At 44.8% G+C, this 57,671-nt stretch carries 54 protein-coding genes and 1 riboswitch (2 of these 55 running past the window's edge); of the genes, 23 read left to right on the forward strand and 31 right to left on the reverse strand.

Annotated elements, in window-relative coordinates; all coding sequences use genetic code 11:
- The 4 genes from uca to VXQ92_RS02475 form a co-directional block, all read right to left on the reverse strand.
- Positions 1-1,960: the 5' portion of an urea carboxylase gene (gene uca, locus VXQ92_RS02460; protein WP_416680249.1), read on the reverse strand. The gene continues 1,646 nt to the left of window position 1, outside the view; 1,960 of the gene's 3,606 nt are visible here — the first part of the coding sequence; it begins with the start codon at positions 1,958-1,960; its stop codon lies beyond the left edge, outside the window.
- A 3-nt stretch (positions 1,961-1,963) separates the two neighbouring features.
- The gene (locus tag VXQ92_RS02465; protein WP_144724712.1) at positions 1,964-2,614 is read right to left on the reverse strand and encodes an urea amidolyase associated protein UAAP2; all 651 of its coding nucleotides are present in this window, start codon (positions 2,612-2,614) and stop codon (positions 1,964-1,966) included.
- Positions 2,615-2,625: 11 nt separating this feature from the next.
- Positions 2,626-3,363, reverse strand: a complete 738-nt coding sequence (locus tag VXQ92_RS02470; protein ID WP_064102896.1) for an urea amidolyase associated protein UAAP1 — start codon at positions 3,361-3,363, stop codon at positions 2,626-2,628.
- Positions 3,364-3,393: 30 nt separating this feature from the next.
- Positions 3,394-3,505, reverse strand: a riboswitch (guanidine-I (ykkC/yxkD leader).
- A 206-nt stretch (positions 3,506-3,711) separates the two neighbouring features.
- Entirely contained in the window at positions 3,712-4,605 is an 894-nt protein-coding gene (locus tag VXQ92_RS02475; RefSeq protein WP_416680252.1) for a LysR family transcriptional regulator, read from the reverse strand.
- A gap of 280 nt (positions 4,606-4,885) precedes the next feature.
- Here VXQ92_RS02475 and VXQ92_RS02480 point away from each other — a divergent pair, with 280 nt between their 5' ends.
- On the forward strand, positions 4,886-5,596 hold the full coding sequence (locus tag VXQ92_RS02480) for an HAD family hydrolase (protein WP_416680253.1): 711 nt from the start codon (positions 4,886-4,888) through the stop codon (positions 5,594-5,596).
- Positions 5,597-5,676: 80 nt separating this feature from the next.
- Here the strand turns inward: VXQ92_RS02480 and VXQ92_RS02485 are convergent, their stop codons facing one another.
- The 4 genes from VXQ92_RS02485 to VXQ92_RS02500 all read right to left on the reverse strand — a co-directional run bounded on the left by VXQ92_RS02485 (position 5,677) and on the right by VXQ92_RS02500 (position 10,428).
- On the reverse strand, positions 5,677-6,027 hold the full coding sequence (locus VXQ92_RS02485) for a hypothetical protein (protein ID WP_416680255.1): 351 nt from the start codon (positions 6,025-6,027) through the stop codon (positions 5,677-5,679).
- 232 nt (positions 6,028-6,259) lie between these two features.
- Positions 6,260-7,426, reverse strand: a complete 1,167-nt coding sequence (locus VXQ92_RS02490; protein WP_416680257.1) for a fatty acid desaturase family protein — start codon at positions 7,424-7,426, stop codon at positions 6,260-6,262.
- Between the two features lie 42 nt (positions 7,427-7,468).
- Positions 7,469-8,491 carry a flavin reductase family protein gene (locus tag VXQ92_RS02495; protein ID WP_416680259.1) on the reverse strand — a complete coding sequence of 341 codons (1,023 nt, stop codon included), beginning with the start codon at positions 8,489-8,491 and terminating at the stop codon, positions 7,469-7,471.
- Between the two features lie 299 nt (positions 8,492-8,790).
- Positions 8,791-10,428, reverse strand: coding sequence for a long-chain-fatty-acid--CoA ligase (locus VXQ92_RS02500; protein ID WP_416680260.1), 1,638 nt, complete (start codon positions 10,426-10,428; stop codon positions 8,791-8,793).
- Between the two features lie 470 nt (positions 10,429-10,898).
- Between VXQ92_RS02500 and VXQ92_RS02505 the strand changes: the two genes are divergently transcribed.
- On the forward strand, positions 10,899-12,317 hold the full coding sequence (locus VXQ92_RS02505; protein ID WP_064096725.1) for a PLP-dependent aminotransferase family protein: 1,419 nt from the start codon (positions 10,899-10,901) through the stop codon (positions 12,315-12,317).
- 42 nt (positions 12,318-12,359) lie between these two features.
- Here VXQ92_RS02505 and VXQ92_RS02510 read toward each other — a convergent pair whose 3' ends face one another.
- From VXQ92_RS02510 to VXQ92_RS02520, 3 genes are all read right to left on the reverse strand, one after another.
- Entirely contained in the window at positions 12,360-13,682 is a 1,323-nt protein-coding gene (locus tag VXQ92_RS02510; RefSeq protein WP_416680263.1) for a DcaP family trimeric outer membrane transporter, read from the reverse strand.
- Positions 13,683-13,790: 108 nt separating this feature from the next.
- A complete protein-coding gene (locus VXQ92_RS02515; protein WP_064102900.1) occupies positions 13,791-15,164 on the reverse strand; it encodes an MFS transporter in 1,374 nt (457 codons plus the stop codon).
- Positions 15,165-15,383: 219 nt separating this feature from the next.
- A complete protein-coding gene (locus tag VXQ92_RS02520; RefSeq protein WP_064096722.1) occupies positions 15,384-16,298 on the reverse strand; it encodes a LysR family transcriptional regulator in 915 nt (304 codons plus the stop codon).
- Positions 16,299-16,413: 115 nt separating this feature from the next.
- Here VXQ92_RS02520 and VXQ92_RS02525 point away from each other — a divergent pair, with 115 nt between their 5' ends.
- The 12 genes from VXQ92_RS02525 to pcaD all read left to right on the forward strand — a co-directional run bounded on the left by VXQ92_RS02525 (position 16,414) and on the right by pcaD (position 27,639).
- Positions 16,414-17,523: a muconate/chloromuconate family cycloisomerase gene (locus VXQ92_RS02525; protein ID WP_064102901.1), complete on the forward strand. Its 1,110-nt coding sequence runs from the start codon at positions 16,414-16,416 to the stop codon at positions 17,521-17,523.
- A gap of 13 nt (positions 17,524-17,536) precedes the next feature.
- Positions 17,537-17,827, forward strand: coding sequence for a muconolactone Delta-isomerase (gene catC / locus VXQ92_RS02530; protein WP_064096720.1), 291 nt, complete (start codon positions 17,537-17,539; stop codon positions 17,825-17,827).
- Positions 17,828-17,980: 153 nt separating this feature from the next.
- The gene (gene catA / locus VXQ92_RS02535; protein WP_064096719.1) at positions 17,981-18,901 is read left to right on the forward strand and encodes a catechol 1,2-dioxygenase; all 921 of its coding nucleotides are present in this window, start codon (positions 17,981-17,983) and stop codon (positions 18,899-18,901) included.
- A 72-nt stretch (positions 18,902-18,973) separates the two neighbouring features.
- Entirely contained in the window at positions 18,974-20,362 is a 1,389-nt protein-coding gene (gene benA / locus VXQ92_RS02540; protein WP_416680267.1) for a benzoate 1,2-dioxygenase large subunit, read from the forward strand.
- Complete coding sequence (benB, locus tag VXQ92_RS02545; protein WP_071320743.1) at positions 20,359-20,850, forward strand: benzoate 1,2-dioxygenase small subunit; 492 nt, start codon at positions 20,359-20,361, stop codon at positions 20,848-20,850. Before benA ends, benB begins: the two co-directional genes overlap by 4 nt.
- Positions 20,851-20,942: 92 nt before the next feature.
- Positions 20,943-21,959, forward strand: a complete 1,017-nt coding sequence (benC, locus tag VXQ92_RS02550) for a benzoate 1,2-dioxygenase electron transfer component BenC (RefSeq protein ID WP_416680269.1) — start codon at positions 20,943-20,945, stop codon at positions 21,957-21,959.
- Positions 21,960-21,977: 18 nt separating this feature from the next.
- Positions 21,978-22,763 carry a benzoate diol dehydrogenase BenD gene (gene benD / locus VXQ92_RS02555; protein WP_416680270.1) on the forward strand — a complete coding sequence of 262 codons (786 nt, stop codon included), beginning with the start codon at positions 21,978-21,980 and terminating at the stop codon, positions 22,761-22,763.
- Positions 22,764-22,821: 58 nt separating this feature from the next.
- Entirely contained in the window at positions 22,822-24,042 is a 1,221-nt protein-coding gene (gene benE, locus VXQ92_RS02560) for a benzoate/H(+) symporter BenE (protein WP_064096714.1), read from the forward strand.
- 37 nt (positions 24,043-24,079) lie between these two features.
- A complete protein-coding gene (locus VXQ92_RS02565) occupies positions 24,080-24,751 on the forward strand; it encodes a 3-oxoacid CoA-transferase subunit A (RefSeq protein ID WP_086044785.1) in 672 nt (223 codons plus the stop codon).
- 21 nt (positions 24,752-24,772) lie between these two features.
- A complete protein-coding gene (locus VXQ92_RS02570; protein ID WP_144724688.1) occupies positions 24,773-25,426 on the forward strand; it encodes a 3-oxoacid CoA-transferase subunit B in 654 nt (217 codons plus the stop codon).
- A gap of 126 nt (positions 25,427-25,552) precedes the next feature.
- Positions 25,553-26,758 (forward strand): 3-oxoadipyl-CoA thiolase, encoded by a 1,206-nt coding sequence (gene pcaF / locus VXQ92_RS02575; protein WP_416680273.1) that lies wholly within the window; start codon positions 25,553-25,555, stop codon positions 26,756-26,758.
- 101 nt (positions 26,759-26,859) lie between these two features.
- A complete protein-coding gene (gene pcaD / locus VXQ92_RS02580; RefSeq protein ID WP_416680275.1) occupies positions 26,860-27,639 on the forward strand; it encodes a 3-oxoadipate enol-lactonase in 780 nt (259 codons plus the stop codon).
- 72 nt (positions 27,640-27,711) lie between these two features.
- Here pcaD and VXQ92_RS02585 read toward each other — a convergent pair whose 3' ends face one another.
- Positions 27,712-28,599 (reverse strand): EamA family transporter, encoded by an 888-nt coding sequence (locus VXQ92_RS02585; RefSeq protein WP_416680277.1) that lies wholly within the window; start codon positions 28,597-28,599, stop codon positions 27,712-27,714.
- Between the two features lie 378 nt (positions 28,600-28,977).
- Between VXQ92_RS02585 and VXQ92_RS02590 the strand changes: the two genes are divergently transcribed.
- Positions 28,978-30,459 (forward strand): PAS domain S-box protein, encoded by a 1,482-nt coding sequence (locus VXQ92_RS02590; protein ID WP_416680280.1) that lies wholly within the window; start codon positions 28,978-28,980, stop codon positions 30,457-30,459.
- Positions 30,450-31,097 (forward strand): response regulator transcription factor, encoded by a 648-nt coding sequence (locus VXQ92_RS02595; RefSeq protein WP_253170966.1) that lies wholly within the window; start codon positions 30,450-30,452, stop codon positions 31,095-31,097. Before VXQ92_RS02590 ends, VXQ92_RS02595 begins: the two co-directional genes overlap by 10 nt.
- 24 nt (positions 31,098-31,121) lie before the next feature.
- Here VXQ92_RS02595 and VXQ92_RS02600 read toward each other — a convergent pair whose 3' ends face one another.
- The 11 genes from VXQ92_RS02600 to VXQ92_RS02650 form a co-directional block, all read right to left on the reverse strand.
- On the reverse strand, positions 31,122-32,114 hold the full coding sequence (locus tag VXQ92_RS02600; protein WP_416680282.1) for a 2Fe-2S iron-sulfur cluster-binding protein: 993 nt from the start codon (positions 32,112-32,114) through the stop codon (positions 31,122-31,124).
- A gap of 6 nt (positions 32,115-32,120) precedes the next feature.
- The gene (locus tag VXQ92_RS02605) at positions 32,121-32,453 is read right to left on the reverse strand and encodes a non-heme iron oxygenase ferredoxin subunit (protein ID WP_416680284.1); all 333 of its coding nucleotides are present in this window, start codon (positions 32,451-32,453) and stop codon (positions 32,121-32,123) included.
- On the reverse strand, positions 32,450-33,220 hold the full coding sequence (locus VXQ92_RS02610; protein ID WP_416680286.1) for an SDR family oxidoreductase: 771 nt from the start codon (positions 33,218-33,220) through the stop codon (positions 32,450-32,452). The genes VXQ92_RS02605 and VXQ92_RS02610 overlap by 4 nt, the downstream gene beginning before the upstream one ends.
- Complete coding sequence (locus VXQ92_RS02615) at positions 33,217-33,741, reverse strand: flavin reductase family protein (RefSeq protein ID WP_416680287.1); 525 nt, start codon at positions 33,739-33,741, stop codon at positions 33,217-33,219. The genes VXQ92_RS02610 and VXQ92_RS02615 overlap by 4 nt, the downstream gene beginning before the upstream one ends.
- A complete protein-coding gene (locus tag VXQ92_RS02620; protein ID WP_416680289.1) occupies positions 33,728-34,999 on the reverse strand; it encodes a styrene monooxygenase/indole monooxygenase family protein in 1,272 nt (423 codons plus the stop codon). Before VXQ92_RS02620 ends, VXQ92_RS02615 begins: the two co-directional genes overlap by 14 nt.
- Before the next feature lie 56 nt (positions 35,000-35,055).
- Complete coding sequence (locus tag VXQ92_RS02625) at positions 35,056-35,517, reverse strand: nuclear transport factor 2 family protein (protein ID WP_416680291.1); 462 nt, start codon at positions 35,515-35,517, stop codon at positions 35,056-35,058.
- Positions 35,518-35,528: 11 nt separating this feature from the next.
- Positions 35,529-35,882 carry a hypothetical protein gene (locus tag VXQ92_RS02630; RefSeq protein ID WP_416680292.1) on the reverse strand — a complete coding sequence of 118 codons (354 nt, stop codon included), beginning with the start codon at positions 35,880-35,882 and terminating at the stop codon, positions 35,529-35,531.
- An 11-nt stretch (positions 35,883-35,893) separates the two neighbouring features.
- Complete coding sequence (locus VXQ92_RS02635) at positions 35,894-37,096, reverse strand: aromatic ring-hydroxylating oxygenase subunit alpha (RefSeq protein ID WP_064096700.1); 1,203 nt, start codon at positions 37,094-37,096, stop codon at positions 35,894-35,896.
- Between the two features lie 88 nt (positions 37,097-37,184).
- Positions 37,185-38,519, reverse strand: a complete 1,335-nt coding sequence (locus VXQ92_RS02640; RefSeq protein ID WP_416680293.1) for an acetamidase/formamidase family protein — start codon at positions 38,517-38,519, stop codon at positions 37,185-37,187.
- Positions 38,520-38,553: 34 nt separating this feature from the next.
- A complete protein-coding gene (locus VXQ92_RS02645; protein ID WP_416680294.1) occupies positions 38,554-39,438 on the reverse strand; it encodes a SphA family protein in 885 nt (294 codons plus the stop codon).
- A 299-nt stretch (positions 39,439-39,737) separates the two neighbouring features.
- On the reverse strand, positions 39,738-40,181 hold the full coding sequence (locus tag VXQ92_RS02650) for a GNAT family N-acetyltransferase (RefSeq protein WP_416680295.1): 444 nt from the start codon (positions 40,179-40,181) through the stop codon (positions 39,738-39,740).
- 403 nt (positions 40,182-40,584) lie between these two features.
- Between VXQ92_RS02650 and VXQ92_RS02655 the strand changes: the two genes are divergently transcribed.
- A complete protein-coding gene (locus VXQ92_RS02655; protein WP_312209466.1) occupies positions 40,585-41,652 on the forward strand; it encodes a zinc-binding metallopeptidase family protein in 1,068 nt (355 codons plus the stop codon).
- A 106-nt stretch (positions 41,653-41,758) separates the two neighbouring features.
- On the opposite strand, the gene VXQ92_RS02660 is transcribed toward VXQ92_RS02655, so the two are convergent.
- The 3 genes from VXQ92_RS02660 to VXQ92_RS02670 all read right to left on the reverse strand — a co-directional run bounded on the left by VXQ92_RS02660 (position 41,759) and on the right by VXQ92_RS02670 (position 46,415).
- On the reverse strand, positions 41,759-43,255 hold the full coding sequence (locus VXQ92_RS02660; RefSeq protein WP_416680296.1) for a succinate CoA transferase: 1,497 nt from the start codon (positions 43,253-43,255) through the stop codon (positions 41,759-41,761).
- Between the two features lie 125 nt (positions 43,256-43,380).
- A complete protein-coding gene (locus VXQ92_RS02665) occupies positions 43,381-44,550 on the reverse strand; it encodes a thiolase family protein (RefSeq protein ID WP_416680297.1) in 1,170 nt (389 codons plus the stop codon).
- A gap of 83 nt (positions 44,551-44,633) precedes the next feature.
- Positions 44,634-46,415 (reverse strand): acyl-CoA dehydrogenase C-terminal domain-containing protein, encoded by a 1,782-nt coding sequence (locus VXQ92_RS02670; RefSeq protein ID WP_416680298.1) that lies wholly within the window; start codon positions 46,413-46,415, stop codon positions 44,634-44,636.
- Positions 46,416-46,913: 498 nt separating this feature from the next.
- Here VXQ92_RS02670 and VXQ92_RS02675 point away from each other — a divergent pair, with 498 nt between their 5' ends.
- Positions 46,914-47,519 (forward strand): TetR/AcrR family transcriptional regulator, encoded by a 606-nt coding sequence (locus VXQ92_RS02675; RefSeq protein ID WP_064096693.1) that lies wholly within the window; start codon positions 46,914-46,916, stop codon positions 47,517-47,519.
- A gap of 95 nt (positions 47,520-47,614) precedes the next feature.
- Here VXQ92_RS02675 and VXQ92_RS02680 read toward each other — a convergent pair whose 3' ends face one another.
- The 4 genes from VXQ92_RS02680 to cysK all read right to left on the reverse strand — a co-directional run bounded on the left by VXQ92_RS02680 (position 47,615) and on the right by cysK (position 52,142).
- A complete protein-coding gene (locus VXQ92_RS02680; RefSeq protein ID WP_144724668.1) occupies positions 47,615-47,809 on the reverse strand; it encodes a heavy-metal-associated domain-containing protein in 195 nt (64 codons plus the stop codon).
- Between the two features lie 49 nt (positions 47,810-47,858).
- Positions 47,859-48,266 (reverse strand): Cu(I)-responsive transcriptional regulator, encoded by a 408-nt coding sequence (gene cueR, locus VXQ92_RS02685; RefSeq protein WP_416680299.1) that lies wholly within the window; start codon positions 48,264-48,266, stop codon positions 47,859-47,861.
- A complete protein-coding gene (locus tag VXQ92_RS02690) occupies positions 48,266-50,959 on the reverse strand; it encodes a heavy metal translocating P-type ATPase (protein WP_416680300.1) in 2,694 nt (897 codons plus the stop codon). The genes cueR and VXQ92_RS02690 overlap by 1 nt, the downstream gene beginning before the upstream one ends.
- 184 nt (positions 50,960-51,143) lie before the next feature.
- Complete coding sequence (cysK, locus tag VXQ92_RS02695; protein ID WP_064096689.1) at positions 51,144-52,142, reverse strand: cysteine synthase A; 999 nt, start codon at positions 52,140-52,142, stop codon at positions 51,144-51,146.
- Between the two features lie 281 nt (positions 52,143-52,423).
- On the opposite strand from cysK, the gene VXQ92_RS02700 reads away from it, so the two are divergent.
- The 5 genes from VXQ92_RS02700 (at position 52,424) to VXQ92_RS02720 (ending at position 57,467) form a co-directional block, all read left to right on the forward strand.
- Positions 52,424-52,741 carry an ArsR/SmtB family transcription factor gene (locus VXQ92_RS02700; RefSeq protein WP_064096688.1) on the forward strand — a complete coding sequence of 106 codons (318 nt, stop codon included), beginning with the start codon at positions 52,424-52,426 and terminating at the stop codon, positions 52,739-52,741.
- A gap of 183 nt (positions 52,742-52,924) precedes the next feature.
- Entirely contained in the window at positions 52,925-54,673 is a 1,749-nt protein-coding gene (locus tag VXQ92_RS02705) for a SulP family inorganic anion transporter (RefSeq protein WP_064096687.1), read from the forward strand.
- Between the two features lie 328 nt (positions 54,674-55,001).
- Positions 55,002-56,198, forward strand: coding sequence for a serine/threonine transporter SstT (gene sstT / locus VXQ92_RS02710; RefSeq protein ID WP_064096686.1), 1,197 nt, complete (start codon positions 55,002-55,004; stop codon positions 56,196-56,198).
- Between the two features lie 42 nt (positions 56,199-56,240).
- Positions 56,241-56,918, forward strand: a complete 678-nt coding sequence (locus VXQ92_RS02715) for a YoaK family protein (protein ID WP_064102923.1) — start codon at positions 56,241-56,243, stop codon at positions 56,916-56,918.
- 12 nt (positions 56,919-56,930) lie between these two features.
- Entirely contained in the window at positions 56,931-57,467 is a 537-nt protein-coding gene (locus tag VXQ92_RS02720; RefSeq protein WP_416680303.1) for a DUF2058 domain-containing protein, read from the forward strand.
- 196 nt (positions 57,468-57,663) lie between these two features.
- On the opposite strand, the gene VXQ92_RS02725 is transcribed toward VXQ92_RS02720, so the two are convergent.
- On the reverse strand, positions 57,664-57,671 hold the 3' portion of the coding sequence (locus VXQ92_RS02725; RefSeq protein WP_064102925.1) for an NAD-dependent malic enzyme. Its footprint extends 1,786 nt past the window's final position; the window shows 8 of its 1,794 coding nt (coding positions 1,787-1,794); its start codon lies off the right edge, out of view — the gene reads right to left on this strand; the stop codon is at positions 57,664-57,666.

Raw genomic sequence — 57,671 nt, forward strand, 5'->3', positions numbered from 1 at the left:
AGTGAATTTCAAATTCGTTAGCAAAGAACGTATCAATGTCGTTTTTGGTAAAGAAATCAGGCGCACCGTGTGGACCATACATCACCGCAATTTCCCAAGTATTTGAGAATGTCGGGATTTGATCTTCTATTAATGCTTTGACGTCATCGGATGTAAATGCCGTGATTGGAAGCATATCGCCAATCAGTAAATTACGCCCTGCATGACCGCCAAATTGACCAAGCGTAAAGGTCGCTTGTGAGCCTAGATACTCAGGCACATTCAGACCACCTTTGATGCCGATATAGGTACGGCAACCTGTGGCGATCTTGCCACATTTCAGCACCTGACCCTTGCGCACATTCACAGTCTGCCACATCGGGACAGACACACCATCCAAAGTCGATGGCATATCACCACCTGCGAGCACAATTTGGCTATCGCAGTGGAATTTTAAACTTGGTCCTTGCAAGGTACATTCGAGACCTGCGGTATTCGGTGCATTGCCCAACAGTTGGTTTGCGACATTCAAAGACAGTGGATCAATCGCACCCGATGGCGGTACGCCCACATCCCAATAGCCCAAACGACCTGTGACATCTTGCACAGCGGTTTGAATACCCGCTTGTAACACTTCAATTTTTTGGGTTTTCCACTCAAAGGTATTTAAAAAGTGTGTGGTTTGCGTGCCTGCTTTAAATACATCGCAGTCGATAATGTTTTGTAGATATTCAAGATTGGTTTCAATGCCTGCCACTTGGGTTTTAGCCAGCGTGTCGGTCATGGTTTGAATTGCTGATTCACGATCATCTGCTGTGACAATGATTTTGGCAATCATCGGGTCATAGAAAGATGAGACATTTGAGCCTGTTTCTACCCATGTTTCATTACGGGCATTGGCATCAAAATCAACATGCGTCAGCAAACCTGCACTTGGTTGGAAATTTTTGATTGGATCTTCGGCATAGAGACGTACTTGGATCGAATGACCTTTAGATTCAAGTTTTGATGTTGGGGCAACCCAATCACCACTGCCTAAAGTCACCATCCATTCAACAAGATCGACACCAAAGACTTGCTCAGTGACGCCATGTTCGACTTGTAGACGAGTATTTACTTCCAAGAAATAAAATTCTTGCGTGTCGGTATCCATCACAAATTCAACTGTACCTGCAGAGCGGTAATTTACCGATTGCATCAATTGAATCGCGACATTTTGAATATAGGCACGTTGCTCATCGTTGAGATGTGGTGCAGGTGTTTCCTCAATCACTTTTTGGTTACGACGTTGCACCGAACAATCACGTTCACCTAAAGCTAAGACTAAACCATTGCCATCACCAAAAATTTGCACTTCAATATGACGGGCATTTTGCACAAATTTTTCGAGGTACAAACCTGCATCTTTAAAGTTGACTTGTGCTAAATAAGACACGGTTGCATAAGCATCTTTCAGCTCTTCCGCATTCCACACCAAGCGCATCCCGATACCGCCACCGCCTGCGGTACTTTTTAGCATCACAGGATAGCCAATACGCTCCGCTTCAAGCAATGCTTCTGCTTCATCAGCCAATAACTGACTACCCGGAAGTAATGGTACATTGGCTTGAATCGCAAGTTCACGCGCCGTGTGTTTTAAACCAAAGGCTTTCATTTGCTCAGCATTTGGCCCCAGGAACACAATGCCTTCTACTTCACACAAATTACAGAATTCCGCATTTTCAGACAGGAAGCCATAACCCGGATGAATAGCTTCTGCCCCAGTTTGTTTGGCAACTTCTAGGATTTTATCGACATTGAGATAGCTTTGGCTTGCAGGTGCATCACCAATCAACACTGCTTCATCGGCTAAAGTCACATGCAATGAATCACGGTCGGCTTCTGAGTAGACCGCAACAGATTGAATGCCGAGTTTTTTAAGGGTACGAATGACACGACACGCAATTGCACCACGGTTGGCGATGAGTACTTTATTAAACATGGCTTACTCCTCGCCTTCACGGATGATTAATTGGATTTTTGTTGGGTTATAGGCATTACATGGGTTATTCAGTTGCGGGCAATTCGAGATCAGCACAATTAAATCCATCTCCGCTTTAATTTCCACATATTTACCTGGTGCAGAAATACCATCATCAAATTTCAGGTGACCGTCTGAAGTCACCGGTACATTCATAAAGAAGTTAATGTTTGGACCGATATGGCGCACATTCAGACCATGCTTTTTCGCAATTGGATGCTGTGACAGTGCAATCATGAAATTGTTGCGGCAACTGTGCATTGGGTATTTGTCATGGGCATAACGTACGGTATTACTTTCACATGAACATGCACCGCCTAAAGTGTCATGGCGACCGCAATTGTCATCATTAATGGTGGCGATTTTATTGCCAAAGTTAGTATATAAAGTTGTGCCTTTTTCGAGATAAATTTGACGGTTCATCGCCAAAGTATCGGTTGCGCTATAACGCTCTTCAGGGTTATGTGCGGAAATAAATAAGGTATCTACCGCTTGGTTGCCTTCTAGATCCACGATACGGAAATACTGGCCTTTTTTGACTTCGCACATCCACGCTTCACCGGCAGGACAAACTTCGCTGAGTACTGATTTTTCTAGGTTTACTAATGCAGTCATGATTATTCCCCTTAAGCAGTTAAAGCGTAGTAGCGGTTATTATTTTGGAACGCACGCTGATTTTGCGGGCATGAATCACGGCAGACATCGGTGTCGCCTAAAGGAAGTGCTTTAAACAGTGAGAGTTGAATATCAGCAGGTACATATTCAGATGAGTTATCTAAGGCATGCGGTGCGCTAGATAAAAACACCAAACAATCCATTTCAAAGCGCAGTTCAATCACTTGATCGGTATTGTCAGACTTCACATAAGACAAGTTGCCGTTGTCATCCGGTTGAACTTTTGAGAAGAGGTTTAAAGTATTGCTTAAGTCCGTAGCCGATAAACCAAACTTGGTCATCTCTAAAAGCAGACTGTCTTTGCCATTGCGGTACATATCGTTACGGGCATCCTGGAAGGTCTTCGTGCCAAACTGTGCTTCAATTTGCGGTGCGGTACTTGGTGCACAAAAAGCATCATTCCAACCGTGGTCATCTTTGACAATTGACACCATCGCACGACCCAAATCTGACGCCAAAATGTGCCCTGTACTTAAAAATGCGCTGTGTTGACCTTTAAGGCTGTCTGGCATGTTATAGGCTTCAAGCTTGTCTTCACTATTCACACAAAACAGTGAAACATTGGTATTTGCGCCCAAGGATTTGAGTTGTAAAACTGCGCCACGTTGAATGCGCGCTGACCAGTGATGGCCACCCGGTAAAAGTTCAGTCCAAAGTGCGGAATCTTCGTGATAAGTAGTTGTGCTCATAACAGCCTCTGCATCTAACTTGTACGGTTTACCTCCCGGGCTTTTATCCCTCCGTGTAGCTTGAGCTTGAAACTTAAGCCGTGAACTCTCGGTCGCAGACCTACATGAATCTTCATGTATCGGAACCCTAGATCACTTTATGATTGAGTAGATAGATGCAAAGGACGTGCCAAACTGGTAATACTATTTTTTATATTCGTAATACTTTTTTTTAAGATGGAACTGATCACTTCAGGTGCAAGGCTCTGAAAAAGGCATCAAGATGTACCAAAATAAAAAAATCCCGGCTTGAACCGGGAGTTTAAAATCTAGAGATGAGAACTCAATCAAACTATTTAAGTTGTAGAGTTATTTACTTAAAATCTCATGCAGCATATTGCGTAACCATTGATGGCTGGTTTTATGATGACAGGACATATGCCAATACTGCTTTACGGAATAGGTCGGGAACGCAATTGGCGCATTAAAGATCTTGAGATTGCCACGTGATAACAGGACTTCACTCAAATAATAAGGCACGGTCGCAATCGCATCGGTTTCCTGCACTACCAGTCCGACTCCCAGATAACTTGGCAGACGCATTAGAATGTCACGCTTAAGTTCCAGATTCAGCAATTCATTTTCAATATGGTAATGCCCCATCCCGGCATCAATATCGATATGGGTTTCATGTAAATACTCTTCGGTCGTGATGCAGTCACCCGTGAGCCGCGGATGGTCTTTCGCAGCGATCACCACATAATACTGTTCAAACAGTTTCTGCTGATAAAAGCCATTCTCCAGATTTGGCAAGAAGCCCAAAGCCAGATCAATCTCACCATTGGCCATTTGATAACTGGTTTCCGAGGTAATCGGACGCACATTCAGACGGATATGGGATGCATGCTGCTTCAGATACTGTGAAATTTTTGGCAATAACACCAGATGTGATACATCGGTCATCGCCAGTGTAAAGCGCTGCTGTGAAGTGACCTGATCAAAATTGATCGTAAAATTATTGATTGCTTCAACTTTGCTCAGTGCTTCGCTGACCAAGGGAAAGAGCTGTTTGGATAGATCCGTAGGTAGCATTTCATTGCCAATACGTAAAAATAAAGGATCACCATAATGCTGGCGAATTTTGTTCAGCAGATTGCTCACCGCTGGCTGGCTCATATCTAAATGATCGGCTGCCTGAGATACGTTTTTAAATTTATAGACATAATAAAAAATACTGAGCAATTTACAGTCAAGTTCAAACACAGAAATACATTTCCTTTAACTTTCTCATCATTCGGACAGGTCTTTCATCCGCATAAGTCTATTGAGGGTCAGATTAAAATATAACACTTCGCAACTATTTTCAGGATTAAACTCGCTGTAATTTTCCGTAAATAAATACTTTTGCCAGATGAATAAATTCATTAAAAAGTACCTTAGCGTAAAATTCCAGCCCGGTTTACTCAGGCCAGTTAAACATTTAAATCGTATGCGATATACTCAGCCACACCCAATAAATGGTAAAAATACAGAGAAATCTTATATGTTTCAGGATAAAAAGCTGGTCTGTTTTGATCTGGATGGTACGTTGATTGATTCTGTAGGCATCTGGAATCAGGTCGATGCAGCCCTGATTGATGAGCTCTCCAACAGAAAAGTCGATTTACATGAGATTCAGCAACAGCGCGATCTTCAACTTACCGCCTTGAGACATAGACCAGATCCTTATCTGGAATATTGTGGATTTTTAAAAGAACAATACGGTTTTGAACCAGCTAAAGAAGAAGTAAAAAATCGTCGTTATACAATTTCCCGACATTTTCTGGATCATATCGTCGAGTTAAAACCTCAGGCCGACCTCCTGATTCACGCTTTAAAACAGCAACAGATATCTCTGGCTTTGACCACCACCACCAGTTTATTCAATGTACAGCGCTATCAGGATAACAATCGAAATATTAATTCTAAAATCAGCTTTGATAAGAATTTTGCCTTGATTCTCACCCGTGAAAATGTCCAGAATATTAAACCTCATCCCGAGGTTTACCTGAATGTTTTGCAAACCTTTAACCTTCGACCTGAGGAATGTCTAATTATTGAAGACTCTTTAGTCGGTGTAGAAGCAGCAAATCATGCGGGCATCGAGGTGGTGGCAATTTATGATCAGCACTCCGCTCATGAAATAGATTTGATCAAAGCCAAAGCGAATTATTTTGTCGAAGATTTTGCTGAATTATTAGGTTTCGTCCCATAAAGCATTCCTAAAAAAAGATATCATGCTTATCCTTTCGCATGACATCTTTAATTTTATCTTGTGCGTAAAATTCTCGCTGACTATTTGGCTTTTTTATAGACTGAACCTGAACCGACCAGATTTCCGGTTTTCTCATCGATTGCGAAATCGACCATACCTGCACCTGCGTTCAGCTGAAGCAGGCCATTTTCGTTCACTGCTGCGGGCATTGGATTCTTTTTCTCGGTTTTACCGGTTTCCTTATCTTTAATAGTATTGGTTATCAGATAATTTTTACCATTTTTGGAAATAACCAGAATATTTTCAAGTTTTGGATTTTCCATGGTGTTTTTCCAGTTGCCCTGATAATCTGGTGCTGGCGTTTCAGGGGTATTACAAGCTGTTAGAAGCACTAATAATGGGATTGCTGAAAAATATTTAAGATATTGCAAAATTGAGACCTTAGATGATAGAACGCGGCCATTATAAAAAGAAGGGACTGTGCCTAAACCATCAACTTGTAGGTGAAGCGTTTCGACCGTAATGAGTTTGTCTAACCTTCGTCATTTTTTTGAAAATGATCTTCATATTCCATTCATGAACTGGGGTGATAAAAAAATCCTCAATAAACCATCCAAATCTATTGAGGAGTACCAAACTGGATAACTGAGAAACTTGAAATAATTAACTCACCAGCTTCGCCTTAAAGTAACTGAACACTGATTTTACTGCGTGAGTTTTTCCGGTAATTTGCTGATTCCATTCATTTGGCAAAGAACATTTTGCCAGTCTTACCCATACGGTAGAAAACTGTTTCATAAAGCTGGCTTCGTTGTAGTGAATACCATATTCTGCACAGAGTGCTTTGACCTTTGGAGCAACCTCAACATAACGGTTGGCCGGCATATCCGGGAACAGATGATGCTCAATCTGATGGCTCAAATTACCACTCAGTATATGCAACCATTGGGTACCGCTAAAATTGCTCGAACCACGAATCTGACGGACATACCATTCTGCACGGGTTTCCTTATCGGTATTGTCCATTTCAAAGGTTTCGGCATCTTCAGTGAAATGTCCGTTAAAAATAACAGCAGAAGCCCACAGGCTACGGATCACATTGGCCACCGCATTTCCGGTAAATACCGGAATAGCATTTGGCCCTGCAATAATTGGGAAAAATACATAATCTTTTAACACCTGACGGCGCATTTTTTTGCGTAAAGGAGCTGCTTCTTCCCAGACTTCTTTCCAGGTCTTGGTTTTATAGGCAATCACGTCTTCCAGATGCAGGCGCTGCAAGCCAACATACCATTCGAAAAACACCATTAACTGAATGCCCAATGGAATATTGAACAGGAAACGTGGTTCCCATTTTTGGGATTCACTGACTCGAATTAGCCCATAACCCACATCATGATCCATCCCCACAATATTGGTATAGGTATGATGAATATAGTTATGCGTATATTTCCAGTCATCGCCGGTTGAAATCGTATCCCAGTCATACGTCACACCATTCAGACTCGGATCATTCATCCAGTCAAACTGGCCATGCATGACATTGTGGCCGAGTTCCATATTTTCCACGATTTTGGAAAGACCGAGCAGACCTGTCCCAGCCAGCCATACCGGTGGTAACCAGCCAGCAAACATCAGCATGCCACGTGAGGCAATTTCACTATAGCGGACAAAGTTACGGATTTTATAAATATATTCGGCGTCTTTTTCCCCCAGATCATCCATGACCTCGCGGCGGATTGCATCGACTTTGGCACCAAATTCCTTAATCTGTTCAGGACTGAGAAATTGGCTTTTGCTATGTCGTTTAAAATCAATTTGCATATTCATGGGAGCACCTTCTTATAGTTTAATTAATGGCTTATCAATAGGTTATAGATTAATCACCACAGGACTCACTGCCTGGGAAATGCACAGTTTGATCTGGGTATTGTTGCCATGATCAACTTCACCGGTCAGGACGTTGCGTACCGAACCACTGACTTTGGTACAGGAACAGGTGTTGCAGATTCCCATCCGGCAGCCATATGCAGGACGCAGGCCTGATTTTTCAGCACTTTCCAGTAAAGTGGCCTGGGCCTGAAACTCTTGCTGCGATCTTAAAAACTGTACCGGCTGCGCCTTAATTTTCTCATCGACTGCAATCTGGAAATATTCTGAATGAAAATTGGCTTTCAAATCCAGTTTATCGATGATTCTCAGTGCAGCTTTCATCATCCCGGCAGAGCCACAGGCATAAATTTTTCGCTCTGTCAAATCTGGCACTAGCTTTTGTAATAAGCCTTGGGTTAGATGCTGCTGGTGTTCCAGCGTATTGAAATGGTGATATTTCAAGTTTTGATGCATTAAAGCCAAGGTTTTCAACTCCGCATGAAAAGCATCATCTCGAGTGAAATAAATCAGGTCGATCTGTTCCAGAGATTGAATGACTGCTTTTTGCAGCAAGGAATAAATTGCGGTAATCCCACTGCCTGAAGCCAGGAATAAAATCGGCTGAGTGGATTTTTGCAATGTGAACTCGCCTTGGGGCTGTGATATTTCGATCACGGCACCAATTTGCATCAGGCTTAAGGCACGTGACACTTTAGCCTGCTGTTTAACCGCAATGATCAGATCACCATTTTTCAATACAGTGACCACAGAATAATGTCGCTGATGACGTACGCCATCGAGCCTGATGGTCACTGCAATATTCTGGCCGGCCTGAAATGACTTGATGTTAAAATTATGATTCGGACGTAAATGAATCTTGAAAAAGTCAGGGCTGATAGCTTGAATACTCATAACAGCAGCTTTAACTTTTTTAATTGCCCAAGTTGGATGGATTTTTTCACCAATAAAATCAATGAAATCTTCCCGTATCCAATGCGGCTGATAGGTTGGCATGCTTGTCATTTTTATCCCCTTATCCGCAGACAGTTTCATTAATGTACAACTGTCTAATTATTATATTGTTCAGGATAAAGAATTCTCATGCTCAGACCATGTCAATACAGGTCAAATTATGTGCTCAACCCCCACAATATAGCTTTTTGTCTAACAATATTCGCTAAAAGTATCGATTCCAACGCTATATCTTGAGAAAAAGAATTTTAAACTTGTACCTCTATCGAATGTTTACATAAAAAACTGACCTCTATTCGAGATCAGTTTGTTGAGTAGCATGTTAAGAGAACTCTTTTGAACTGGACGCTCTAACCTGCCGCCTGTTCCAAAAGAATGGTCCCATATAATTCACGCAGATCCTTTTTCAGCATTTTACCAGTACCACTCAGTGGAATCGCATCAACGAACACGACTCGATCTGGAACCTGCCATTTGGCAACTTTGTCTGCATAATAATCCAGCAGATCAGTCTCAATTAGCTGGCTGCCCGGCTTTATAATGGCAATTAATACGGGACGCTCATCCCATTTAGGGTGCTGGGCAGCAATCACGGCAGCCATCGCAATTTCCGGATGTCCCATGGCAATATTTTCCAGATCTACCGATGAAATCCATTCCCCCCCAGACTTGATTAAATCCTTGGAGCGGTCGCTGAGTTTCATAAAACCATCCTGATTCAGCGTGGCAATATCGCCGGTATCGAACCAGCCATCCTCTGTCAGTGCAGATTCTTCCTTGCCAAAATAATGACTGATGACCCAATGGCCCTTAACCTGTAAGTTTCCTGTGCTAAGTCCATCACGTTCAATTTCATGCGTACCTTTTTCTGCATCGATCAAACGTAAATCAATCCCGAATGGCGGACGGCCTTGAGACAGACGAATCTGCAGTTTTTCTTCATCCGACAGAGACAAATGTTTGGTCTTGAGCTGATTGGCTGTACCCAGTGGACTGATTTCCGTCATGCCCCAGGCATGGATCGTTTCGCAATTAAACTGTTCTTTGAACGCTTTGAGCATGGCCGGTGGGCATGCCGATCCGCCCACTACATTCCGTTTTAGGCTTTCCAGTTTTGAACCTGACTGATTTGCTGCTGCAATCAGCCCCTGCCAGATGGTCGGAACCCCAAGTGCTACCGAAACCTTATAGGTATCAATCAGGTTAACCAGACTTGTCCCGTCCAGACCCGGTCCCGGCAGGATCAGGGTACATCCCACCATCGCGGCAGCATAGGGAGTGCCCCATGCATTGACATGGAACATCGGTACGACAGGCAACATAATATCGGCAGCTGAGACATTTAATGAGTCAGGCAAAATAATTGCATAACTATGTAATACAGTAGAGCGATGGCTATACAGCACACCTTTGGGATTACCTGTGGTTCCAGAGGTATAACACAAGGAACTTGCCGAGTTTTCATCAATCACTGGCCATTCGAAATCTGCATTTTGTCCAGCCAGCAGGTCATCATAAAATTGTACTTCCGGAATCGCTTCTGTTACTGCCGGATCAGCCGCATCCAGACAGATGAAATGCTCTACAGAGGTCAGCAGTGATTTCACTGCTTTAATTAAAGGAACAAATGTCTTGTCGAATAGCACCACACGGTCTGCGGCATCGTTCATAATAAAAATCAGCTGTTCAGGAAACAAGCGCGGATTAATGGTATGACAGACCAGACCACTACCAGAAATGGCATACCAGGATTCTAAATGGCGGTGATTATTCCAGGCAATGGTTGCGACCCGATCTCCCTGCGCCAAGCCAAATTGTTGCAGCACATTGGCAAAACGTTTCGAGTTTTGGTGAATTTCGCCCCAATTGGTAACTTTAATACTGCTATCAGTATTTTTGGAAATTACTTCGGTATCTGCATGATAGCGTCCTGCATGTTCAATCATGCTGCTGATCAGTAAAGGCTGAAACATCATATTTCCGAGCATTCTCCACTCCTTTGTGCTTGTTATTGGTCCGTGTATTGATATCGTTGTTATATATGCATGATGGCTCGGTCTGAGACCGTGACATAATTTTTATCATCATGTGGACTGAATTTAGCAAGGAAATCTGGGTTTGTAAGTATCGAATTGTGACAAATTTACAGAAGTGACTCTGGCGTATAAAATAAGAGCACGATTTATATAGAAATAAAAAAACTCTTCATAGAAAGACTGAGCCTGATATTCAGTTTAATAATCGTGTATTGATTGAATGTCGACTGGCTTAATACAGCTATCCCATTTAATGGTCATGTTTAATAGGGATACTGACCTTAGAAAAACAGTACAACAGGTTAATGTAACGCATGTTTGAAAATAAACTGACATCCACCCTGGTCTTAATTTGTTATATTAAGCATATTAAAATATGCTATAAATCAAGATAATTAGAACAGTCTTAGTTCAGCAAGTGTATGTATAAGTCTGAAAAGTTGGCACAGACAATCCGTCAAATGATTGAAAATGGCGTATGGAAGGCGTATGAAAAATTACCTTCCCTTCGTGAACAGGCCCAATTATCCGGCTATAGTCTGATGACAGTACTGAATGCCTATCAGGAACTCGAAGCCCAAGGTCTGGTCTACGCCAAAGATAAATCAGGTTATTTTGTTGCAGAACGTGCCCAGCCATTCACCCGTAAACAGCCCGTCCAGATTGGTTTAAATTCCAGAATCCAAATCAACTCGGTAGTTTTTAACTTCTTAAAATCAACTCAGCCGGCCGAAATTGTACCTTTTGGTTCAGCATTTCCTAATGCAGAACTATTATATAACGCCAAATTCATGCAGATTCTGGCGCAGCAGGCCAAAAGAAAAAGTAGTTATAACAATCAGAATCACATGCCGCCTGGCAATCAGGACTTACGACAACTGATTGCCAACCGCTATCAACTACAAGGAATCCCATGTCATCCCAATGACATTGTCATTACATCCGGTGCACTAGAGGCATTAAACTTGTCCCTGCAGGCCTTAACTCAACCGGGCGATTTTATCCTGCTACAGCAAACCATATTTTATGGTGCCTGGCAGGCAGCCGAACGTTTGGGGTTGCAAGTGATTACGATTCCTGAACACCCACAATTCGGCTTTGATCTGGAATCATTTGAACAGGCTTTAAAACAGTATCCGATCAAGGTGTGCTGGCTAATGCTGAATGCACATAATCCGATTGGCTTTACTGTTAATCCGGAAATTAAGCAGAAAATTGCAGAACTTTTATATAAATATCAGGTGTATTTGATTGAAGATGATGTTTATCAGGAATTAAATTACGGTTCAGCCAAACCGCTACCAGTTAAATACTTTGACCAGCACCAGAAGGTGCTGCACTGTACATCTTTTTCCAAAACGCTGGGGATGGGTGCACGCGTAGGCTGGGTGTATGCCGGTCCATTTTCTGATGCCATTCAGCATTTACAGCTCATGAGTACTCTAACTGTTAGTCCCTTACTTCAAAATGCGCTGGTCGAGTTTATGTCGCACCATCATTATGAAAAACATTTAAGGCATTTAAGACAGCATTTAGAAAAGTATAAAAAGAAATTTTATCAGGAACTTAAAGCACGTTTAGGAAGCATCTGTGAAATTTACTATTATTCCAGCGGTTATTTTCTCTGGATCGAATTGCCTGAACAACTTGACGGTCAGGTTTTATATGAGCAACTGATTCAGCAGAATATTGCGATTGCCCCTGCACTGCTGTTTAGGCCGGATCATGCCAGCCAACATTATATTCGTCTGAATTGTTCTTATGAATGGACAGCCAGAATTGAAAATTCGATCAATCTGCTGGCAGAAATCATTCTTCAAAATCGCAAAAGCGTGGATTGATTCATCCACGCTTTTATAGTGCTTCTGCTAGATTGCTAAAGTTTAGAAACTATAAATTGCGACTGCATTAACTCGGTTGTCTTCACCTTTAGTACTGCCATTTGGTGCTGCCACTACGGCTTCACGTTCACCATATACATATTCCAGGCCGAAACTCAAAGGTTTGGTTGGGCTATAGAAAACATTTGCCCAAGCTTGCCATAGGTCTTTGTTAATGGCGGTTGGATTTGCGCTGGCAGCGATATATGCATTACTCTGGTCAAAATTCATATAGCCATAACCCAGTGTACCACGCAATTTCTCGTTAAATTGCTGAGTTAAACCTACTGAAATTGAATCAAATTCACTTTGTAAAAGATCACCATTTGTGGCTGCAATGACCCCGGGATTGGCATAAGATACAAAACTGCTATCACCTTTGACGTGATAGTAGTCAGCTTTGAGCGTCGTACCTGGCACAAGATCATACTTGGCACCTAAACCTAGACCCCATGCGGTTTTTTCATCTTCGTTGATACGTTTTTCATGACCCATGGCCCGTGCACTGACCATAAAATTATCTGCCAACTTATGATTTAAACGTGCCGTTAAAGCAGGTAGACGCTGTTTGATGGAACCATCTTTCGGATCTTCTACTGCAAGGACCAGACTGGTAGCCGGGCTAAAAGTACTGGTATGACGTACTTGTGGCGTCCGTTTAATTGATCCGCCCGCATAAACCAGGGCATCTACAGTTTCCGGGATATAATCAGGTACCGCAAAGTTTGACCAGGTTTGACCAATCAACCAGTTAGCATAACTGATATACGCATGACGGATACGTAAGTTATCAAAGCCGGCACCACCCAAGAAGTCCACTTCAATTTTACCGCTCAGGGCTTTATCACCAGCACCGACAGGTGTTTTAAAATCCATACCTAAACGGGTTGCAGACAGGGTTGACTTAAACTCATCACTACGTTCGCCTGTGCCTTCAAGTGGAACAGCATTAATCTGGTTATACATGCGGGTAGCTGAACCACCTTCAGCCTGATAAGAGGCATCCGCTCGGATATTACCGTATAAATTGAACTCGGCACCACTGGCAATTTTCATGACAGGTTTAGTTGCAGGCGTACTTACTGGTACTGGTGCTATTGCCACTGGGGCAATTACCGTGGCTGTCTGAGCTTGCTGCTGTTCAACCAGTGCGCGTAAGGCCTGAACTTCCTGACGAAGTTGTTCAATTTCCTGCTGGTTCGACTGGGCTGGGGTTTGCGCTTGAGATGACAAACTGATGCCCCCTAAGCTCATTGCCATCATGCTCATCAGCACTGTGCGTTTGAATGTGATTTGTGGTTGATTAAATAATTGTGTCGTGTTCATCCTAAACTCGCTTTTTATTATGCGTCTCGATTCTAGCAACAGATCACCACTGGTTACGATGGCGATCTATATCATTGGGAATATTATCTTTATTGATTGAAATCTAACTTAATGTATCGCTTCTTTTGTCAATGGACTTGGCTTTACGCTAGACGTTGCAAGGACTTGGCCATCTACGGAAGTTTTTAAGTTCACCAGGAAAATTGCCAGCGCAGCGATCACGCCAGGAATCGCAATTGCAAAGAAGTTCATTTGATGCGGTAAATTCATGGTCAATAATGCGCCAGTAAGTACCGGACCCACAATCGCACCAATACGTCCAATGCCTGATGCCCAGCCCATGCCGGTAGAACGTACCGTCGATGGATAATACTGTGCTACAAAGGTATAGAGCAGGATTTGTGAACCAATCGTTGCAGCACCTGCCACAGCAATCAGGGTATACAGCACGAATTGCGGACTGTTAAAGCCAAGAAGAATCAATGCCATAGCACCACACAGGAACATAATGGTCAGTACTTTTTTGATATGGAATCTATCCGCAAGATAGCCGCCACCAATCGCACCCACCATTCCACCAATATTCAGGGCAAACAGGAAGATCATACTTGCGCCCAGCGAGTAGCCTGCCTGGATCATCAGTTTTGGTAACCAGCTGCCCAGTGCATAAACCATCAACAGGCACATAAAGAATGCCAGCCAGAACATGAAGGTACTGAAGCTACGGCCTTGTTGAAACAGTGCTTTTAATGGTGCTTCATCCCCTTTTTGTACTTCATTCAGTACAAACTGGGTATCACTGGTAATGACCTGTGTTGGAGAAATCTTTTGAATAATATGATGTGCTTGAGCCGTTTGCTGCTTGTTAGTCAGATACATCAATGATTCTGGCAAGTATTTCCAAATCAATGGTAAAAGGAGCAGTGGAATACCGGCAAGCAGGAACATAATTTTCCAGCCAAATTGTGGCACCAGCCATGCACCCAGTAACGCAGAAGTCATCCCGCCAATCGCATAACCACTAAACATCAGGGCAACCAGCGTACTGCGAATACGTTTAGGAGCATATTCGGTCATCAATGCCACCACATTAGGCATCACACCGCCAATGCCAAGACCAGCCAGAAAACGTAAAATTCCAAATTCCACTGGAGATGTGGCGAAAGCCCCGATGAAGGTAAAACCGCTAAAAATCGCCACACAGATCATGATGGTCTTTTTACGGCCTAACTTGTCGGATAGCGTTCCGAAGGTCATGGCACCGAACATCATCCCGAATAAGGCGGTACTGGCCAGCAGTCCGGCTTGCACTGCGCTGAGCGACCATTCTTGCATCAGCAATGGTAATGCTACGCCATAAATGACTAGGTCATAACCGTCAAAAATAATGATCAGTAAACACCAGATCAGTACCCCCCAGTGAAAGGGGGTAAACTTCGCCTCGTCAATCAGCGTATTTATATTAACTTTATTTGTAGACATCTCCACCTCCAAATTGTGAAGTTCAATTTATGAATGCCACAATGGAGAAAATGCGAAAGAATGTCCAAAACTGAATAGGCATGCTTCTATACCTATAAAGTCTGGCTGCAGTTAAGTTGCTAAATTTATTATAAAATATATTATAATAATCTTAACTTAGCCTGTGCTTGCATGAATTTATCCGCTGTGCAGGATTGATTACGCTTCTAGATTGAACTATTAAAATACTGAACGATCGTACCTAATTGCTTCCAGATCATAGACTTGATAGACCGCATCAAACAGATAACGAATGTATTCACTTTCATCCATGTTACGGATGGCCATGAATACTGGACTGACAGCGAACTCATCTAGAAGTGGAATGAAGTTCAGGTGGGCCAGTTTAATATTTTGTGCACTTTCCGGCACGATACAAATCCCTTCTCCGGCAGCTACAAAGCCGAGTGCCAACTGTAATTCACGTACGATACGGATATTTTTGGGTTCTAAACCATACTCAGAAAAAATACCGCGGACCTGGGTGGCAAAATTCGCCTTGCCGCTATTGGGATATAAAAACAGTTGCTGATCAACCAGTTCAGAAAGATTTAAACCTTCTACCCGTTGCGCCATGCTATGACTGGAGTGTGCAGCGACCATCAGCCGTTCCTCACGCAGCAACACCCGTTTTACTGCCGGATCTGAAATTCTCAGACGCCCGAAACCTACATCAATCCGCCCTTCTTTCAGCGCCTGAATCTGTTCATGGGTATTCATCTCCATCATCTCGATCTTGAGATGTGGATGCTGCTGTTTGAATAAAAACAGAATGCGCGACAGCAAGCCAAACAATAAAGAGCCAACAAAACCGATAGTTATGGTGCGATCTGTAATGCCAATTCGCTTGGTCATCGACTTGATCTCTTCCGCATTAGACAAAAGTTTAACAGCGTGCTGGTAAAAGAATTGACCGGCTTCAGTAGTTTTTAGCGGGCGGCTACCACGCTCAAAGAGCTGAATATCGAGCTCTTGCTCTAGATTTTGGATCTGTCGGCTCAAAGGTGGTTGAGCAATAAACAGTTTTTCTGCCGCTTTGGTAAAACTTTGTTCTTCGACAACGGCAACGAAGTAACGTAAATGTCTGAGTTCCATGGCACTGAATACCTTTAAAGTATAAAAAAATGCTAAATCGATCTTAGACCAATCAACATTATTCTTTTAAGGTATATCAAGTCAAAGCATTAAAGCAAGAATGTGAACCCGTATTATGTATAAGTCAGTTGAAACCTTGCTGGTAGAAATTCCAACCATTCGCCCTCACAAGATGGCAGTGGCAACGATGCAAACCCAGACCCTGGTATTGGTCAAAATCACCACTGAAGATGGTTACATCGGCTGGGGGGAAGCTACGACTATCGGTGGCTTGGGTTATGGTGATGAAAGCCCGGAAAGCGTCAAAGTTAATATCGAAACTTATTTCGCCCCACTTTTAAAAACATTATCCGGTTTAAATGTTGCACAGACATTACAAACAATCAAAAAGAACATTAATGGCAACCGTTTTGCCAAATGTGCAATGCAAACAGCACTTCTGGATATACAGGCACAACGTTTAGGTTTGCCATTAAGCGAAATCCTCGGTGGCCGCTTGCGTGACAGTATTCCGGTTCTTTGGGTATTGGCTTCGGGTAATACCGAAAAAGATATTGCTGAAGCGGAGAAAATGATTGCGGCAAAACGTCACAACATTTTCAAACTTAAAATCGGTTCTCGTCCGGTTGAAGAAGATGTTGAACATGTGCTTGCAATCAAAAAAGCCCTGGGTAAAGACATTTCAATCCGTGTCGATGTCAACCGTGCTTGGTCAGAACTGGAAGCCATTAAAGGAATTCAATTATTGCAAGATGGTGGTGTTGATTTAATAGAACAGCCATGTGCAATTGATAACCTAGACGCCATGCGCCGTCTGACCCGACGTTTTGATGTTGCCATCATGGCAGACGAATCGCTAATGGGTCCGCACTCAGCGTATGAGATTGCCAAACAAAATGGTTCATCTGTTTTTGCAGTCAAAGTTGCCCAGTCAGGTGGCCTGATTGAAGGTTGCGAAGTAGGCAAGATTGCCAAACTTGCAGGTATTGACCTGTATGGCGGCACCATGCTGGAAGGCCCGGTAGGCACGATTGCTTCGGCACATGTGTTCTCTACTTTTGAAAGTCTGGCATTTGGTACCGAGCTGTTTGGTCCTCTACTGCTGACTGAAGATATTTTGAAAACCCCACTCAACTATCAAAACTTTGAACTTGAGATTCCGAAAGGGCCAGGTCTGGGAATTGAGTTGGATGAAAACAAGATTGACAACTTGCGTCGTCAGTAATTAGGAGAAACCCATGCTTTTTCAGGTACGTATGGATGTAAACATTCCACGTGATCTGCCAGTTGAACAGGCAAATGAAATTAAGGCTGTTGAAAAAGCCTATTCGCAGGAATTGCAGCGTCAAGGCAAATGGCGTCATATCTGGCGCATCACGGGCCAGTACTCAAACATCAGTATTTTTGATGTTGAAAGCAATGAAGAGTTGCACGACCTGTTACAAGGCTTGCCTCTCTATCCTTACATGAATATTGAAGTGATGGCATTAAACCGTCACCCGTCTTCAGTTCGAGATGACGACAGTTAATTGAATGAGCGGATTGGGAGTCACCGGATTCCCCTTCCAAATCGAAAACAGAGGGTATTTCAACAAGGATTGTGGCCAGCCAAATTTAGCCAGCCAATAAAAGCTAAAAAGTGCGCCACGAAAAGATGAAAAACATACTTTAGGAGCAATAGTATGAATCGCCAAGAAATTGATGCATTAGTTAAGCAAATGAACGTTGATACAGCGACAGGTCCTGTAGATGAACGTGTACAGCAAGTCGTTGTGCGTTTATTGGGTGATCTTTTCCAGGCTATCGAAGATCTTGATATTTCTCAGTCAGAACTATGGAAAGGCCTGGAATACTTTACTGATGCCGGTCAAGCGAATGAATTAGGTTTATTGGCTGCAGGCTTGGGGCTGGAACATTACTTAGATTTACGTGCTGATGAAGCAGATGCTAAAGCAGGTATTACTGGCGGTACGCCACGTACGATTGAAGGTCCGTTATATGTAGCTGGTGCACCTGAAACAGTAAGCTTTGCCCGTATGGATGATGGTTCTGAAGAAGGCAAAATCCCGACTTTAATCATTGAAGGTACAGTGACTGATACTAATGGCAATCTCGTTGAAGGTGCCAAAGTTGAAATCTGGCATGCAAACAGCTTGGGCAATTACTCATTCTTTGACAAGTCACAGTCTGATTTTAACCTGCGTCGCAGCATCATTACTGATAGCGATGGTCAATATACTGCATTAACGACAATGCCAGTGGGTTATGGCTGTCCTCCAGAAGGTACCACCCAGTTCGTGCTGGACAAATTAGGCCGTCATGGTAACCGTCCATCACACGTCCATTACTTTGTGTCTGCACCGGGTTACCGCAAGCTGACTACTCAATTCAACATTGAAGGCGACCAATACCTGTGGGATGACTTTGCATTCGCTACCCGTGAAGGCCTGGTAGCAACTGCTGTAGACGTAACTGATGAAGCTGAAATTGCAAAACGTGGCCTGAAAGGTCCTTTCAAATACATTCAATTCGATATTGAACTTGTGAAAGAGAAAGCAGACGCACCTTCTACTGAAGTTGATCGTCGCCGCGCTAGCGCTTAATACACTTGAGAAGCGGGATATGCATCGAGATATATCCCGCTGACTTCCCCCTTGGAAAGTCGGAGAAAGGACATGCCTCGTATTCCCGTAATTAACACCAGCCATTTAGACCGTATTGATGAATTACTGGTTGATGATTTTGAATCTGGTGAATTTAAACTGCACCGTTCAGTATTTACAGACCAGGCCCTGTTTGACCTCGAGATGAAATACATCTTTGAAGCTAACTGGGTTTATCTGGCGCATGAAAGCCAGATCCCAAACAATAACGACTTTTATACTACCTATATTGGCCGTCAGCCGATCATCATTGCACGTAACCGTCAAGGTGAACTGAATGCCATGATCAATGCCTGTTCGCATCGCGGTGCACAATTGTGCCGTAACAAGAAAGGCAATAAAGCAACTTATACGTGCCCTTTCCATGGCTGGACTTTCAATAACTCAGGTAAGTTATTAAAAGTGAAAGATCCGGCTGATGCGGGTTATTCAGACTGTTTTAACCAAGACGGCTCGCATGACCTGAAAAAAGTAGCACGTTTTGAAAACTACAAAGGCTTCCTGTTTGGCAGCTTGAATCCGGATGTCCCTGCTCTGGAAGAATACCTGGGCGAAGCGACCAAAATCATCGACATGATCGTAGGTCAGTCTGAACAGGGTCTTGAAGTATTACGAGGTTCTTCGACTTATACCTATGAAGGTAACTGGAAGCTGACTGCAGAAAACGGTGCCGATGGTTACCACGTGTCTGCAGTACACTGGAACTACGCTGCAACAACTCAGCAACGTAAAGAAAAAGAAGCTGGCGATAACATCCGTGCCATGAGCGCAGGTTCATGGGGCAAACAAGGCGGTGGTTCTTACGGCTTTGAAAATGGTCACATGCTGCTTTGGACTCAATGGGCTAACCCAGAAGACCGTCCTAACTTTGCCAAGAAAGATGAATACACCGAGAAATACGGTGAAGCTATGGCGAAATGGATGATCGAGCGCTCACGTAACCTGTGTATCTATCCAAATGTTTACTTTATGGATCAGTTCGGTTCACAAATCCGTGTACTGCGTCCGATCTCTGTCGATAAGACGGAAGTCACCATTTACTGTATCGGCCCTGTAGGTGAAGAACCTGAAGCCCGTACCCGCCGTATCCGCCAGTATGAAGATTTCTTTAATGCTTCAGGTATGGCTACACCAGACGATCTGGAAGAATTCCGTGCCTGTCAGGCAGGTTATGCCGGTATCGCACTGGAATGGAATGACATGTGCCGTGGTTCCAAGCACTGGATCCATGGCCCTGATGATGCTGCCAATGAAATTGGTTTAAAACCAAAACTGTCTGGCATTAAAACCGAAGATGAAGGTTTATACCTGGCTCAGCACCAGTACTGGTTAGAACTGATGAAAAAAGGTATTGCGACCGAGAAAGAGATTGCAGCATCAACTGAAGGAGAAAACGCATGAGCGACATCACTTTAGAAAATATTGCTCAGTTCCTGTATCAGGAAGCACGCTTTCTGGATGATGAACAATGGGATGACTGGTTAACTTGTTATGCCCCTACTGCTTCTTTCTGGATGCCAGCCTGGGATGATGATGACAAGCTGACCACAGATCCACAGTCTGAAATCTCCCTGATTTATTACCCGGACCGTCAAGGCCTGGAAGACCGTGTGTTCCGGATCAAGACTGAACGCTCGTCTGCCACCATGCCGGATACACGTACCAGCCATAACATCAGCAATATTGAAGTTGTTGAACGTGATGGCGACAAAGTAACCGTACGTTTCAACTGGAATACTTTGAGCTTCCGTTACAAAAACAGCTACAGCTACTTTGGTATGTCACGTTATGAAATCGATTTTTCAGGCGATAAACCACAGATTTTAAGCAAATACGTGGTACTGAAAAACGATTACATCAATCAGGTCATCGACATCTATCACCTCTAAGACTGTTTTATTACAGCCAGGTAAAACCCTTTAGCCAGATGGAAAATTGGCTGAAGGGTCCAGTTACAAAGATTTATATAGGATATTCAGCCATGTCAAACCACAATGTTGCACTTCAATTTGAAGATGGCGTTACACGTTTTATTTCTGTTGCCCAGGGCGAGACCCTGTCTGATGCAGCTTACCGTCAAAAGATCAATATTCCTTTGGACTGCCGTGATGGTGCTTGTGGAACGTGTCGTGCGTTTTGTGAATCAGGTTCATTTGACATGCCTGAAGAAACTTATATTGAAGATGCACTAACACCTGAAGAAGCCGCTGAAGGTTATATTCTGGCTTGTCAATGTAAGCCAACGTCAGATGCAGTGTTCCAGATTCAGGCTTCTTCAGAAGTGTGTAAAACCGAAATTCATACTTTCCAGGGTGCGCTGGCGCGTGTAGAAAACCTGTCTGATTCAACTATTACTTTTGATATCCAGTTAGACGAAGGTCAACCAGACATTCACTTTCTGGCAGGTCAATACGTGAATGTAGGTATTCCAGGCACCACAGAAACCCGTTCTTATTCATTCAGCTCTAAACCAGGCAACCGCTTAACGAGCTTTGTTGTACGTAACGTACCAAACGGCAAAATGAGCGAATTCTTAAGCCAAAATGCCAAAGCGGGCGACAAAATGACCTTCACTGGTCCATTTGGTAGCTTCTACTTACGTAACGTTGCTCGTCCAGTAGTGATGTTAGCAGGCGGTACAGGTATTGCACCATTCATGTCTATGCTGCAAGTGCTTGAAGAAAAAGGTTCAGAACATCCAATACGTTTAGTATTTGGTGTAACCAATGATTTTGACTTGGTTGCAATTGAAAAATTAAACGAACTTCAAGACAAATTCTCTTGGTTCGAATATCGCACTGTAGTCGCTAACCCAGAATCTGCACATGAGCGTAAGGGTTATGTTACAGGTCATATCGAAAACGAATGGCTAAATGCTGGTGAGGTTGATATCTACCTGTGTGGCCCAGTACCCATGGTTGAAGCGGTTCGTGGCTGGCTAGAAGCAGAAGGCGTAAAACCTGCAAGCTTCCTGTTTGAAAAATTCTCTGCAAACTAACTAGAGGGAATTTATTCAATGTCTAATCGTCAAAGATTTGAAAATAAAGTCGTAATCGTGACTGGTGCCGCTCAAGGCATTGGTCGCGGTGTGGCTTTACAAGTGGCGAGTGAAGGTGCCCAAGTGGTTATGGCAGACCTTTCTCCCTATGTAGAAGAAGTGTTGGCCGAAATTGAAGAACACGGTGGCGATGCAGTAACCGTAAAAGCCAACCTTGAAACTTTTGCAGGTGCAGAATCTGTGGTTGCTAAAGCACTTGAAACCTATGGTCGTGTCGATGCGCTCATCAATAACGTCGGTGGCGCGATCTGGATGAAACCTTTCGAGGAATTTTCTGAAGAGGAAATTATCAAGGAAGTGAACCGTTCGCTGTTTCCAACGCTGTGGTGCTGCCGTGCAGTTTTACCAGAAATGATTAAAAATCAGAAGGGTACCATTGTAAACGTATCTTCTATTGCCACACGCGGCATTAACCGTGTGCCATATTCGGCATCGAAAGGTGGCGTAAATGGCCTGACGGCTTCCCTTGCCTTTGAACATGCCAAAGATGGTATTCGCGTTAATGCAGTTGCAACGGGTGGCACCGAAGCACCTCCCCGTAAAGTACCGCGCAATGCCAATCCACTGACTGAATCTGAACAAGAATGGATGCAGCAAGTGGTAGATCAGACCATTGACCGTACGTTTATGGGTCGCTACGGCACAATTCAGGAGCAAGTAAATGCCATTCTATTCCTGGCTTCCGATGAATCATCTTATATGACAGGTACCGTAGTACCGGTCGGTGGTGGAGATCAAGGCTAGTCCTGATCATCACGATTTTTGACAGGCTCATGGTTCGACGCAAGGAGGCACATTACCAATGAACACCCTGTTTCAGACATTAAAAAATGACTGGTCAATTTCAGCGACTGTTGCAGGATTTCTAGCAGTGCTGATTTCCTATTCAGGACCACTGATCATTTTTTTCCAGGCAGCGCAGCAAGCCCAGGTTTCCCCAGACATGATGATTTCATGGATTTGGGGAATTTCTATTGGTGCGGCGCTCGCAGGTATCTTTTTATCGATTAAATACAAAATACCTGTCGTCACCGCCTGGTCTGCGCCCGGAACGGCACTATTGGTCACGCTGTTTCCCGATATTTCGCTCAATGAAGCGGTTGCGGCCTATATCACCTCTGCTGTGGTGATTTTTCTCATTGGGATTACCGGTTATTTCGACAAATTGCTGTCCTGGATTCCCCAGGAAGTCGCTGCCGGAATGATGGCCGGAATTTTACTGCAGTTTGGTTTAGGACTGTTCACCGCGACCGATACCATGCCCTATATCGTCTTTGGCATGCTGGCGGTGTTTTTGCTGGCCAAGCGTTTCAGTCCACGTTATGCCATGGTCTGGGTGCTGGTTGCCGGTGTGATTTTAAGCATGCTGCTGGGCAAGATTAATCCGGTCACGGCAGATTTCAGTCTGGCAATTCCGCAATTTATTGCACCGGAATGGACTTGGAGTTCCACCCTGAATCTGGCCCTCCCGCTTATTCTGGTCAGTCTGTCGGGCCAGTTCTTACCAGGAATGGCCATTATCAAGATCAGTGGATATGACATGCCTGCCAAGCCAATTATCAGTGCAACCAGTATTGCCTCGCTCGCAGTAGCCTGTGTGGGGGGGATTACTATTGTATTGGCCTCTATTACGGCCGCATTGTGTTTAGGCAAAGACGCGCACGAGCTGAAAGAAAAGCGTTATATCGCGGGTGTGGCGAACGGGCTTTTTTATATTTTAGGCGGCCTGTTTGCCGGCAGCATTGTCATGCTGTTTAGCCTGATGCCGAAGGAATTAATTGCAGCTTTGGCAGGACTGGCCTTACTCGGAGCAATTGCCACTAACATCTCTATGGCGATGGGCAAAGAGTCGCAACGTGATGCCGCACTGATCACCTTTTTAGCAACTGCTTCCGGCATGCATTTCTTGGGGCTGAGTTCAGTCTTTTGGGGGATTTGTATTGGCCTGGTAGCACATTTTCTGCTGTCACAGAAAGACCGTAATGCTGTTCCGGTTGCAACATCAGATTCAAAACGAATTTAAAGACATCCATTAGTTTAGGGTATGTAAGGACCAGATTATGATAGATAAAAGTTCATTATCATTGAAAGAAGCACTCTCCCAGATCAAGGATGGTTCTACCATTATGATCGGCGGATTTGGGACAGCGGGTCAGCCTGCTGAACTGATTGATGGTCTGATCGAATTGGGAATCAAGGATCTTATTATTGTCAATAATAATGCTGGTAATGGCGACTATGGTCTGGCGAAACTGCTTAAAGCGGGCGCTGTGCGTAAAATTATCTGCTCTTTCCCGCGTCAGTCTGATTCCTGGGTATTTGACGAACTCTATCGTGCAGGCAAGATCGAACTGGAACTGGTGCCGCAAGGTAATCTGGCTTGCCGTATTCAGGCAGCAGGTATGGGCTTAGGTCCAATCTATACCCCAACCGGTTTTGGTACCTTGCTGGCTGAAGGCAAACCAACCTTGAACTATGAAGGCAAAGATTTTGTCCTGGAAAATCCGATTAAAGCTGACTTTGCTTTAATTAAGGCCCATCAGGGCGACCGTTGGGGCAATCTGGTCTACCGTAAATCTGCCCGTAACTTTGGCCCGATTATGGCGATGGCAGCTGATGTAACCATTGCACAGGTTTCTGAGGTGGTTGAACTGGGTGCACTGGATCCAGAGCACATCATTACCCCAGGAATTTTTGTTCAACACGTTGTTCAAGTTAAACCTGCACAGTAATCACGGATAAGGAGAAGATTCATGAGCTATAACAAACTGACCCGTGACCAGATCGCTGAACGTGTGGCACAAGACATTCCTGATGGTGCTTATGTGAACCTCGGTATTGGTTTACCAACCAAGATTTCAAGCTACCTGCCAAGCGACAAAGACGTATTCCTGCACTCTGAAAATGGCCTGCTGGCTTTCGGTCCTCCTCCTGCTGAAGAAGACCGTGATCCAGAACTGATCAATGCCGGTAAAGAATTCGTGACCTTGCTCGAAGGTGGTTCTTTCTTCCATCATGGTGATTCATTCGCGATGATGCGTGGCGGTCACTTAGACATCGCGGTACTGGGTGCGTTCCAGGTGGCTGAAAATGGTGATTTGGCCAACTGGCATACTGGTGCACCGGATGCAATTCCTGCAGTCGGCGGTGCGATGGATCTGGCTGTTGGTGCGAAAAAAGTCTTTATTACCACAGATCACGTGACCAAAAAAGGCGAGCCCAAAATCGTGGCTGAACTGTCTTATCCTGCGACTGGCCTGAAATGTGTCGACCGTATTTATACCGATCTTTGTGTGATTGATGTGACGCCTGAAGGTATGAAAGTGATTGAAAAAGTCGAAGGTCTGTCATTTGAAGAATTGCAGTCAATGACTGGTGCCAAACTGATTGATGCGACTCAAAACTAATTTATAAATCCTCCCTAAACCCCTCCTTTATTAAAGGAGGGACTTTCATCCTTTAAATTCAGGGAAAAACGCCTCCCTTTAGTAAAGGGAGGTTGGGAGGGATTCAAAGATTTGGAAAGTAAAAACATGAAAAACGCATATATTATCGATGCCATCCGTACCCCATTCGGCCGTTATGCCGGTGGCCTCGCGCCTGTCCGTGCAGATGATTTAGGTGCGCTGCCAATTAAAGCTTTGATGGAACGTAACCCATCGGTAAACTGGGAACAGGTCGATGACGTGATTTATGGCTGTGCCAATCAGGCCGGTGAAGACAATCGTAACGTCGGTCGTATGTCTTCACTACTTGCAGGTCTGCCTTATCAGGTGCCGGCAACGACCGTGAACCGTCTGTGTGGTTCATCGATGGATGCAGTCGCGATGGCAGCACGTGCGATTAAAGCCGGTGAAGCCCATCTGATTATTGCCGGTGGTGTAGAAAGCATGTCGCGTGCCCCATTCGTGATGGGCAAGTCAGAAACAGCGTATGGCCGTAGCCAGAAGATTGAAGACACCACCATGGGCTGGCGTTTTATCAATCCGAAACTGAAAGAAATGTACGGCGTAGAAACCATGCCGCAAACTGCTGAAAATCTGGCAGAACAGTTCAATATCAACCGTGAAGATCAGGACAAGTTTGCTCTGACCAGCCAGCAACGTACCGCAGCAGCGCAGGCCAATGGTTTCTTTGCCAAGGAAATCATTCCTGTGGTGATTCCGCAGCGTAAAGGCGATCCGATCGTTGTCGATACTGATGAACATCCGCGTGCCTCTACCACAGCAGAAGCTCTGGCGAAACTGAAACCTGTGGTGAAAGCAGAGGGGACTGTAACGGCGGGTAATGCTTCTGGTATTAACGATGGTGCGGCTGCCCTGCTGATTGCATCTGATGAAGCTGTTGCTCAGCATGGCTTAAAACCACGTGCCAAAATTATTGGCTCAACCGTTGTAGGTGTTGAACCACGAATCATGGGTTTTAGTCCAGCACCTGCCATCAAGAAATTACTGGTACAAACCGGTCTGACTTTAGAGCAGATGGATGTGATTGAGCTGAATGAAGCTTTTGCTGCTCAGGCACTGGCATGTACCCGTGACTTGGGTATCGAAGACGGTTCAGAGAAAGTCAATCCAAATGGTGGTGCGATTGCTTTGGGTCATCCACTCGGTGCTTCAGGTGCGCGTTTAGTGACGACTGCACTCAACCAGCTGGAACACACCGGTGGTCAATATGCGCTATGTTCAATGTGTATCGGTGTCGGTCAAGGCATCGCGTTGATTATTGAACGTGTTTAATCCTCATTAAAAGTCCCCCTTCTTGCACTTCAGCTTAAAGCAATGCTTAAGCCTTGCTCAGGGGGATTTAGGGGGATTTATAAGATTAAGGACTTAAAAATATGCCAACATTTACATCCAACGATGCCCAGATCAATTACCAGACTTTTGGTGATGCCAGCAAACCTGCCCTGGTTTTTTCTAACTCATTGGGTACCAAATTCAGCATGTGGCAGCCACAAATTGAATTTTTCCAGCAAGACTATTTTGTCGTGTGTTATGACACGCGTGGTCATGGGGCTTCTTCTGCACCGCAAGGTCCGTATAGCCTGGAACAGTTAGGTCAGGATGTGGTCAATCTGCTGGATCATCTGAATATCCAGAAAGCCGCTTTCTGTGGTATCTCGATGGGTGGGTTAACCGGGCAATGGTTAGCGATTAACAAACCTGAACGTTTTAACCACGTGATTATCTGCAATACTGCTGCCAAGATCGGTCAGGAACAGGCCTGGCTGGAACGTGCCGCACTGGTGCGTGAACAAGGCTTGGCTCCGATTGCATCGACTGCAGCATCACGCTGGTTTACCGGTCCCTTTATCCAGAGCAACGCAGCGACAGTTGCAGAACTTTCAAACGACCTTGGAGCTGGCAGCCCGGAAGGTTATGCAAGTTGCTGCGAAGCTTTGGCTAAGGCGGATTTACGTGAACAGATCAAAACGATTTCAGTGCCGGTACTGATTGTGGCCGGTCAGCAAGATCCAGTGACGACAGTTGCAGATGGTCAAGCCATGCAGGCTGAAATTGCTCAAAGCCAGTTGTTTGAAATCAATGCCTCGCACATTTCCAGTGTGGAGCAACCGGAGGCCTTTAATCAGGCAGTTCAGAAATTTATTGCAGCTTAAAAAGATGCAAAGAAAAAGCCACTGTTGATCAGTGGCTTTTTTATGCTGAGATTTTGAAAAACTGGTTCAGCATCAAGCCCAGATCACTAAAATCGCTGCAATCACCACTAAGCCCAAACCCCAATGCTCGGTACGTGCCAGTTTTTCTTTAAAGAAATATGCCGAAATCAGCATACTAAACAGAATCTCAATTTGTCCCAAAGTTTTGACGACCGGCACACTCATCATGCTCATGGCAGTAAACCAGCCGAGTGATGCCATAAAACTGCACACACTCACTTTAAAAGTTAAGCCCAGACGTTGCCACATGGCCACTAAAGTCTGGCGACTGAATATGCTGAGATAGATCAGCATACTGATACACTGAAAACCGATCACCATTAACAACACCCAGGCCGCACGATGCAAGGTTGGCAAATTGCTTAATTCCAGACTGGCTTCGCGTACCAGAATTGAGGTAATGGCAAAACTTAAACCGCTGCCGATCCCGATCGCCAATGTTCTGGCCGAAAACCCGTTGACCTGTTGGCCTTTACTCAATAAAAATACTGCATATCCGCCCAGCGCCACACCGATCCAGGCCAAAAATGACAAATGATCTGCTAAAAAGGTCACGCCAATAATGGCTGCCAGAATGGCTTCACTTTTTGCCAGCCCAACTCCAACCGCGTAATTTTTTTGCTTGAACAGTTGCACCATCAGCGCCGTAGCTAAAATCTGACTGCAACCCGCAATTACTACATAGACCCAAAACCTGGGCGTGAAGTGAACCACACTTTCAACTGGCTTGAAATAATACAAGCTGCTCAGGTACAGCGCAGCAAATGGCAAGCCAAAAATAAAGCGTGCCAAGGTGACTCCCCACACATCAACCGTGGTACTGAGCTGTTTTTGAAAGGCGTTACGCCAAGCCTGCATAAATGCAGCCATTAAAGTGAAAAAAATCCAGCTGAATGCCATCTACTGATCGCTATTACCTCAAAAGTAAATTAATTCTATGCCTTAGTAAAAGCGCTGACTAATTAAAAATAGGATACTGGCCGATAGCGGAAAGTTTGGCTTATATTAAGGAACGAGTCGGCTAAATGAATACAATATGATCTGATAGCGATCTAAAAACGTGAAAATGGTACTAATTTTGCTTATCAAACCTAACCAGGCTGATAGATGTCATGTGGATTTATTTTATATGTTTAAAGTATGCAATCAGACCTAAAGTGCAATTGAACTCTTTTTTACTTTGCTCCAATATGAAATACAAAATAACAAGTATTCATCATTGAAGGCGAATACCCCCTGTACCAGATCGCCGGATGCTATCTCAGGTAAGGAATGAGAATGACCAGTTTAAATTATTATCAAACCATCTTTGATAAGGCGGGTGATGCTATTTTTGTGCATGATATCGGCAGTGTTGAATTCATGGACGTCAATGAAGCAGCTGAAAACCTCACCGGTTACAGCAAATCTGAATTAACCAGCATGAGTGTAGAAAAAATCAGTGCGCATAGCCATGGTTTTGATTTTTACCATGCCTTAAAAAAGGTGCAACAAGCTGCCAGTCATGAAGCAATTACATTTGAATGGATCATTCAGGCGCAGAATCAACGGCAGATTCCTGTTGAGGTTTGCCTGAAAACGGTCGAAATTGAGCATCAGCCCAAGCTACTGGCTTTGGTTCGCAACATTAGTGAAATCAAGAAATATCAGTATCAGCTGCAGTCTAAAGATCAGTATTTCAAGATGCTGCTGGAAAACTCGGGTGATGGCATCGCGATTCTGGACCTGCAAGGCAAACTACTGTATGCCAGCCCTTCTCTACAACGTATTTTGGGTTATCGTGACCGCTTTGTTTTAAATAAAAATGTGCTGAGTGTCATTCATCCGGATGACCGGATTAAAGTCCGGCAACTGTTATTTAAAAAACCGGCTGAACAGTCGATTGGAGTGCTGCATTACAAAATTATGCACCATAATGGTAAGTGGCGGCACCATGAAGCAACCTATCGCAACCTGCTCGACCATCCGGATATTCAGGGAATCCTGATCAATTACCGCGATATTAGCGAACGGATTGAAGCAGAAGAAATGGCGCGGGCTCGGGAACGTCAGTTAGGCCATATGTCACGCTGCAAAACCATGGGTGAACTTGCGACCGCACTGGCACATGAACTGAATCAGCCCTTAGCTGCACTCAATAATTATGTCGGTGGCAGCATTATCCGTATTCAAAACAGCCTAGCCAATACCACTGAAACGCTGGATGCCATGAATGCCGCACTGGATCAGACCAAAAGGGTCAACCAGATTATTCACAGTATGCGCAGCTTTTTGCGCAAAGGCGAAGCCAATTTTCAGGTACATTCCCTCAATAAATTGATTCAGGACCTGCATCCCCTGATTGGACTGAAAGCCGATCAGGGCGGCTGTACCATTCATTATGAGCTGAGTGTGACACCGGTTTCTATCTCTGCTGATGAAACCCTGTTTAGCCAGGTCATCATTAATCTGGTCTTTAATGCGGTGGATGCGTTACAACGTAATCCTGAAGGTCAACGTGATATCTATATCAGGACCTGGCAGCACAACCAGCATGCCCGAATTGCCATTGCAGACAATGGTCCGGGACTGCAAGGACAAAATCCGGAACAGCTGTTCGAGTCTTTTTATTCGAGCAAGAAAGACAGCATGGGGATCGGATTGACTTTATCGCGTAGCATTATTGAAAACCATCAGGGTTATTTATGGGTCTGCCAGGGTGAATCCGGCGCAATTTTTAATATTTCATTATCTGCACAGGAGCGTGCTAAATGTATTTAAATAATTCTCATGTTCCCGAGCCCATAGTCTACGTCATTGATGACGATCAGGATATCCGAAACTCGCTGACCTGGTTGCTGGACTCCGTACAGTTAGAAACTAAAACATTTAGCAGTGCGACCGAATTTTTAAATTATCCACGGCCGAATACTCCAGCCTGCCTGATTCTGGATATCCGCATGCGTGGCATGAGTGGATTACAATTACAGCAACAGCTCAATCAGCAGAAAGCCTATATTCCGATCATTTTCATGACCGGTCATGGTGATATTCCGATGTCGGTAAATGCCATGAAAGCCGGCGCTTTTGATTTTCTGGAAAAACCGTTTAATCCGCAGCATATGCTGAACCAGATTCAAGCCTGCCTGCAACAGGCAGAACAGGACTTTGTCGCAGCTGAAAATCGCAAACAGCAATTGCTGAAACTGAAATCCTTGTCACCACGTGAAAACGAAATTATTAATTTGCTGGTCGATGGCCTCTCCAGTAAACATATTGCGCAGATGCTGAATATCAGTCATAAAACTGTCGAGATTCACCGCACCCATATCCGACAAAAACTGGGGACGGAGTCAATTGCCCAGATTGTGAATATGGTGCTGATGTGCCGGGGAAAAAGCATGCAGGCGATGGGTTAACCATCGCCTTTTATTCAGCTTAACTTAGAAAAAGCGGTCGAAGTGAATCTGTTGTTGTGGAATACCCGCCTGATGCGCCATCTGTTCAATGGATTTTACCATCGGCGGTGGCCCGGCACAGTAAATCTCATGCTCAGGTAATTGCTCGCCCAGCACATCATTAATTACATCATGAATGAAACCGGAACGGATGCCGTCTATCAGTTCTGCAGACGTGGCAGGCACGTAATTGAGACGCTCACCTAATTCGGTCCAGTCCCTGAGCTGATTTTCGGTCAACAAATCGCGCTGTTCACGTCCACCGTGGAAGAACCAGACCTTATGATGTTGCAAGCGCGGATTGGCCGCCACACCACGCGCAATCGCCAGCATTGGCGCAAGACCCGAACCACCTGCAACACAGACAATCGGACGTGGCTGTTCCTGCAAATGCGCCAGACCATAAGGCCCATCAATCTGAATCACGGCATCTTGTCGTTGTTGCTCATCGAACAGCAAATTGGTCATCTTGCCATCCGGCACACGGCGAATCTGGAACACCCACAGCCCTTCGTCATTAGGCAAGTTCGACATCGAATAGGCACGCAGCAATTCCTGATTTACCCAGAGCAGCGCATATTGCCCTGGAATAAATTGGGCTGGTTCATCCGACTGTAAATGAATTTCTAAAATATCATGGGTAATCGCTTGCACATGCTTGAGCTTCACGGCTTGCTGTTTTGGCAAAATTTTAGGCGTGCACTGTTCATCTAAACGAACCTTGATCACACAGTCCGATTTTGGCCGACACTGGCAAGCCAATACACGTCCCTTACGTTTATCGCGATCAGACAACCCAGGTGCGTCTGCCCACAGATTTTCAACCTCACCCGACAACACTTCAATTTTACAGGTGCCGCAACCACCGGCATTGCATTCATAAGGCAAGCCCAAACCTTCACGCAAACCGCCGCGCAGCAGAACATCGTCTGCTGCACAGTGAAATTGACCCTGTCCTTTAATCTGGATTTTATACATAGCGCGTTACTCCACCAAATACACCTGACCATCACGTACAAATGAAGTGTAGGTTTTAAGCGGAATACTGCAGGGTGCACCACACGGCTCACCGGTCTTGATATCGAAGGCGCCGGCATGGAACGGACATTCCACTTCGCAGCCATCAACTTCACCATCAGCCAAAGATGCATCCCCATGGGTACAGGTATCATCGGTAACATAGAATCCACCATCTTCCAGATGAAACACCGCGAGTGGTGGATAACCGTCGATAATGACCTGTAAGCCTTCCCCCTGTTCAATATCCGAGGTGAGGCAAAGAAATTTTTCAGCAATATTGTTCACTTGAATATTCATGCGCTCAACTCCTCAATCGGTGAATCTGTCGCTTCAGGCCCCAGAGTATGGTAGCCACCATCGGCATGGATGGTGCTACCGGTAAGCAATTTGGCTTTGGGACTGCAAAGCAGGCTTAAAGCTTCTGCCACCTCTTCGGCATCGGCAATACGGCCCAGCACATGGAAACGACCCGCAACACAATCGGTTTTCGGACGGTCATTGCCTGAAATCATCTGCATTGGCACAGACCAGGTCCAGCCCAAAGACAAAGCATGCACGCGGATACCATCAGTGGCTAAATCGAGTGCCATACTTTTGGTTAGCTGTTCCAGTGTGGCCTTTGATGCTGGATAAACCCAGCGCTCTTTTTGGGCAATACGGGCACTGACACTACTGATATTGATCACTGCAGCATCTGAACTCGCTTTCAGCAATGGGCGGCAGGCCTGTACCAATGCAGCATGACCAAACACCGTGACATTGAAGGTATTTTGCCAATCTTGACGTGTCGACTGAGATCCATGATCTTCATACAGACAGGCCAGATTCACCAGAATATCCACTTGTGTCAGCTTGCCCACCAAGGCCTGAATGCTGTCATCACTGGCCAGATCAAGATATTCAAAGCGAGTTTGGGTTTCATTTGCGACCTGTTGGCCTTGTTCCTGATTAATATCAGCAATAATGACGTCGGCGCCCAAGCCTTTTAATTCTTTAACCACTGCTTGACCAATGTGAGTCGCCCCCCCAGTGACCAGAACTACTTTATTGTTCAGATCGGTCATGAAGCCTCCTTATATTGTGGCCATTCACTAAACTGTCCTTTGCAGAACAGCAATGGACGCTGATTGCTGTGACGGCATTGCTCAATTTTTCCAAGGAAAATCTGGTGATCGCCGGCTTCAATCTGCTTTTCATTTTTGCAAACAAATTGCACCACACACCCTTCCAATACGGGCGCTTTAGACTGTTCAATATTCCACACACCGTGCTGGAATTTATCGGCAATCGGCTTGGCAAAGTTCAGACCAACGTCCTGCTGGTCTGCTCCCAGAATATTGATGGCAAAGTATTCTGCATTTTCAAAAACCGTACGACTTGGTGAATGATTCACCAGACTCCATAGCACCAGCGCAGGATCTAATGACACGGAACTAAATGAATTAATAGTCAGTCCGACAGGTTGTTGCTGTTGATCCAGACAGGTGACAATCGCAACACCGGTGGCAAAACCGCCGAAGGCCTGCCGAAGCGCTTTCGCTTCAGCCAGGTCAACTTCCTGCCACAGTACTTCAGGCAGCTGCATGATTAAACTCCTTACGTGACAGATATCTTTTTGCGCCTTCCGCACCATCGACTGCTGGCCAGAAACCACGTGGATGGTTGAAGTGTCCCATGAAATCATCGGCAATAGCCCGGTTTTGAGATGCAGCACCCAAGACCTGAAGCAGGCTTTCACTTGGCGGATTCAGCAACAGGTTGGTAAATTCAGTGGTATAGCGACCTGAATATTCCCAGAATTCATCAAAGACTTGCGTCATCCATTCGGCAGTAAAGGCTTCATCGCCATGCGCCAGAATGGCCTGCAGATAATGCTCGACCATACGGGTGGCATTATTGGCGCCCTGACCAGCAATCGGGTCATTGACCATTACTGTGTCGCCAATACCCCAAATCGGAGCACCATTTTCTAAAGTTGCAACCGGATAACGAACTTCTGGACGGAATGCGCCTTTCAGCCAGGCATTCGGATCACTCAGTTCCATGTTATCGACCATACGGAAGCTCTGGTCTGGCGTCACTTTGGCTACTGCTTCTTTCATACGTTGCAGCATTTCGTCACCGCTAGTCACATCATCAAAAATGTCCATTGGGCCGTTTGGCACGCATTCAAACAGGAAGCTACGGCATGGGCCATGAGTATGACTATAGAACGGCATACTGAAATATTCACCTGCACCGGCAACAAAGTTGAAGTGTAAGGTTTGCGAGGGCTGGCCCTGCCAGCTATCTGGACCACATAGATCATCACCGACCACCAAAGCCGCGGCCAGTTTACGTGGCGGTGCCTGATGCACTGAACGTTCTTCATTGCGTTTAAATAGACTGGTGATATTGCCTTTGCCCGCCGCAAGAATCGTTAAATCATTTTCAGCAGAGATGATTTCCAAATCTTCAGGTGTCACATTCTGGATTACCAGCTTGCCACCACGGCGTGGATATTCTTCTAGCCAGCGATGGTATTTGGTGCGCTGGTCCATGGCAATGCCTTTATTTTCATGCAGGAAATCAGTCAAAGGCAATGCAACCGTACCGTCTGGCGCACGGAAGTCGACATGAATCGCCTCTCCATGATGTGCCTTGCCATCCCAGACATTCAGACCCAGTTTGCGCTCCACTTCAAGCGTATTGGCGAAGAACATGGTGGTACTGACCATGCGGCCATGCAACAGTTCATCTGCAGGACGATCTACATATACAGTAACGTCATATTTTTTTTCTAGTAATGAGAATGCCAGTAATAAACCTGCCTGCCCACCACCAATAATTGCGATTTTTCTCATCTCTTGAATTCCTCTTTAGGCCGTGTCTGATGCAGCAGCTATCGTTATATTTGCGCTTATGTTGTCGGATACGGCTGATTAAAAGTCAGGTTTAATTCCACCCGGTCAAATTTCCACTCACCTTCTTCATCACAGTGAACAGTGGCTTGATAAAATCCGCCTAGGCAGCTGGTAGTGGCCTGCTGACCTTTCTCGGCCAGATTACAAACTTCCCAGAGCATCCAGCTGACATTGGCATGATGCTGATCCAGCACTTCGATATCCGGCATGGCCATAATGTGCAGGCTCCACAGCACCTGCGCTTCAGCAATGCCAGACAGCGCATCCAGAATGTTTTGCCGACCTTGATATTCGCCAAAACCATTCGCACACCAGACCGCATCGTCATGAAACAGATGCTGCATAATGGCTGGGTTGTTTCGCTGGTCCGCTGCGGTTGCATAGCGGCCGACCAGGCTGCGAATGGCTTCGCAGCTTTCCAGGTAGTGCAAACGGGTTTCCAGATTGTGCTGGCTCATATTCAATTCCTTTAAACGTTGACCACGTCACCAGTTTCATAGACAAAGCGGGTTTCTTCAAAGGCATATGGCACACCAACTGAACCTTTATACAGTTCGATATGCGGCGCGATTTCTGCAAAGCTCAGGCTGAGCCAGTACAGCTTGTGCAGCTCTTCCGGCAATGAGCCCAATGGATATTGATCTAATGCCGCCAGCAGGTTACGCATTTCCGGCAGAATTGCATCATAAAATGCCTGCAGCTCTTCCTTGGTGGAGTTCAGACGGGCCAGATGACGCTGTTTAGAGGTTCCAAGTGCCCACTTCGCTACAAAAGATTCCAGAGCAGCAAAGTCAGCCGGCAATTGTGAAATGATATTTGACATGTGCATTCTCCTTATGCGCGATTCAGGTATTGTTCAAGAACGTGGTAGCCATGACGAATCAGGATTTCTTCATCCTGTAAATGCATGACTTTTTTAGCTTTAGATTCCAGTGCTTCCTGGGTATCTTCCATGGTTGCAGTATCTTCTAACCAGGCATTACGCTGCAGTACCTGAGCAAATTCCTGTGCCCAGCGCTCTGAATAGGTTTTCGCTTTAGGCAGGTAGTAACGGCCTTCCCAACGGGTTTTGTTGTGACCAACTGGCCAGAACTGGTGGGTAAACCATACGCCTTCTGTCACATGCACCAGAATGTTCGGGAAAATGACAGAAAGCTCGAATGAAAAATCATCACGGTCATTTGGATTCACTGACTTCGGTAACTGCGTACGTTCGTAGTGATTGACCAGTGATGCTCCGGTAATTTCCCCGGAAAGCGCCGCAGCCGGTTTCGGATTGGCATTTTTGGTGAGGCAGACCGCACAGGTACGGTGATCGCCAAACAGTTGTACTTCTTGCAGGCCAGAGGCAAAGACATTCGGGAATGAACCGGCATGAATGGTGGCTACGTGATAAGCCTCCGCAAAGGCATCATGCGCGACTTTCCAGTTACAGTTCAGTACCGTGTTATAGGCAAAGCATTCTTCCATTTCATGGAAGGGATAACCGCCTAAATGTGTACCCATGCCGCCCAGGAATTCTTCTACACCTTGAGTGCCTTCATTATCCAGGTTCACGAAAATAAAGCCTTCCCAGACTTCGGTACGTACGGGTGCCAGACCGTTATGACCTTTGTCAAAGCAGGAAGTGAATTTTTCTTCTTCTGGTACGCTGACCAGATCACCTTTGGCATCATAGACCCAGCCATGGAAACGGCAGGTCACAACTGCAGCTTTGTTTGACCCGAAAGTTTCGTTGTCGGTTTCTACTACAACCTTGTTGCCCCGATGCGAACAGATGTTGTGAAAGCCGCGGATTTCGCCGTCTTTGCCATGCATAAGAATCACGGAAGTTTTAGCAAAATCCAGACGTTTGACCTTGTAATCGCCTTTCTTTGGAATTTCTTCGACACGACCGACTTTTAGCCAGACTTTAGAAAATACCTTGTCGATTTCTTCCTGATAGATTTCCGGTGAAATACATGGCTCGGTTGGAATAGGTTCAATACCGAGTTCAGGATAAAGTTCGCCCCAACGGAGTTTAGAATTACTGTTCATATGACATTCCTGTTCAAGTTTCTAAGTTATTTATTTTCAACAGGCAGTGGCGTGGCGCCACTGCAGCTGTTGTTAAATCCAGTTTTGATTAAAGTTGATAGTGTTCGCGCACCAGATCTGCGATGCCGAGCTTTTCCAGAATTGGCATTGGACACAGGAACGTGGCGCGTACCATACCCGGCAAACGGCTGATTTCAATCGAACCGGTAATGGTGCAGCGGTTCATGACTTCGTCATAGCTCAAACCCGTAGTTTTAGCCGCGCGATTCAGTGCATTTTCAGTCGCATCATTCAGATTTTTACCGGTACCCATAAAGGTAATTGGACCGCTTTCTTCAATTTCGGTCTGGCCCCAGCGTTCGCCGAGTGCTTTCACTTTCTCTTTTTCTTCTTTGGTAAATGGACGGGCCATCGGTGGAAGATCATCTGCTGCCTGTAGCAGGATTGGACCATCAATGGTCAGACCTTTAATTACTTCAACTTGCAGTTCTGTTTCACCAGACACGTCCGTGGCATGACCGGCAATTTCGCCATTGCCTTGCTGTGCATGCATGTCGCCCATGTACACACCGGCGCCTGGCACTTTAACCGGACAGATCAAGATACAACCCGGACGGATTGAGTTGGTATCCATATGGCCATCGGTTTTTGCTGCAAGCAGTTCTTCTTCCGTCATGCCAAATTTGTGCGGTGCATTAATCAGGTACTGACCAAAGTCATGACAGTTATGTGAGTCAGGTAGATCACGTGATGGCGTGGTTCCGATGTTGCCAAGGAATGGACGCATATGCGCTGCGACTCCCGGCATATCGGCACGAGCCAGTGATAAGATTGAGTGTTGAGCTGCATGTTCAGGTAGTGCAGACAGTTCATTGGCATTGCCGGCAAGTTTGTTGGCAATCTCCTGATTGACCGTCAAACTCACTTTGTTTTCTTCATCCAGCACGATCACATAACCGTGTGAAAACTCAAAAGCACTGACTTCTGCATCACAGTTTTTGCAACGGATGGCATCTTCACCAATGCCTTCAACATAGCTTGCCGGCTGTTCTGTACCACATGCGCTACAGTATTTCGCCACAAACGGGTCGCCGTGGTAACGTCCTTCAACGAAGCTCATCACCCCTGAAGATGTCGCAATCGAAGTCACTTTCATTTTTTTGATTTTAAGTGCAACCGCATCACCGACTTCTGCACCTTCAATAAACACAGGCAATGTCACTTCATGACCACCCTGGAATGCAGGGGTAATCATTGGACCCCAACAGCCCGGAGGCGTACCGGTTTTTAAGGTTCCGCCATTTTTCAGTGGGCCAAGCATGCGTTGGCTTGGACCGACAATACCGCCCGAAAATTCATTGACCAGCAGATAGTCCACTGCGTTGGTGCTGCCTGCTGCATAGTCTTGGTTTTCAATCTTCATCGTATTACCCCTATAGTTTTAAATAACTGTCTGTTTAAAATGGAACTGTGATATCAAGTGCGAATTTCTGACCTTCTGGTCGGTTTTCTACATCAAATTCTTTCTGGTATTTGGCGGCAACTGCGACACCTTTAGAAAATTGGTAGCGCACTTGCGGACCGATACTGGCTGCTTTTGCCTTGAAATCGCCTAGCACGGCCCCTTCACCGGAGTCACCTTCAAGCTGGCGATGTACATAACCACCTAGACCGACCGCTAATGGTCCCATGTGCTTGGCAACGATATAATCCACATGCAAGGCATTACCTGACTCATAACTGGTGTCTTTGTTTTCAAAGTTGATGTCATACATCCACTTAGTGCTGACTTCGATGCCTTGCTGGTTCAGATAAGTTGCGGAAACAATCGGTTGAATGGTGTAGTAGTTACGCCCAATATTGGCGAGGCGGTTTTTGTTATATGAACCGATTGGGATATAGAAATCGACACCCGTTGCCACATGCCAGTCACCTTTGTGCCAGCCCAGCAGGAATGGATCGATAATCACATCACCCAGTGCAGTTTTTTCATCTTGTCCACCGCCCAAAGTGATGTCCGCATTGGCATAAACCAGAAATGCATGCATACCCCACGTTGCACCTAGAAAGGTCTTGTCGCTGACATACACACCACGCGCGACGGTGGCAAAGGTATCCAGTTTGAAATCATCAAATACCGGATGATCATTTTTGAATTTGTCTGCTGAATAGAACTGGTTGTAGCTCACTAAGTAAGTACCTGGAGGTGGCATTGCACCCCCTAGGAAACTTTCTGTGCCATCTGGATAGGCACTACCACCATTTTCAGCTGCAAATGCGAACGGTGCACAGCTGATCAGGCTTGTGGTGAATACCACTGATTTCAGATATTTGCTTAGCATTTACAGCTTTCCCCTAGTCTTCAAAGTTTATTTGCAGGGCTTTTGAAGCCTCAAGCGTATGACTTAATCTAGACCTGAAACATGGCAGGGAAATATAAGGACGAATCTGTGTTTAGATAGGTAAAACCTGAAGATGGCTAGCTGAAACTGCGCAATACTCTAGGTGTTTGTCTGGAGAAAATTTAGCTAAATGGCACATTGCTATAGGTGAAACCACCTATAAAACAGTCAGAAAATGGCCATTCTTTGGGAAAAATTTTGGAATATAAAAATGTGCCTGATGGCCTTTCATTCCGCTTTTAACAATCCGGATAATCCTTTCGCATCGGGATAAAACGGATTCCATGTTCTTCCGTGTATTTTCCCGTTTCCACAAAACCAAAGCACTTGTAAATATCCAAGGCATAAAGACTGGATTTTACCGTAATACTTGAATGGCCTTGACAGCGGATTTTGCTTTCTAAAAAGCGCCACATTTGCCGGCCATAACCCTGCCCCTGATAGGCTTGGTTCAGGAAAAAATGCATGAAGTGTGCAGGTTCCATATAAGCAACGACACCTATCACCTGATGATCGATTTCTGCCACAAAATAATGAATGTCCGGACGCTCAAAAATGGTCTGGATCATCTCAGGCTGAAAGCGCTGGCGACCCTCTTCTGAACTGATTACGGCATCGACAAAGGGTGCAATCACATCGACAATGGCACAAGTATCCTGAATAGTGGCTTTTCTGATTTTCATGTTTTTTTAAATTCCTCTTTATTAGCTTGTCCACATTAAAAAGTTTTTATTCTTAAAAGTTAGCTGCTATGGCTGTTCTTGAATGGACTTCCCCAAATTTAAAAACCGGTCTGAATATTCGGTAATATCCTTCTCTGCGCCTTGTCCGTATTTTCAAGACGGCAACTCACTCTATTTAAAAATCCATTTATTTAAAAGCTTGTTTAACTATACTTTTCTGATTAAAACCAAGCTTCATTTAATATCAGGCAGCCTGTCTTTACAATTCATCCATATAGAATTTTCGATGAAATTTTTATGATATTTCTTTATCAGGAAGAAATTTAGGTAGGCATTCTGAACTTTTCTTGGTGTTCATCAAAGATAAACATTTGAGGTCGTTCGCTTCCCTGCAGGGAGTTTAATGAAACATTTTGAATGTGCTGTCTGCAAGCAACAGCTGTTTTTTTACAAATCAGTTTGTGATCATTGTCTGTCACCGATCGGTTATGTTGCTTCGGAAAAAGATCTGTGTGCATTCGAAAAACAGAGTGCTGAACGATGGGTGCCAATTGCCAAGAACTACCAGCATACCAGCTATAAACCCTGTCATAATTACGTTCAATATCAAGTATGTAACTGGATGATTCCCAGCGATGAGGACGAGGAGTTTTGTGAATCCTGTCAGCTCACCCATGTCATTCCTGATCTGGAAAATTCAGAGAACCTGATTTACTGGTTTCGGCTGGAAGAAGCCAAACGCCGTTTCCTGTATTTGGCTCAGCGCATGAACATGATGCCACGGCCTAAAAAGTCAGAGGATGATCCATTTGGTCTGCGATTTGATTTCCTGCTGCCTCAGGAAGACCAACCTGTTTTAATTGGTCATGCCAACGGGATCATTACCTTAAATGCAATTGAGGCTGATGTGGTTTATCGGGAAACCACACGCGTGAATATGGGTGAAAACTACCGGACGCTATTAGGTCATTTTCGTCATGAAAGCGGACATTATTATTTTGCCATCATGCAGCATATGCACCCAGAGCTGCTCGATGAATTCCGCCATTATTTCGGGGATGAACGGCAAAATTATGGCAAAGCACTTGAACGCCATTATAACAAAGGTGCGCCGATCAACTGGCAGGAAAAGTACATCAGTGCTTATGCTACAGCCCATCCCTGGGAAGACTGGGCAGAAACCTGGGCGCATTATCTGCATATGATGGAAACCCTGGAAACTGCCTATTATGGTGGTCTTCGTGTTGAGGGCAATGGCAGTTATCTGGCCAGCATGAATTTTAAAGAATGCCCGATTGGTGGGCAGGACTTTGAACATATCCTTAAAAACTGGATTACCCTGACTTTTAATCTGAATGCCTTAAACCGTTGTATGGGCTTGGAAGATGCCTACCCGTTCAAGTTGAACGAAACAGTTAAAGACAAGCTACGATTTATTCACCGGCATGTGCTGGAAAAAGTTTTCAAATAGCCTGACCAATTACCTGTAAACCTAAATTTCTCGTTCCATATCACTCATATTACAAAGCCCGTAGTAAATGACGGGCTTTGTTTTGAAATTACTATAATTAAACCAATTAAGCCGTTTTCATTGAACCGGTTTCTTCAAACTGGGCATGCCAGGACAAAGCTTCATTTAACAAATGCGGTGTTTGACCACCATGTGCACAGGCGCGCTCAAAGTAATCATTCAGACTTTTGCGATAATCGGGATGAGCACAAATATCGATAATCTTGCGGGCACGTTCACGTGGTGCCAATCCGCGCAGATCGGCCAAACCTTGCTCTGTTACCAGAATATCCACGTCATGGTCAGTATGATCTGTATGGCTCACCAGTGGAACCACAGACGAAATCGCACCACCTTTGGCATAGGATTTAGTCACAAAAATCGCAATATGTGCATGACGGGTAAAATCACCTGAGCCGCCAATACCATTCATCATCTTGGTGCCAGCGACATGGGTTGAATTCACATTCCCGTAAATATCAAACTCCAGTGCGGTATTGATTGCAATTATACCCAGACGGCGAATCAGCTCAGGGTTGTTGGAAAGTTCTTGCGGGCGTAAGACAATTTTATCTTTGTACTGATCAAAATTCTTCATCACCCGTGCCGCACATTCATCGCTCAGGGTCATGGAACAACCAGAAGCAAAGGTCATTTTTCCTGAATCGATAAGCTGGAAAGTACAGTCTTGCAGGACTTCAGAATACATTTCCAGATGGTTGAAATTAGAATGTTCAAAACCTGCAAATACGGCATTTGCCACGGAACCTACTCCGGACTGCAGCGGCCCCAGATTTTCAGGTAATCGTCCTGCGGCGACTTCATTTTCAAAGAATTGAATTAAGTGGCTGGCAATCGCCAGTGTTTCTTCATCCGGCTCATCCATTGCGAAAGAAGTATCCGGAATCTCATTAATGACAATCGCAGCAATTTTTTCAGGTGCAACATGGATTCCGATTGTACCTATCTTGTCACTGGCTTGCGTCAAAGGAATCGGACCACGGTTTGGACGGGTTTTAGGCAAATAAATATCATGTACGCCTTCTAGCACCGGATTAACTGTTGTATCAATTTCAACAATGACCCGATCTGCCATTTCGATGAAATTCGCCGAGTTTCCACAAGAACCGGTCGGAATAATCTGGCCATCTTCAGTAATGGCCGTTGCGGCAATTATAGCTACATTAATCGCCGGCAGGTTTTTATGACGGATATTGTCTGCCAGTTCAGAAAGATGCTGATCGATATACATCACTTCACCATTATTGATGGCCTGACGTAAAGAAGGATCAGCCTGATAAGGATAACGGCGGGTTATAACGTTAGCTTCATTCAGTTTCCCATCAATCCGGTTCCCCAGACTTGCACCTGTCGCCAAGGTAATACGGATCGGATGCTGCCGGGCATATTCAGCCAATGCCAAAGGCACAGTTTTCACCTCGCCGGCGCCGCCAAACCCGCTCAAACCAATTACATCACCGTCTTGAATCAATTGTAGTGCTTTTTCTACAGGTACTACTTTATCTTGTAATGCGAGCAAACGAATACGCTCTAAACCGTTCATAAAAATTCTCAAAAATTAAAAATAAAGAGACGCCTGCTCCTGGCGTACCAGAAGCATTGTGGTCTAATTCAAAAAATATTTAAGTTTGCTACTTTGAGCATATGATCATGCAATTATGAAAAGACTTAAATCAGTTCTACAGCAATCGCTGTTGCTTCCCCACCGCCAATACACAGTGCTGCAATGCCTTTCTTGCCACCAGTACGCTTTAAGGCATGAATCAAGCTCACAATAATTCGGGAACCGGAAGAACCTAGGGGATGACCAAGCGCACATGCCCCACCATTAACGTTCACTTTTGCTGGATCAAGTTTAAAAGCATCTATTGCTAACATGGTCACCATGGCAAAAGCTTCATTAATTTCCCAAAGGTCTACGTCCTGAGCATCCCAACCCGTTTTTTGCAAGACTTTTTCAATCGCGCCCACTGGTGCAATGGTGAATTCTGATGGATGCTGCGAATGGCTGGCATAGGCCACAATATTAGCCAGCGGCTTTAAGTTGCGCTGCGCGGCAATTTCACTCGAGGTAATCACCAGTGCCGAAGCACCATCAGAAATGGAGCTGGCATTTGCCGCAGTAATTGTTCCATCCTTTTTGAAAGCTGGACGTAAGGTTGGAATTTTGTCAGCCTTGGCATTTAAAGGCTGTTCATCCTGTTCTACCACGACATCGCCTTTACGGCTACTGACAGTGACCGGTACGATTTCATCTTTAAAGAAGCCTTGCTGAACGGCGGTCACGGCTTTATTTAAGGAACCAATTGCATAGTCATCCTGCTGCTCACGGGTATAGCCTTTTTTATCCGCCATTTCCTGAGCAAGGATTCCCATAGACAGGCCGGTTTCCGCATCTTCCAGACCTTCCTGGAACATATGGTCAATGACTTTTCCATGCCCCATACGGAATCCGGCCCGTGCCTTGTCCATTAAATATGGTGCGTTTGACATCGATTCCATACCACCTGCAACCACAATCTCTGCTGAACCGGCCTTGATTGCATCTGCTGCCTGCATCACCGCCTTCATGCCTGAACCACAAATTTTATTAATCGTGGTCGCCCCGGTGGAATCAGGTAGACCCGCCTGGCGCATGGCCTGACGTGCCGGGCCCTGCTTTAAGCCGGCTGGCAGTACGCAGCCCATAATCACTTCATCAATATCATTGACCGACAGACCTGCACGTGCCACTGCTTCCTTGATCACCACAGCACCCAAATCCGGCGCGGTACAGCTTGAAAGTGAACCTTGAAAACCGCCCATCGCGGTACGTACTGCATCTACAATTACGATCATTTTAGTTTCATCCTTTTTCATCATTGTTATCAACCCTACATAGCCAAAGCGCTGTAGGGCTGGTCCTTCGCAATCATTGCGGGTTAAGCCTGTGCGGTAAAATAGTCTTCAGGCAACTGCATCACCAGTTCCGCACCCGCCTGAATACGTTGGATTCGTGCACTTAAATCCGGAAGGACTTTGGCAACATAGTAATTGGCCAGTACCAGTTTATTCTGGAAGTAGCTGTCGTCTTTGGCTGCAGCGGCTTTACTAATCCGCGCATACATATAGACAAAGCTAAGCAGCCCAACCGCATGTAAATAATCGACAGCAATCGAGTTGGCAAAATCAGGGTTCAGTTTAGACTGCTCGACGATAAATCTGGTGATGTCTTCAAGTTGCTGGCAGGTTTCCAAGGTGGCAGCTTTAACTGCTAATGCATCATCCAGGCCTTGGGCAAATTCACGGATTTCAGCAATATATTCTGCGATATAAGCCCCATTACATTTGGTGGTTTTACGGCCAATCAGGTCAATTGCCTGCACGCCATTGGTGCCTTCATAAATCTGTGAAATACGCAGGTCACGAATACACTGTTCCATGCCCCATTCACGGATATAGCCATGACCACCAAAGCACATTTGTGATTCCAGTGCAGAATCCAGTGCCTTGTCGGTCAAATAAGCTTTGGCGATTGGCGTTAACAGCGCCACACGGTCAGTCGCTTTACGCACGGCTTCAGGATCGGTTGAGTATTTGGTAATATCCAGTTGTTGACCTACATACACCGCAAACGCACGTGAAGCTTCATTGTTGGCACGCACATTGAGCAGCATACGACGTACATCGCCATGCACCAGAATTGAATCGGCTGGTTTTTCTGGAGATTTTGCACCAGTTGATGCACGGCCCTGTAAACGGTCCGTCGCATATTGTGCCGCATTCTGGTAGGCAAATTCTGCTGCACCAATGCCCTGAATTCCCATAGATAAACGTTCGTAGTTCATCATCACGAACATGCCGGCCAGACCTTCATTTTCATTGCCAACCATATAGCCTTTGGCGCCGTCAAAGTTCATGACGCAGGTCGCCGAGCCTTTAATTCCCATTTTATGTTCGATTGAACCGGCAGATACTGCATTACGCGCACCCAGTGATCCATCTGCATTGACCAGGAATTTCGGTACAATAAACAGGGAAATACCACGTGAACCTGCTGGTGCATTCGGAGTTTTTGCCAGCACCAGATGAATGATATTTTCACTCAGATCATGCTCACCGCTGGTAATAAAAATTTTGGTGCCGGTAATATTGTATGAACCATCTTCATTCGGTTCAGCTTTAGTCTTGATAATGCCAAGATCTGTGCCGGAATGTGGTTCAGTCAGGCACATGGTGCCCGACCATTCACCCGTATAGAATTTTGGTAAATAGGTTTCTTTCTGTTCCTGGGATGCACGGTCATTGATGGCCATACCTGCACCCACCGTTAATAGCGGGTAAAGCATGAAAGATGGATTGGTGCTCCAGATCATTTCATCCGCCAGAACCGTGAGCATCTTCGGCATGTTTTGTCCGCCCCATTCTTCAGGAGCACCCAAGCCTACCCAGCCACCTTCGGCAAACTGTCTGAACGCTTCTTTAAAACCTTTGGGTGTCGTCACCACCCCATTGTTAAACTGAGCACCACCCTCTTCATCTGCAGGACGATTCAGATCCAGAATGACATTTTTTGAAAATTTTGCCATTTCTTCCAGAACCGCATTTGCAGTCGCCATATCGAGATGTGCAAGATTTTCGTTACCTTGCCAAAATTGTTCAGCCTGAAATACATCATTTAAAATAAATTCCATGTCTTTCAGCGGCGCATTATAAATCGGCATTTTCAACTTCCTAAAATGGTGATACTCAATCCTGTTGCCAGGTATTTTCTGATTTTGATTAGATTTACTGCAGACAATTGCAAAATCCTGATATCAAATTCATTCAACAGTGAATAATAAAGTGACTCATAAAACTGCTTTGAAACTCACATCTTCTTGTCCAGTATAATCTACTGAATATGTCAGCTTAATATTGCTCTGTATTCTGCGCAAAACCCTGATGAATGCGGGCTTAATACCGTCAAAGGATTTAGCTTGGTGCGCTGAAACAATAAAATAAATATACTGGAAATGGAATTTTATTTAGCAAAGTTGATCTCTAGGGTTCAATTTTCTTGACAATATTTTGAGCTTGTCACCCTGCCTATTTTTATTTGCCAGCAGTTGCTGCATAAATATACAAAATAAGATAAATATCACGACCTTAGTTTTATAGTAATCACGTGCAAAATTGCATATTCTTGGAAGGTTGTTTTTCAAAAAGTATGGACCAAGAAGATGATGACTGTAAGACAGCAGAACTTCCTTCTTCGTAAAGAGAAGATCCTGAACATGGCAGAGAGTTTGCTGCTTGACAATAATCAGGACATCACCTTGAGTGAACTCGCCAGTGAACTGGATATTGCCAAAGGAACCATCTACAAGCATTTTAAAAGCAAGAACCAGTTATATTTAGAATTAATTATTCTCAATGAAAAAAGAATTCTTGAAATATCAGAAAAGCATAATAATGATATTAAAAATTATGTTTCACAATATATGCTCTATCACATGCTTAATTCCAACCGGACCATTCTGTTGCATGTCATCGAAGAGCGTTTAACCAATAATGAAAAGAATCTAAAAGATTTATTTCAGGAGCTTTATCGTATTCGTGAAGAACGGATTCTCCGGATTAAAGATATCACTCATGATTATCTGGTTGCTTTAGAAAGCGCCATGTCGATTCGGGATTATTTATCTTATATCTGGACTGTGACCTATGGTGCCTCACTGTTATTAAATTCAAGCAATTATCAAAAAGCAATTGGTTCACGCGAACGTCTGATCAAGCTGTATATTAATCAGGCACTCATGACCCCGGATAAAATTTCGTCGGTATAATGATCTGAATAAAAAATGCCTGATTTACTCAGGCATTTTTTTATTCAAGAGTATGAGTCTATAAAAATATTTTATGTCATCTCATCTGATCAACATCAGGCTGCCACAGGTGGAAAACCATCTTCAGTTAAAGCTGCAACAATCTCGGATTCGCTCACACTCGATTCAACCTCAACCAGTTTGCTGGCTACGTCAATATTTACTGTGGCATTTTCATCCAGATCTTTAATTGTGGCAGTGACACTGCGTGCGCAGCCACCACAAGTCATGTTTTCAATACGGAATTTCATGTTTAGCTCCATAGGATCGATTTAAAAATTGATGTGAATACAGCGCATGTCATTGCTGCTCAGTTCCGACACCTTGTTCAATCTGTTTTAAAATCTGGCAATCGGACTGTTCATTGCCGGCACATTGCTCCACCGATTGCTGTAATATCATCAGCATATGCTGCATATCGGCAATTTTCTGTTGCAAAAACTGGATATGCTTTTGAGCCAGCTGTTTGACCTCGCTGCTCTGGCGTGAGCTGTTCAGCCACAGGCCGAGCAGTTCTTTCATCTGCTCCGATGAAAATCCCAGTTCACGTGCATGCTGAATAAAACTTAAGGTCTTAATGTCCGCATCAGTATAAACCCGATAGCCTGCATCGCTTCGTTTCGGAGCGGGCAACAAGCCAATTTCTTCATAATATCGGATCATTTTCGCAGAAATGCCGGAGCGTTTTGCGGCTTGGCCAATATTCATCACGCTGACTCCTTAAACTGCACCGGTTGATAAGCCTTTAATCTCAAGGCATTGCTAACGACAAACACGGAGGACAATGCCATTGCGCCTGCGGCAAACATTGGCGATAACAGAATACCCCAAAACGGATACAGCACACCTGCGGCAATCGGAATTAAGGCAATATTATAGACAAAGGCCCAAAACAGATTCTGTTTGATATTGCGCATAGTGGCCTGACTCAAGCCGATGCCTGTCGCCACATGCTGTAAATTGCCTGACATCAATACGACATCGGCCGCCTCAATCGCGACATCGGTGCCGGTACCAATCGCCATACCAACATCGGCCTGGGCCAGTGCCGGTGCATCATTGATTCCATCTCCAACAAAAGTGAGCACACCATATTGCTGCTGGAGTTGACGTACTGCATCGACTTTTTCATGCGGCAAGACTTCGGCAATCACCTGATCGATTTTCAGCTGTTTGGCGATCGCCTGCGCGGTATGCTGATTATCACCCGTAATCATCGCTACTTTGAGGCCTTGGTCATGCAAGGCCTGAATCGCACTATAAGTAGTTGGTTTAATCGGATCGGCGACGGCAATAATCGCAGCCAGTTTCTGATCAATTGCCACATATAATGGACTGCGGCCCTGAGCACCGAGTTTTTGTGCAGCAGACTTAAACAGATCAATATTTAGACCCAAGTCCTGCATCAGACGTTCTGCACCGATATGCAGCTGCTGACCGGCAACCTGTGCTTTGACCCCTGCACCAGTGATGGAATCAAAATCGGTCACTTCACTCAGTTCCAGTTCTTGCTCACGGGCAGCCTGAACAATGGCATGGGCAATTGGATGTTCAGATTTAGCCTCCACTGAAGCGACGAGTTGCAATACCTCCTGCTGATTAAAATCTGCCGTAACTTCAAAGTCGGTCAACAGCGGTTTTCCCTCAGTTAAGGTTCCGGTTTTATCCAGTGCGACGACTTTGGTTTGTTGCAACAACTGCAATGCTTCGCCCTTACGAAACAGCACGCCCAGTTCTGCTGCACGTCCAGTTCCGACCATAATCGAGGTAGGAGTCGCCAGCCCCATCGCACATGGACAGGCAATAATCAGTACAGCAACTGCATTTACCAATGCGTAGGTCAGATTCGGCTCAGGCCCAAACAGGAACCATACCACAAAGGTCAAGGCCGCTAGCGCCATGACCGCAGGTACAAACCATAAGGTTACTTTATCGACTACGGCCTGAATCGGCAATTTTGAGCCTTGCGCCTGTTCTACCATTTGAATAATCTGTGCCAGCACCGAATCCTGTCCGACCGCAGTGGCCTTGATTTGCAAGGTTCCATTCTGGTTTACTGTACCACCCACGACCTGATCGCCAACCTGTTTGGCCACAGGTAAGGGTTCACCACTAATCATGGCTTCATCGATATAACTTTGCCCGCTAACAACTTCACCATCGACAGCAACTTTTTCACCCGGACGGATTTCAATCAGCATCCCTTGTTGCACATCAGCAATAGCCAGATCAACCCAGTGATTATTTTGTTGTACTCGGGCTGTTTTCGGCTGCAAACCGACCAGATACTGAATCGCTTCTGAAGTTTTCCCTTTGGCTTTGGCCTCCAGATAACGCCCCAGCAAGATCAGCGTAACAATGACGGCAGCCGCTTCGAAATACACATGCACGGTCGACTGCGGTAATAGCTGCGGAAAAAAGGTCGCAATACAGGAAAATCCATAAGCTGCAATAGTTCCGACTGCGACCAGAGAATTCATATCTGGTGCCAAACGTAATAATGCCGGAATACCATGCTGATAAAAACGTCGTCCTGGAATCAGCAGTACCAGGGTGGTCAATACAAACTGGATGTACCAGCTGTTTTGTGTTCCCAGTATATGGGTAATCCAGTGATGAAAAGCTGGGATCAGATGTGAACCCATTTCCAGAATAAATACGGGAATTGCCAGAACAAGTGCCAACCATAAATCGCGTTTCAGCTGTGCAGTTTCATTGGCTTTCTTTTCCTGAAAAGCCACATGATTCTCTGCTGAGAGATCGGTACCGGATTTTAGTGTGGCTTGATAACCAGCTTTCTCCACAGCAGCAATCAATGCCGGAATCTGAGAATGTGAGGCTTTCACCCAGGCAGTTTCGGTGGCCAGATTAACCTGTGCTTCGCTGACACCTTCTACTTTCAATAAAGCTTTTTCGACTCGTGCTACACATGAAGCACAAGTCATGCCTTCTATGGCAAGTTCAATCCGGTCAGTCTGAAGATCAAACCCAGCTTTTTGCACTGCCTGAGTTAGTTTAAACAATGGCACAGAATTGATCGCACTCACATGCGCCTTTTCAGTGGCCAGATTCACTTGTGCATCCAGAACGCCTTCCACTTTTTTGAGTGCTTTTTCTACGCGAGCCACACAGGATGCACAGGTCATGCCTTCAATATTCAAATCAAACTGTTGCGTCGGCACATCGAAACCGGATTTTTCAATTGCTTGAACCAGCGCAGCGGCAGCAATCGGCTGCTGGCTTTTAATAAAAGCTTTTTCAGTCGACAGGTTGACAGATGCCTCGACCACGCCTTCAATTTTTTTTAAGGCTTTTTCCACCCGAGCTACACAGGAGGCACAGGTCATACCGCTAATCTGCACCTGTTGTTCATGCAACCGGGGAGTCGCTGATATATTCATTCCGTGTTCTCCATTCGCCCATTCACTACCTATCCCATAGCTTAAACATTACCATTATGGTAAGGTCAAGGTTTTGGGATAAATTCTTTATTTCTCCTTATATGAAGGCATGTAGCTCAATAAAAAGCCCGAACATAACGTCGGGCTTTTATGGCGATACTTTTGATCTAAAATGTACCGGACTCTAGTCAGCCGAAATATCTTCAAACAGGATTGAAGACAGGTAGCGTTCACCGCCGTCTGGCAAAATCACCACAATATTCTTGCCGGCATTTTCAGGACGAGCAGCCACCTGGGCCGCTGCTGCCATCGCTGCACCACATGAAATTCCCACAAGGATACCTTCTTGAGCGGCAGTTTTACGTGCCCATTCAACTGCTTCTGCGCTATTAATGGCAATCACTTCATCGACCAGGTCCAGCTCCAGATTACCTGGAATGAAGTTGGCGCCGATACCCTGAATTTTGTGTGGTCCAGGGGTTAGGGTTTCACCACGCTTCGCCTGACCAATAATTGCAGATTCAGCAGGTTCCACCGCCACTGAATATAAAGGCTTGTTTTTCACTTTTTCAAAATAACGTGAAACCCCGGTAATGGTACCGCCGGTGCCTACACCAGCAACTAGAATGTCCACATTACCACCGGTTGCTTCCCAGATTTCTGGTCCTGTGGTTTCTTCGTGAATTTTTGGATTGGCCGGGTTTTCAAACTGCTGTGGCAGGTAGTACAGTTCAGGGTTCTCATTGACTAGACGTTGTGCTTCTTCTACTGCCCCTTTCATGCCTTTAGCCGGATCTGTCAGTACCAGATTAGCACCTAGCGCTTTGACCACTTTACGGCGCTCAATACTCATGCTCGATGGCATGGTCAAAGTAATATCATAGCCTTTGGCTGCAGCAACGAAAGCCAGTGCAATCCCAGTGTTGCCACTGGTTGGCTCCACAATATGCATCCCCGGCTTGAGTTTGCCTGACTTTTCTGCATCAGCAACTAGTGCTGCACCCACACGACACTTTACTGAAAATGCAGGATTACGGCTCTCAATTTTTGCAAGTACATTGGCTGGACCTGAAATCACACGATTAATGCGAACAAGTGGTGTATTTCCAATCGCCTCTGCATTATTACTATAAACCGCTATACCTAGATTACTCGGTACTGGAAAAGCTGAATCTGTACTCATGATGATATCCCTGATGTTATTGGTTCAAGTCATTTAAACATCATACAAGCATTTTTGTGCTTTGTAGATGTTTGATGAAACTTGCACTTCATTGCACGAATGAGAACTAAAATGCTTCTCACATGCTGCAATAAATTTATCTTATCTATCAATATTTAAAATATAATTTTAATTGATAATTCAATTCATTAAAAACCATAAAACTTAACTGTTTTTAGCAATGTATTAAGGACCCAGCCCCGTATAATTGACTGGCTGTAACTTTATAATGGATATATTGAATGAAAACCGATTTTGAAATCACGACCATGCGCAATTCAGCAGAACAGGTCGTCGGCATTTTAAAATCTCTGGCCAATACTGACCGTCTTCTCATTTTATGCCATCTGTCACAAGCGGAACTGAATGTTTCAGAAATCGAGCAAATGACTGAAATCAAACAGCCTACGCTCTCCCAGCAGCTGATGATGCTGCGTAAAAGTGATGTAGTCCATACCCGGCGTAATGGCAAACAGATTTATTATTCAATTAAAGACCAAAATTTGATTGTCGTCTTAAATACACTTTACCAATTATATTGCAGCAATAAGGTAAATTAATGGTTATTTAAATTTTAGACATTAAGGGTGTTTTACATTATAAAAATCAGAATTCCAGATTTTTAGATGCAATGTGACTTGTTCCGATGATTCTAAATATGAATCATCACATATTTAGAACAGCTAAGACTTCTTAGCAGAATTTGTGCATAATATATCTATATTTGTGATTTAGACCTTTTTATGCCAAATTCCAAGTCTAAAATTCTGCATAAACTCCCTGCCTGGGCCTGGTTAAGCCACTATACGCCAGTCAAATTTAAATCCGATGTACTGGCTGCCCTGATTGTAGTGGCGATGCTGGTGCCCCAAGGGATGGCCTATGCCATGCTTGCAGGCTTGCCACCGATCATGGGTTTGTATGCCAGCATTCTGCCGATGATCATTTATGCTTTGCTCGGTGGTAGTTCGACTTTGTCAATCGGCCCGGTGGCTATCATTTCCATGATGACCTTCGCCACGCTTAATCCCTTGTTTGAAGTGGGTTCCCCGGTCTATATCGAAGCTGCAATGTTATTGGCACTGATGGTTGGCATTATCTCCCTGCTTTTAGGCGTATTCCGTTTTGGTTTTCTGATCCAGCTAATCAGTCATCCCGTGATTCAAAGTTTCATCATTGCATCAGCATTGCTCATTGCTTTTGGCCAGTTAAAGTTTTTGGTTGACCTCCCCTTAAAAGCCAATAATATTCCGGAGTTTGTCAGTAGCTTGTTGCAATACTTCCCGCTATTGCACCTTCCTAGCCTGATTTTCGGCCTGCTGTCTATCAGTCTGCTGATCTATCTGCCCAAGTTATTAAAATCTCAGGCTGTACAAAGCCGGATTGGTCCTACAGATTTTCTGGTCCGGGCGGTACCCCTGATTCTGGTGTGTCTCGGCATTGCTGCAATTGTATTTCTGGATTTAAAGATTTATGGCATTAAAACTGTCGGTGCAATTCCATCCGGTTTTCCACCTTTATCCTTTCCACACTGGAACTGGGAACTGGTCATGACCTTGTTGCCTGGTGCCAGCATGATCGCCATGATCAGCTTTGTAGAATCACTTTCGATTGCGCAAGCCACTGCATTGCAGCAGCGCAGCCATCTAGATAGTAATCAGGAACTGATCGCGCTCGGCCTGGCCAATATCAGTGCAGGCGTAAGCTCAGCCTTTCCGGTAACGGGCAGCCTGTCACGGACTGTGGTGAATGCTGATGCCGGTGCCAAATCCCCTATGGCTGGTGTTTTATCTTCAATTCTGATTATTTTTGTCAGCCTGTTCTTTACCGGATTTTTTGAAGATCTGCCCCTGACGATTCTGGCCGCCACAATTATTGTATCAATCTGGAAACTGGTTAACTTTCAGCCATTCGTTGATGCCTGGCGTTATTCCAAAGCAGATGGTCTTGCCATGTGGATTACTTTTCTGGGCGTGGTGCTGATTGACATTTCTACTGGTTTGCTGATTGGAATTGTATCAACTTTTGTGCTGATGTTATGGCGCATCAGCCGGCCGCATATTGCAGTCGTGGGTCTAGTTGAAGGAACCCAGCATTTTCGCAATATTCAGCGCCATCAGGTCATTACCTCAGATCGGGTACTGTCACTGCGGATTGATGAAAATCTATCGTTTCTGAATGCCAATAACTTCAAAGGTTATCTGATCAATGAGATCAGCCTGAATGACAAGCTACAACACGTGATTTTAAACTGTTCCAGTATCAGTGCCATTGATCTGAGTGCTCTGGAAATGCTGGAAGATTTAAATGCTGAATTGGCCAAACTGGATATTCACCTGCATTTCGCAGAAGTCAAAGGCCCGGTGATGGATAAACTGCAGGCGTCCAGATTGATGAAGCATCTGAGTGGCCGGATTTATCTGACACATTTTCAGGCGATTCGAGATCTGGCGCCAGAGATCTTTGAGCAGCATAAAGATTATACAATTTAGGATCACTTAGACTTTCACTCATGCCCGGCTATATAAAGCGGACATGAGTTCATGTCTTTTATGAATTTTCAAATATAATTTGAATTTCTTGGTCTGAAATTGATATTTATTTCATCTATAAAATTTTCTCCGAGATGATTTATCCATCATGTGCAGATTTTTTCTTCAAAAAAAACAATATCTAAAACCAGTTAACTTTAGAATATATTAATAATATCAATAGTTTGACTTTAATATGAAAATATAGTCGAAGCCCTGTTTAATTTAAGTATAAAATAGCACGACTTTTTTCCCCATTTCGCCCTCGTAATTTTCACAAGGCAACCTTATGTTTTCTGCCCTTACGCGCATGAGCTTAGTCTCTCGAATCATCATCGCCATTATTTTAGGCGTGGCTGTGGCTGTGGTATTTCCCGAAGTTGCTCCCTCATTAAGCCTACTGGGCGACCTGTTTATTAAAGCCTTGAAATCTGTTGCACCGATTCTGGTTTTCATTTTAGTGTTAGCTTCTATCGCGAATTTTAAGGTGGGTCAGTCTAACTCTGCTATCAGGCCGATTATGATAATGTATGCGGTTGGTATGTTCCTTGCTGCACTCAGCGCTGTGGTTGCGAGTATTTTATTCCCAAGTACACTGTTCCTGGATATCGCTACACAAACTGACTTGCAGCCACCTGGCAGTCTGGTAGAAATTCTGAAAAATTTGCTGCTCAGTTTTGTCGCTAATCCGGTGGTTGCCATTGCTGAAGCTAACTTTATTGGTATCCTGGCTTGGTCAGTAGCCTTAGGTATTGCTTTCCGTCATGCATCAGATACAACCAAGACACTTTTGAATGATGCAGCCTTTGCGGTGAATTATGTCATTCGTCTTGTTATCAGTTTTGCGCCTGTAGGTATTTTTGGTCTGGTTGCAGTGACTTTTGCTGAGTCTGGCCTCGAAACGCTGACCAGTTACGTGCATTTACTTGCCGTGTTGCTCGGAACCATGGTCTTTGTGGCTCTGGTCATTAATCCGCTTCTGGTTGCCTTAATCACGCGTAATAACCCATATCCACTGGTGTTCACTTGTTTGCGAGAAAGTGGTATTACTGCTTTCTTTACCCGTAGTTCGGCAGCCAATATTCCAGTAAACCTGGATCTGGCAAAACGTTTAGGTGTCAAAGAATCGACTGCAAGTATTGCAATACCTCTCGGTGCTGCAATCAACATGGCTGGTGCTTCTGTCACTATTACCGTATTGTCATTGGCTGCCGTGAATACTTTGGGAATTAATGTCGATTTTACCACCATGCTGATTCTTTCGGTGGTGGCTGCAATCTCGGCATGCGGGGCTTCTGGTGTTGCCGGTGGTTCATTGCTATTGATTCCGGTCGCATGTGGCCTGTTTGGTATTTCTTCAGACATTGCCATGCAAGTTGTTGCAATTGGTATGGTAATCAGTGTATTACAGGATTCTACTGAAACCGCGCTAAATTCATCGACTGACGTTTTGTTCACGACAGCAGTAGACCGCGCATCAAATTGATTTTATATTAATTAAACAATATGTTTAGCCATTGATGTTGTTATGCCATTACAGCGTTTACCCATCTGGATTCATCTGGGTGCATTTTTTCTTGCCGTGAATGCCGGCATGATTAATGTACTCGGTCTGATTACCGTCCTGCACCAATCCGTTTCCCATATGACCGGTAATATCAGTATGCTGGCCATGGCGCTGGTGAATTGGGAACCGCAGCATATCGTGTATCTGTTTCTGGTAACGCTATGTTATGTCATTGGCTCAATGTATAGCGGTCTTATTCTGGGTAACAGTCACTTTCAGTTAGGACGTCTTTATGGCTATCCGCTCAGCCTGGTGGCTTTGTTTATTCTGCTAAGCTGGATATTGCTCCCTTATTTTCCTCGCTATGGCCTGCTCTGGGCCTGTACAGCAATGGGCGTACAAAATGCCATGGTCAGCCATTATAAGGGCGCAATTATTCGCACCACGCATTTATCTGGCGTACTGACCGATCTTGGTCTGGCCTTAGGCTACCGTATACGCGGATTGGATGTGGAACCACGCCGGGTGATTTTACATGTTCTGATTTTACTCGGTTTTTTCGGTGGTGGTCTTCTTGCCAGCTGGGTTTACCCTTATTTAAAATTAAACTCATTCCTGATCCCGGTCGTGTTGAGTCTGACCCTCAGCCTCACCTACTGGGTGATTTATATACGTTATCGACATCAATTCGACTCATAACTGGACATTCTTATGGTTAAAAACGCATTACAGGCACAATTGTTAAAGGCAGGTCTGGTCGATAATAAGAAAGCAAAAAAACTGTCAAAACAGGCCGTTCACGAAAAGCGCACTGGCGATAGCAGTGATGCTGAAATCAAGGCTAAAATTGAACAGACCAAACAGGAAAAGCTGGCAAAAGATCAGGCGATTGAACGAGAGAAAAAAGCAGCGCTACAGGAAAAAGAACTCAAAGCTGCCATTATCCAAATGATCAATCAGCATAAAATTCGTGACACTGACGGTGAAATTGCCTATCAGTTTATTGATGATTCTAAAATCAAGAAAGTCTATCTGAATCAGCAGATTTATAATGCCCTGGTCGCAGGAAGCCTGGTGATCGCCCGCGAAAATGAAAGCTATGCTTTCCTGCCTAAAGCGCTGGCGGATCGTATCAATGCCAAAATGCAAGGCTTTATCATCGTGAATAATTCAGAGAAAAATGAAGAAACGACTGATGAAGAAGATCCGTATGCAGATTATGTCATTCCAGATGATTTGATGTGGTAAGCCTATTCTTATCTAATAAAAAAACCGGCTCAGGCCGGTTTTTTTAATCTCTAATCTAAAGCCTTCAATTGGAATGATTCAAAATAGACCTTGACTCAAATTTGCAACACCATCCCCGTTGTAACGAAATTAAATTTTTTTTCAGAATAAAAGATGCAGCTTACGTCTCATCTGCATCCTCATTTTTAAGCTGAAACTAGATGG

The sequence above is a fragment of the Acinetobacter sp. 228 genome (assembly GCF_048147885.1).

Bases quoted from the DNA above. Each gene is read 5' to 3' on its own strand.
- VXQ92_RS02465 (WP_144724712.1), bottom strand. From the start codon at position 2,614: ATGACTGCATTAGTAAACCTAGAAAAATCAGTACTCAGCGAAGTTTGT.
- VXQ92_RS02470 (WP_064102896.1), bottom strand. From the start codon at position 3,363: ATGAGCACAACTACTTATCACGAAGATTCCGCACTTTGGACTGAACTT.
- VXQ92_RS02480 (WP_416680253.1), top strand. From the start codon at position 4,886: ATGTTTCAGGATAAAAAGCTGGTCTGTTTTGATCTGGATGGTACGTTG.
- VXQ92_RS02490 (WP_416680257.1), bottom strand. From the start codon at position 7,426: ATGAATATGCAAATTGATTTTAAACGACATAGCAAAAGCCAATTTCTC.
- VXQ92_RS02495 (WP_416680259.1), bottom strand. From the start codon at position 8,491: ATGACAAGCATGCCAACCTATCAGCCGCATTGGATACGGGAAGATTTC.
- VXQ92_RS02500 (WP_416680260.1), bottom strand. From the start codon at position 10,428: ATGCTCGGAAATATGATGTTTCAGCCTTTACTGATCAGCAGCATGATT.
- VXQ92_RS02505 (WP_064096725.1), top strand. From the start codon at position 10,899: ATGTATAAGTCTGAAAAGTTGGCACAGACAATCCGTCAAATGATTGAA.
- VXQ92_RS02510 (WP_416680263.1), bottom strand. From the start codon at position 13,682: ATGAACACGACACAATTATTTAATCAACCACAAATCACATTCAAACGC.
- VXQ92_RS02515 (WP_064102900.1), bottom strand. From the start codon at position 15,164: ATGTCTACAAATAAAGTTAATATAAATACGCTGATTGACGAGGCGAAG.
- VXQ92_RS02520 (WP_064096722.1), bottom strand. From the start codon at position 16,298: ATGGAACTCAGACATTTACGTTACTTCGTTGCCGTTGTCGAAGAACAA.
- VXQ92_RS02525 (WP_064102901.1), top strand. From the start codon at position 16,414: ATGTATAAGTCAGTTGAAACCTTGCTGGTAGAAATTCCAACCATTCGC.
- catC (WP_064096720.1), top strand. From the start codon at position 17,537: ATGCTTTTTCAGGTACGTATGGATGTAAACATTCCACGTGATCTGCCA.
- catA (WP_064096719.1), top strand. From the start codon at position 17,981: ATGAATCGCCAAGAAATTGATGCATTAGTTAAGCAAATGAACGTTGAT.
- benA (WP_416680267.1), top strand. From the start codon at position 18,974: ATGCCTCGTATTCCCGTAATTAACACCAGCCATTTAGACCGTATTGAT.
- benB (WP_071320743.1), top strand. From the start codon at position 20,359: ATGAGCGACATCACTTTAGAAAATATTGCTCAGTTCCTGTATCAGGAA.
- benC (WP_416680269.1), top strand. From the start codon at position 20,943: ATGTCAAACCACAATGTTGCACTTCAATTTGAAGATGGCGTTACACGT.
- benD (WP_416680270.1), top strand. From the start codon at position 21,978: ATGTCTAATCGTCAAAGATTTGAAAATAAAGTCGTAATCGTGACTGGT.
- benE (WP_064096714.1), top strand. From the start codon at position 22,822: ATGAACACCCTGTTTCAGACATTAAAAAATGACTGGTCAATTTCAGCG.
- VXQ92_RS02565 (WP_086044785.1), top strand. From the start codon at position 24,080: ATGATAGATAAAAGTTCATTATCATTGAAAGAAGCACTCTCCCAGATC.
- VXQ92_RS02570 (WP_144724688.1), top strand. From the start codon at position 24,773: ATGAGCTATAACAAACTGACCCGTGACCAGATCGCTGAACGTGTGGCA.
- pcaF (WP_416680273.1), top strand. From the start codon at position 25,553: ATGAAAAACGCATATATTATCGATGCCATCCGTACCCCATTCGGCCGT.
- pcaD (WP_416680275.1), top strand. From the start codon at position 26,860: ATGCCAACATTTACATCCAACGATGCCCAGATCAATTACCAGACTTTT.
- VXQ92_RS02585 (WP_416680277.1), bottom strand. From the start codon at position 28,599: ATGGCATTCAGCTGGATTTTTTTCACTTTAATGGCTGCATTTATGCAG.
- VXQ92_RS02590 (WP_416680280.1), top strand. From the start codon at position 28,978: ATGACCAGTTTAAATTATTATCAAACCATCTTTGATAAGGCGGGTGAT.
- VXQ92_RS02595 (WP_253170966.1), top strand. From the start codon at position 30,450: ATGTATTTAAATAATTCTCATGTTCCCGAGCCCATAGTCTACGTCATT.
- VXQ92_RS02600 (WP_416680282.1), bottom strand. From the start codon at position 32,114: ATGTATAAAATCCAGATTAAAGGACAGGGTCAATTTCACTGTGCAGCA.
- VXQ92_RS02605 (WP_416680284.1), bottom strand. From the start codon at position 32,453: ATGAATATTCAAGTGAACAATATTGCTGAAAAATTTCTTTGCCTCACC.
- VXQ92_RS02610 (WP_416680286.1), bottom strand. From the start codon at position 33,220: ATGACCGATCTGAACAATAAAGTAGTTCTGGTCACTGGGGGGGCGACT.
- VXQ92_RS02615 (WP_416680287.1), bottom strand. From the start codon at position 33,741: ATGCAGCTGCCTGAAGTACTGTGGCAGGAAGTTGACCTGGCTGAAGCG.
- VXQ92_RS02620 (WP_416680289.1), bottom strand. From the start codon at position 34,999: ATGAGAAAAATCGCAATTATTGGTGGTGGGCAGGCAGGTTTATTACTG.
- VXQ92_RS02625 (WP_416680291.1), bottom strand. From the start codon at position 35,517: ATGAGCCAGCACAATCTGGAAACCCGTTTGCACTACCTGGAAAGCTGC.
- VXQ92_RS02630 (WP_416680292.1), bottom strand. From the start codon at position 35,882: ATGTCAAATATCATTTCACAATTGCCGGCTGACTTTGCTGCTCTGGAA.
- VXQ92_RS02635 (WP_064096700.1), bottom strand. From the start codon at position 37,096: ATGAACAGTAATTCTAAACTCCGTTGGGGCGAACTTTATCCTGAACTC.
- VXQ92_RS02640 (WP_416680293.1), bottom strand. From the start codon at position 38,519: ATGAAGATTGAAAACCAAGACTATGCAGCAGGCAGCACCAACGCAGTG.
- VXQ92_RS02645 (WP_416680294.1), bottom strand. From the start codon at position 39,438: ATGCTAAGCAAATATCTGAAATCAGTGGTATTCACCACAAGCCTGATC.
- VXQ92_RS02650 (WP_416680295.1), bottom strand. From the start codon at position 40,181: ATGAAAATCAGAAAAGCCACTATTCAGGATACTTGTGCCATTGTCGAT.
- VXQ92_RS02655 (WP_312209466.1), top strand. From the start codon at position 40,585: ATGAAACATTTTGAATGTGCTGTCTGCAAGCAACAGCTGTTTTTTTAC.
- VXQ92_RS02660 (WP_416680296.1), bottom strand. From the start codon at position 43,255: ATGAACGGTTTAGAGCGTATTCGTTTGCTCGCATTACAAGATAAAGTA.
- VXQ92_RS02665 (WP_416680297.1), bottom strand. From the start codon at position 44,550: ATGATCGTAATTGTAGATGCAGTACGTACCGCGATGGGCGGTTTTCAA.
- VXQ92_RS02670 (WP_416680298.1), bottom strand. From the start codon at position 46,415: ATGCCGATTTATAATGCGCCGCTGAAAGACATGGAATTTATTTTAAAT.
- VXQ92_RS02675 (WP_064096693.1), top strand. From the start codon at position 46,914: ATGATGACTGTAAGACAGCAGAACTTCCTTCTTCGTAAAGAGAAGATC.
- VXQ92_RS02680 (WP_144724668.1), bottom strand. From the start codon at position 47,809: ATGAAATTCCGTATTGAAAACATGACTTGTGGTGGCTGCGCACGCAGT.
- cueR (WP_416680299.1), bottom strand. From the start codon at position 48,266: ATGAATATTGGCCAAGCCGCAAAACGCTCCGGCATTTCTGCGAAAATG.
- VXQ92_RS02690 (WP_416680300.1), bottom strand. From the start codon at position 50,959: ATGAATATATCAGCGACTCCCCGGTTGCATGAACAACAGGTGCAGATT.
- cysK (WP_064096689.1), bottom strand. From the start codon at position 52,142: ATGAGTACAGATTCAGCTTTTCCAGTACCGAGTAATCTAGGTATAGCG.
- VXQ92_RS02700 (WP_064096688.1), top strand. From the start codon at position 52,424: ATGAAAACCGATTTTGAAATCACGACCATGCGCAATTCAGCAGAACAG.
- VXQ92_RS02705 (WP_064096687.1), top strand. From the start codon at position 52,925: ATGCCAAATTCCAAGTCTAAAATTCTGCATAAACTCCCTGCCTGGGCC.
- sstT (WP_064096686.1), top strand. From the start codon at position 55,002: ATGTTTTCTGCCCTTACGCGCATGAGCTTAGTCTCTCGAATCATCATC.
- VXQ92_RS02715 (WP_064102923.1), top strand. From the start codon at position 56,241: ATGCCATTACAGCGTTTACCCATCTGGATTCATCTGGGTGCATTTTTT.
- VXQ92_RS02720 (WP_416680303.1), top strand. From the start codon at position 56,931: ATGGTTAAAAACGCATTACAGGCACAATTGTTAAAGGCAGGTCTGGTC.